Below are 53452 nucleotides of genomic sequence, written 5' to 3'. Positions count from 1 at the left end.
GACCCTGCTCAACCACGCCAACGTGTTCTGCCGCGAAGGCCTGGACATCGGCACCCGCGCCTTTCTCCCGCACCTGCCGCAGGTGCACCACGCCGTTCGCGCGGCGGACCTGGGCTGCGGCAACGGCGTGCTGGGCATCGCCTTCGCCCTGCTCAACCCGCAGGCCGAGCTGACGCTGGTGGACGAGTCGTACATGGCGGTGCAGTCCGCGCAGGAGAACTGGCAGGCCGCCCTCGGCGAGCGCCCGGTGGATATCCACCCCGACGATGGCCTCGCCGCACAGCCGGCCGACTCGCTGGACCTGATCCTGTGCAACCCTCCCTTCCACCAGCAGCAGGTGGTCGGCGACTTCCTCGCCTGGCGCATGTTCCAGCAAGCCCGCTCCGCGCTGGTCACCGGCGGCGAACTGTGGATCGTCGGCAACCGCCACCTGGGCTACCACGCCAAGCTCAAACGCCTGTTCCGCGGCGTCGAGCAGGTGGCGGCCAATCCGAAGTTCGTGGTGTTGAAGGCGACCAAGTAAGGCGAAGGGATTGCTCAAAACCTGACCGACCCGCACAATACACACGCAGACGTACACACGACGGAGGCGCGTACCTATGCCGACTTCCACCCTGACTACCCGCGTGTTCATGAACGGCAACAGCCAAGCCGTGCGGATTCCCCAGGAGTTCCGCCTGGATGTTGGCAGCGTGGAGATCACCCGCAAGGACAACGGCGACCTGGTGATCCATCCCATCCCGCAGGACCGTGGCGCCGCGCTGATGGAAGCGCTGCAGGGCTTCGACGAAGACTTCCTCGAGGCCCTGGACGACGAACAGCGCGATCAGCCACCGGCCCAGGACCGGGACGAGCTGTGAAGTACCTGCTCGACACCAATATCCTCCTCTACCTGCTGAAAAACCGGCCGGAATCCGTCGCGCAACGGGTTAATGCCCTGCCCGCCGACGCCTCGCTGAACATGTCGTTCTTCACCTATGCCGAGCTGCTGAAAGGTGCCGAACGCAGCTCGCGCAAGGCCGAAGTCCTGCGCCAGCTGGACCGTCTGACGCGTCAGGTGCCAGTAATCTACGACGGCACCGCCCGCCTGTGCGAACACTACGCCGTGCACTTCACCCGGCTGAAGCAGGCCGGCACGCCCATCGGGGCCAATGATCTGTGGATCGCCTGCCACGCTCTCGCGCTCGACGCCACGCTGGTCACGCACAACACCCGCGAGTTCGAGCGTATCGACGGCCTGATGCTGGAAGACTGGGCAAGCTGATCTGCCGAAGCCGATTGCCTTGCGCCCGCGGCGGTAGCAGCATGGATCGCCCCCACCCGGATGCGCGCCATGACCGCACAAGAAGCCGCCCTGCCTGAACTGATCCGCACCGCCGACGGCATCGATCTCGCCCTGCGCCGCGTTGGCCCGGTGGATGGCGTGCCGGTGGTGCTGACCCACGGCACCTTCTCCAACCACCGCAGTTGCCTCGGACTGGCCAATTACCTGGGCAGCCAGGGCTTCGCCTGCTGGCTGTTCGACTGGCGCGGGCACGGCGACAGCGGGCGCAACGGCTTCCTGCATAGTTTCGATGACGTGGCCGAGCAGGACGTGCCGGCGATCCTCGACGCGGTCAGCCTGCGCAGCGGCCACGCGGCGCTGCACTGGGTCGGCCATTCCGGCGGCGGGCTGATCGTCGCGATGTGGGCGGCGCGTCATCCCGAGCTGGCACAGCGGCGGCTGCGCTCGCTGGTGCTGATCGGCTCCCAGGCCACGGCGGCGGGCGCCAGCCTGCGGCATTGGCTGATGCTCCAGGGGTTCGACTGGATGCTGCGCTGGCGGCGCATCGCGCCCAGCCGGGCCAAGAGTGTCGGCCCCGAGGCGGAGAGCGCGCGGCTGATGCGCCAGTGGTGCCAATGGAATTTCCGCCGGCGCTTCGATTCGCTGGAGGGCTTCGACTACCTGCAAGGACTGGCCAGCGTTGAACTGCCCGTCCTCGGAGTGGCGGGCAGCGGAGACACCTTCATCGCGCCGCTCGCGGGTTGCGAGGCGCTGGTGAAGGCGTTTGCCGGGACGCAGGCGAAGCTCGAACTGTTCGGGCTGGCGACGGGAGCGCGGGAGGATTACAGCCACAACCGCCTGCTGCTGTCGCGCAATGCCAGCCTGGAAGTCTGGCCGCGCATCGGGCGGTGGCTGGCGCAACATTGATTCTCGTTGGGCGGTTCGCGAGCAAGCTCGCTCCTACAGTCTGGCGCCGGCATTCCCTTGTAGGAGCGCGCCATGCGCGCGATGGCGGACAAGGTCCGCTCTTGCCTGAGATATCGTGCCACGGCAGGCCCTCTCCCCAACCCTCTCCCTGAAGGGAGAGGGGGCCGTTCGGCGCTGTGGGAAGGCGCCGAGTCAGCCGACTGGCTCCGAGTTGTCATGCCGCGCCGGACCAGTCCTCCTCTTCAGGGAAGGGAATCGTTCGGCGTTGCAGGAAGGCGCCGAGTCAGCCGACTGGCCCCGAGTTGTCATGCTGCGACGGACCAGTCCCCTCTCCCTTCAGGGAGAGGGTTAGGGAGAGGGACATCCTCGGCACGGAATACCGGCATTCACGTTGCACCTACAGGCGCAAGGCCTCCGGCGTGTCTACATCCCGCAATACCCCGGCATCAACAACATCCAGGGTGATGCAACGATCCCGATTCGCCTGCACCACGGCGCGCGCGCCTTCGTCGCCGGTGAGCTGTGTCAGCGCCGGCCAGAATTGGCGCCCGAACAGCACGGGGTGCCCGCGCTGGCCGTCGAAAATCGGAAACAGAATGCTCGAAGCGCTGGCCGCATCGCTCAGCGCACGCAGGGTCTCAGGGGCGATCCACGGCATGTCGCCGAGCAGGATGGCAAGCGCCTGAGCCTGGGAATCGACCAGCGACGCCGCGCCGGCCGCCAGGCTGTGGCCCATGCCCAACGCCGCCTGCGGGCTGTGGATGACCCGGCAGCCAGCCGGAAGACCAAAGGCTTCCGCTCGCTCGCCATCCCGCAGCACCACCCGCACTTCATCGAATACCGCCAGCGCACGCTCGACGCTGTGGGCCAGCAGGCTGCGGCCGTCGGGCAGGCTCGCGCTGCGTTTGTCGGCGCCGAAGCGCGAAGCCTGGCCGGCGGCCAGGACCAGCGCGACGACCGTCACAGTGCCTCGCGGGCAATCCCGCTGCGAGTGCGCAGGATGTCGGCCAGCACGGCCAGGGCGATTTCCGCCGGGGTCTTGCTGCCCAGGTTGAGGCCGATCGGTGCGTGGATACGCGCCAGCTCGGCCTCGTTCAGGCCGCCGATGCGGTGCAGGCGTTCGCGGCGTTTTTCCGAGGTGGTGCGCGAGCCCATGACACCGATGTAGAAGGCCTCGGTGCGCACGGCTTCGAGCATCGCCAGGTCGTCGATCTTCGGGTCGTGGGTCAGGGCGACCACGGCGGTGTCCGCGTGGCACCCGCCGTTGGCGATGAAGATCGACGGCAGTTCGCGACGGATCTCGATGCCGTCCAGCACCACGCCGTCCAGCGCTTCGTCGCGCGGGTCGCAGAGAATGACCTCGAAGCCCAGGCCCTTGCCGAACTCGGCACAGAAGTGCGCGACGCTGGAGTAGCCGGCCAGCAACAGGCGCTGCGCTGCGCCGACACGCAGGCGCACGCGGGCTTCGTCACGCTCGACGCGCGGGCCGTGCTCGTGGTCGTCGCTCAGGCGGCGGCTGCCGTCCTGCAGGTTCACTTCGCGCAGCAGGCGGCGTTGGCCGAGCAGCGCCGATTCCAGCTCGCGCAGGTGGGCCTGGACGTCGCAATCGGGGGCGAGGTTTTCCACCAGCACGTCGAGGATGCCGCCACAGGGCAGGCGGATGTTCGTGCGGGTGTCGGTGCCGTCGCCGTAGCGCACCACGACCACCGGCTCGTTGAACTCGCCCTCGGCGACGCGTTCGAGGAAGTCATCCTCGACGCAGCCGCCGGACAGCGAGCCCACCCACTGGCCGCTGGCGTTGACCGCCAGCAGCGAGCCCGGCGCGCGGGGCGCCGAGCCGTAGGTGAAGAGCACGCTGCACAACCATACGCGCTGCCCGGCAGTGGACCACTGGAGCGCCTGCCGGACCACTTGCAGATCGAGATGCTGCACGACTCACTCCGCTTTGAGTTGAGCGACCTGTTGTACGCCCATATCGCCCGGCAAGCCACCCCAGGCCTGGCGCAGGTAGTTGATCAGGTCGGCGAGCTGCTCGTCATTGAGCTTGTCGGCGAAGCCCGGCATCGGCTGCATGCGCTCGAAACCGGTGAACTGCTGCTCGCGGATGCCTTCGACGATGACCTTGGCCAGGTTGCGCGAATCGGCCAGGCGCAGGGTGGTGTTGCCCTGCATGGCCACGGCGATGTGCGGCTTGCCCTCGCCGTCGTTGCCGTGACAGCCAGCGCAGACGTTGAGGTACTGCTGGCGGCCGCGCTTGGCGCTGTCGCTGAGCCGGTCCGCGGGCACCACCTCGACCACCTTGGCCGGCGGCGGTTGCTCGCCGAGCAGGTAGGTGGACATGGCGGCCAGGTCCTCGTCGCCCAGGTGCTGGGTGCTCAGGTGCATCACCGGGAACATCTCGTTGAACATGCTGCCCTGCGGACTCATGCCGTGCTTGAGGAAGCCGGTGAGGTCGCTGCGGGTCCAGCCGCGCTCAGCGAGGTCCTGGGCCAGCAGGCTCGGGGCGCTGTAGCCGTTGAGCAGGCCGCCGGTGAGGCGCTTGTCCTGCTGCAGGGCGCCGATCTGGTTGCGCGGGGTGTGGCACTCGCCGCAGTGGCCGAGCACTTCCACCAGGTATTGCCCGCGCTGGTATGCGGCGCTTTTGCCCTCCGCGCTCTCCAGCTGCACGCTCTTGCCGTAGAGCATGTTCCAGCCCGACAACCCCAGGCGCACGTTGAACGGGAAGCTCAGGCGGGTTTCGGGCGCGGCGCGGTGCACCGGCGTCTGGCTCATCAGGTAGGCGTAGAGGGCATCGCTGTCCTCGCGCTTGATGAGGTGGTAGGAGGTGTAGGGCATCGCCGGGTACAGATTGGCGCCGTCCTTGCGCTTGCCTTCGGTGAGGGCAGCGAAGAAGTCGTCGGCGCTGTAGTTGCCGATGCCGAAGTCCTTGTCCGGGGTGATGTTGCTGCCGTAGATGGTGCCGAACGGCGAGTGGATCGGCAGGCCGCCGGCGAACGGCGCGCCGCCCTCGGCGGTGTGGCAGGCCATGCAGTCGGCGGCGCGGGAGACGTACTCGCCGCGCTGAATCAGGTCCTGGTCGGCCGCCTGGGCACCGAGCGCGAGGCCCAGGCCGATGGCCAGCGTAAGGCCGGAAAGAATGCGCTGCATGCTTAGCCCTCCTTGACCAGGCCGAGATCGGTCAGCACTTCGCGGGTGGCGTCGTAGTAACGCACGTACCCGGTGCAGCGACAGATGTGGTGGCCAAGGCTGGCCTCGATGGTGGCTTCCAGTTCGCTCTTCTTCAGCGGCTGGCGCTGGGCCTTCTCCACCAGCACGGTGGCGGCGTTGACGAAGCCCGGTGCGCAGTAGCTGCACTGGAAGGCGAAGCGGTCGACGAACTTCTGCTGGATCGGGTTCAGTTCCTTCACCGAGCCGTCTTCCTCGCGCTTGGCGTGGCCCTCGATGGTGCGCACCTTCTTGCCCTCGAAGTAGTGCGCGCCGGTGATGCAGGTGCGCACTTCCTCGCTGGTGCCGTCGGGGTTGTCGACGATCACCACGCAGGCGTGGCAGATGCCCTGGCCGCAGCCCAGGCGCGAGCCGGTGAGGTTCTGGTATTCGTGCAGGTAGTCGATCATCGGCAGGTCCTCGGGAACCTCGACCGGACCGACGGTTTGACCATTCAAGGTCAGGTTGAGCGGACGGTTAGCCATGGAGGGCCTCCTTGATGCGAGCGGGGGTGATGGGCAGGTCGCGGACGCGCTTGCCGATGGCGTGGGCCACGGCGTTGCCGATGGCGCCGACCACCGGAATCATCACCACCTCGGCGATGCCCTTGGACGGGTCGCTGGGCGAGAGCGGCGGGAGGATTTCCGAGCTCTGCTGCCAGACGGCCACGTCCTTCGCCTTCGGGAGGCGGTAGCGGTTGAAGTTCCAGTCGCCCTCGCCCGGGCCGCCCTCGTACAACGGCATGTCTTCGAGCAGCGCATGGCCGATGCCCATGGCGGTGCCGCCCTCGATCTGGCCTTTCACCAGTTCCGGCACCAGCACGCGGCCGCACTCGATCCAGCTGTGGTGGTTGAGCACGCTGACTTCGCCGCTGCCCTTGTTCACCTTCAGCTCGACGATGGTCGCCACCGGGCTGTAGTAGGTCACCGCGGCGTTGTTCAGTTGCACCGGCGGGTAGGCCACGTTCTGGCGGTCCAGCAGGTGGAAGCCGGCGCTGTTCATCTGCGCCTTCTTCACGCCCGGTGCGCCGTCGCCGTACTTCACGGCCAGGGCGTCCAGCGGCAGGCGGTCACGCACGCCGTCGATGACGAAGTCGCACTCGGCCCAGCTCCAGCGGTTGAAGCCGTGGACGGTGGCGCCGGTGACCAGGCCCTTCTCGTGGGCGACCTGCGCCAGCTCGGCGAACGACAGCGGCTGCAGGCCGTTGGCGGTGAGCTTGCCGTCGACCCAGTGGGCGTCTTCCCGGCGCACCACCAGCGGGTTGGCGGCGCCGTTGAACGGGCCGCGACGCCAGATTTCCAGGGCCGCCGGCCACAGGCCGTGGTTGAACAGCACGCGCGCCGCTTCACGGGTGGCGTGGCTGAAGTAGTAGGCCGAGTTGGTCGCCGACGACGCCGAGGCGTACTTGCCGACCCAGCGCGGGTTGCGCAGTTTCTCGTCCTGGGTGGGCTGGCTCATGGTGTAGGGGTCTTCGCCGCTGAGCAGCTGAAGCTCCGGCCACTCGGTCTCGGCGGTCTTCATCTCGTCCGCCGGTTTGCCGAGGAAGTCGGCCACCACCAGCGCCTGGGAGGTGGACATGCCGGTGCCGATCTCGATACCGATGTGGCGCATGTGCACCTTGCCCTGGGCATCGAACTCGATGCTCGCCATGGGCGCCTCGGAGCCGGTGCCGAAGTCCTTCTGGCAGATGGCGAAGCCGACGCCGTACCAGTGGTCCGGGTCCTTGGCGTCCATCTCTTTCTTGCGCGCGTCGCGGGTCTTCCACCAGTCGTGGGCGGCGGCCTTGTCGAGGATCTCGTGCAGGCGCAGGGCGCCGGCGGGGATCGCGCCCTGGGTGTTCTTCATGCCGGATTTGAGCGCGTTGACGCGGCGCAGCTCGATGGCGTCGACGCCCAGGCGGCCGGCGATCTCGTCCACCATCATCTCGGTGGCGGCCATGCTCTGCAGGGTGCCGTAACCGCGCATGGAACCGGCCTCGACAGCGCGGGAATGGTAGGCGGTCACCTGCAGGTCGTTCTGCGGCATGTAGTAGATCGACTGCGCGGCGGTGGCGCCCACGGCGGCCACGGACGGGCTGTAGTTGATGCGACCGCCGCCGTCCACGCTCATCTCGGTGCGGAAGATCTTGAAGGTCAGGTCCTTCTTGTCCACCGCCAGCTGGTAGCGGATGTCGAACGGGTGGCGCTTGATGCCGCTCTGGAACTGCTCGTAGCGGTCGTTGGCCAGGCGCACCGGCACACCGTTGCCATACAGCGCCGCCAGGGCCGCGTAGTAGACGAAGATGTTGTGGTCCTTGGAGCCATAGCCCACGGTGTAGCCGGGGTGCATGTTCAGCTTGGCCAGGCCGAAGCGCGACGGCGCGATCATGTGCGCGGTCTCGTAGGCGGCCTCGAACGGGCACTGGGTGGCGACCACGAAGTGCAGGGTCTTGCTCGCCGGGTCGTACCAGCCGTTGCCGTTGTCCGGTTCCAGCGCCGCCGGCTCGATGGACGGGGTCTTGTAGCGCTCGTCGAAGACCAGCCAGTTCTCCGGCGGGTTGTCGATCTGCTCCTTGATCTTCTGCGCGTAGAACAGGCCCTGCTCGGTGAGGTCGCCGTGCTGGTCGGGCTGCTGGTTCCACACCGGTTTGCGCTCGCGGATCATCGGAAAGAGGATCGAGTCCTTGAGGCTGGAGAATTCGTCCGGGTCGGCCGACGTCGCGCCGCCGACGCGCACGTAGCGGAAGCTGCCGTAGGGGTCGCCCTGGTACAGCGGCGCCTGCGCCCCGTAGCGGATCGCCTTGTCGTTGAACTTCATCTTCAGCTTGGCCTGGCGGAAGCGTTCGAAGTCGTTCCAGATCAGGATCGCCACCGGGTGGCCGATGAACATCGGCACCTTGCCGCGCGGCAGCAGCGGGTCCGGCGCGTGGGCTTCGGGGAAGACGATGCCGTCCTTGTCCAGGTCCTCGGCGGTGACGATGCGGTCGGGCTGCAGGTCCGCGCCCAGCCAGGCGAGGTCGATGCCGTCGAAGATGCGGTCGGCCTTGATCGTCTTGAGCAGCATGGCGTGGCCCTGCTGCTGCGGCCAGCCGGGCATGTCCTTGGCGCGGATGTCGCGGGCGAACACCTTGTTGCCGCAGACCTTGGACAGCGCGTCGTTACGGAAACGCGCCTTGCCGTCGTGGCCCATCCACTGCTGGGGGGAGACGGTGACGGAGTTTTCCATCAGGGCAGCGAAGGCCCGGCTGCCGAGCGGCGCCATGGTCACGCTGACACCAGCGATCAGCCCGCCTTGCAGGAAGGCGCGCCGGGAAATATCACGGTTGGACATGGTTCATCCTCTGAGCGGTGAAGGTCCGCCCATGTCGTTTTTTCTGTGCGGGAGAGAGTTCGGAGGACGCGGAATCGCGGGCGTCTCGGGGATGGCGCCGAAGGAAAGATCCTGCAGAAAAACCTGACTCTTCTGTCAACTTTAACGCACCTCAATAGTGCGAAGCAAAGTCAATCGGGCAGCTTGTCGCGGTGACGAAAATTTTAGTCGAGGGCTTTCGACTAATCGCCAATAGCGCAACGCAGCCACCATAAGCGGAAAAGTGTTACGCCGTGCTACGCTGCGCAGCCTTGCTTAGCCCGCTAACGAATCCTCTGCCAAAGCCGCCACCATGACCGCCGAAGCCACGTCCCTGCTGCGTCACCGCCCCTTCCTCGCCTTCTGGCTGGCCCGCGTCTGCACCGCCAGCGCCTTCCAGATGATCACCGTGGCCATCGGCTGGCACATCTACGAGCTGACCCACAACGTCCTCGACCTGGGCCTGGTGGGGCTGGTGGAATTCACCCCGCGCGTGCTGTTCATGCTGCACACCGGCCACGTCGCCGACCGCTACGACCGCCGGCGCATCGCCTCGCTCTGCCAGATCGGCCAGGGCCTGATCGCCGTGGCGCTGGTGGTGGGCGCCAGCACCGACAACGTGACCCGCGAGATGATCTTCGCGATGGCCTTCCTGCTCGGCACCGCGCGCGCCTTCGAGATGCCCACCACCCAGGCGCTGCTGCCCAACATCGTGCCCACCGCGCTGTTCCCCCGCGCGGTGGCGGCGTCCGCCTCGGCGATGCAGGCCGCGACCATTGCGGCACCGGCCTTTGGCGGTTTCCTGTATGCCTTCGGCGCATTCTGGGTCTACACGCCCACCGCCGTGCTGTACTTCATCGCCTGCGCGCTGGTGCTCACCCTGCCCTCGCGCCAGGCCCCGGCCAGCCAGGGCAAGGCCACGCTGGAATCGCTGCTGGCCGGCATCCGCTTCATCCGCAGCCGCCCGGATATCTTCGGCGCTATCTCCCTGGACCTGTTCGCCGTGCTGCTGGGCGGCGCCACCGCGCTGTTGCCGGTGTTCGCCAAGGACATCCTGCTCACCGGCCCCTGGGGCCTGGGCCTGTTGCGTTCAGCCCCTGCGGTCGGCGCGCTGCTGATGTCGTTCTGGCTGGCGCGCTTCCCCATCGAGCGCAACGTCGGGCGGATCATGTTCCTCACCGTGGGCATCTTCGGCGTCACCACCATCGCCTTCGGCCTGTCGACCTCGTTCTGGTTCTCGTTGGCGGTGCTGGTGGTGCTGGGCGCGGCGGACATGATCAGCATGGTCATCCGCGGCGCCTTCGTACAGTTGGAAACCCCGGACGAAATGCGCGGCCGGGTCAGCGCGGTGAACGGGCTGTTCATCGGTGCTTCGAACCAGCTGGGCGAGTTCGAATCCGGCCTCACCGCCCACTGGCTCGGCACCGTCCCGGCGGTGGTACTCGGCGGGGTGGGCACGCTGGTGGTCACCGGTGTGTGGATGAAGCTGTTCCCTACCCTGGCCAAGCGCGACACGTTGCACTGATCGCCCGCGCGCCGCCTCTGTAGGAGCGAGCTTGCTCGCGAACCGTTGTACCGGCCAGCGCCGTCCTGTAACCCCACACCGAACGGTCCCCTCTCCCTTCAGGGGGAGGGCTAGGGAGGGGGAACGGCGGTCGCCCGAACTTCGGCACGGGGTTGTACTCCATCACCCTCTCCCCAACCCTCTCCCTGAAGGGAGAGGGAGCTGTCTGGCGCGGTTCCGAAACGCAGTGCCAAAAGAGCGGTTCGCGAGCAAGCTCGCTCCTACCACACGCCCGTAACCCCAGGACAAAAAAATCCCCCGCACGAAACCGTGCGAGGGATGTGGGAACGGGCGCCGGGGGGCGGCGCCCGGATGGGATCGATAACGCGGACTAGTGCGGCGTACCAAGCCCCGCTGCGCTCATGAACAGGCGCATCAGCCACGCCGCCACGCCCAGGGCGGAAACGCTCAACACCCAGATCAGCACCAGCCAGCCCAGTCGCTTGCGCAGCGGCGCCTTCTGCTCGTGTTCAGGGGACATCGCGCGCACCTCTAGTGGTAGCCATCGCCGTGCTTCACCTTGCCGCGGAACACGTAGTAGCTCCACGCGGTGTAGCCCAGGATGAAGGGGATGATGAACAGCGCGCCCACCAGCATGAAGCCCTGGCTCTGCGGCGGCGCGGCGGCGGCCCAGATCGACAGTGACGGCGGCACGATGTTCGGCCACAGGCTGATGCCAAGGCCGCTGTAGCCCAGGAAGATCAGCACCAGGGTCAGCACGAACGGCTTCACGTGGTCATTGCGCGCCACCGAGCGCAGCAGGCTGTAGAAGGTCAGCAGCACCAGCAGCGGCACCGGCAGGAACCAGAACAGGTTCGGCAGGCTGAACCAGCGCTGGGCGATTTCGCCGTGGGCCAGCGGGGTCCACAGGCTGACGATACCGATCACCGCCAGCAGCACCAGCGCCAGCGGGCGCGCCAGGTCGTGCATGCGCTCCTGCAGCTGGCCTTCGGTCTTCATGATCAGCCAGGTGCAGCCCAGCAGCGTATACGCAACCACCAGGCCGAGGCCGCAGAACAGCGGGAACGGCGCCAGCCAGTCCAGCGCGCCGCCGGCGAAGGCGCGATTCTCCACCGGGATGCCCTCGATGAAGGCGCCCAGGGCCACGCCCTGGAAGAAGGTTGCCACCAAGGAGCCTGCGATGAACGACTTGTCCCACAGGTGCCGCTTGTTGGCCCGCGCCTTGAAGCGGAACTCGAAGGCCACGCCGCGGAAGATCAGCCCCACCAGCATCAGGATCAGCGGCAGGTAAAGCGCCGAGAGCACGGCCGAATAGGCCACCGGGAAGGCGCCGAACAGCGCCGCCCCGCCCAGCACCAGCCAGGTCTCGTTGCCGTCCCAGACCGGCGCCACGGTGTTCATCATCACGTCGCGGTCACCTTCGTCCTTGAAGAACGGGTAGAGCATGCCGATGCCCAGATCGAACCCGTCCATGACCACGTACATCATGATCCCGAAGATGATGATGATCGCCCAGATCAGCGGAAGATCGATGCCCATGACTCAGTTCCTCCCTTCCAGGCTGTCGCTGTCGCCGTCTTCCAGGCCCTCGTCGGCCGCCGACAGCGGTCGTGCCGGTGTGCGTTTCTGCCCGGCGCCGCCGTGGCTGGTTTCGCGGCCTTCATGGGTGACCGGGCCCTTGCGCACCAGGCGCATCATGTAGCCGATACCCACGCCGAACAGGGTGAAATAGACCAGCACGAACATCACCAGGGTCAGGCTCATCTGCGTGACGCTGTGGTTGGACACCGCATCCGCGGTGCGCATCAGCCCGTAGACCACCCAGGGCTGGCGGCCGATCTCGGTGGTGAACCAGCCGGCCAGGATGGCGATCAGCCCGGACGGCCCCATCCACAGCACCAGGTGCAGGAAGGCGCGGTTCTCGAACAGCCGCTTGCGCCAGCGCAGCCAGACGCTCCACAGGCCCACCAGGATCATCAGCAGACCCAGACCGACCATGATGCGGAACGACCAGAAGATGATGGTGGAGTTGGGCCGGTCGGCCTTCGGGAAGTCCTTCAGCGCCGGGATCGGCTCGGTCAGGCTGTGGTTCAGGATCAGGCTGCCGAGCACGGGAATCTCGATCTTGAAGCGGGTTTCCTCGCGCTCCATGTCCGGCCAGCCGACCAGGATCAGCGGCGTCGGGCCGCCTTCGCTGTTGTCCCAATGGCCTTCGATGGCGGCGATCTTCGCCGGCTGGTGCTTGAGGGTGTTCAGGCCGTGGGCGTCGCCCACCATCGCCTGGATCGGCGCCACGATCAGCGCCATCCACATCGCCATCGAGAGCATCTTGCGGATTGCCGGGTTGTCGCGGCCGCGCAGCAGGTGCCAGGCCGCCGAGGCGCCGACGAAGAAGGCGGTGGCGACGAACGAGGCGATCGCCATGTGCAGCAGGCGATAGGGGAAGGACGGGTTGAAGATGATCGCCAGCCAGTCCACCGGCACCACGATGCCGTTGACGATCTCGTGGCCCTGCGGGGTCTGCATCCAGCTGTTGGAGGCGAGGATCCAGAAGGTGGAGATCAGCGTGCCGATGGCCACCATCACCGTGGCGAAGAAGTGCAGGCCCGGGCCGACGCGGTGCCAGCCGAACAGCATGACGCCGAGGAAGCCGGCTTCGAGGAAGAACGCCGTGAGCACCTCGTAGGTCAGCAATGGGCCGGTGACGCTCCCGGCAAACGCCGAGAAGGCGCTCCAGTTGGTGCCGAACTGGTAGGCCATGACGAGGCCGGAGACCACGCCCATGCCGAAGTTGACGGCGAAGATCTTCGACCAGAAGTGATAGAGGTCGCGGTAGACCTCCTCGTGCGTCTTCAGCCACAGGCCTTCGAGCACCGCCAGGTAGCTGGCGAGACCGATGGTGATGGCGGGGAAGATAATGTGGAAGGACACGGTAAAGGCGAACTGGATACGGGCCAGGTCGAGCGCCTCTAATCCGAACATGACAATTCCTCTTCAGGCTGACGCCCGCCACAGGGTTGGCCGGGCACCTTGCCTTGCGCATGCGCAGGGCGTTTTTGCGTGACGTGTTTTCGAGCCTGCCGGTCTGCTGCCGGTTCGACTTCATTTCGCTACAGACAGAATGGCCTGCGTTGCGCATTGACGCCGCTCAATGAAGCAAAGAGATATTACGCCTGCACCCCACGCAAACCGCCGTGGTGGGTTGCCGCGCGACGGGGTGTCGCGCGACAGGTTGTCTCAGGAAGGGCCACCACCCTCCCTATGAACAAAATCGAATATGAAAATGAAAAATTAATATTTTATTGGAATAAAAAATCCCGCTAACTTTCGTTGCAACCGCTGCCGAGTGAGCCGCGGAAACAGAATCCACCGCCCGTACGAAGGCCCCATCCCGGCCGGCCCGGACGCCAGCGGTCACCTGCCCCACAAGGACATCGCAATGAAAAAGCTGCTGCTTCTGACCGCCCTCGCCGCTGCCTTCACCACCTCGGCCTTCGCCACTGAAAAGCTGGTGGTCGCCGCCACCCCGATTCCCCACGCCGAGATCCTCGAGCTGATCAAGCCGACCCTGGCCAAGGAAGGCGTGGACCTGGAGATCAAGGTCTTCACCGACTACGTACAGCCCAACGTGCAGGTTGCCGAGAAGCGCCTGGACGCCAACTACTTCCAGACCAAGCCGTACCTGGACAACTTCAACAAGGGCAAGGGCACCAACCTGGTCACCGTGACCGGCGTGCACGTCGAGCCCTTCGGCGGCTACTCGAAGAAGTACAAGTCCATCGACGAACTGCCTGACGGCGCCACCGTCGCCCTGCCCAACGAGGGCAGCAACAGCGGCCGTGCCCTGCTCCTGCTGCAGAAGGCCGGCGTGATCAAGCTGAAGGACCCGAGCAACGCCCTGGCCACCCCCAAAGACATTGCCGAGAACCCCAAGCACCTGAAGTTCAAGGAACTGGAATCGGCCCTGCTGCCGCGCGTGCTGGACCAGGTCGACCTGGACCTGATCAATACCAACTACGCGCTGGAAGCCAAGCTCAACCCGGTGAAGGACGCGCTGATCCTCGAAGACCGCAACTCGCCCTACGTGAACTACCTGGTGGCACGCCCGGACAACAAGGACAGCGACGCGCTGAAGAAACTCTCCGCCGCCCTGACCAGCCCGGAAGTCAAAGCCTTCATCGAGAAGAAGTACAACGGCGCCGTGGTGCCGGCCTTCTGATCCGCCGCCCGGCTGAGCGCCGGGCGCAACGACTCCCACGCTGGGCGCACCTCGAGTGCACCCGCTTCAACGCCGGTGGGCAGGTTCCACCGGCGTTTTTCTTTACGAAGGTATTGCCATGAGCGACCACGCCAAAGGCCCCTCCACCCAGGCCGTACATGCCGGCCACGACGCCGACCGGCGCATGGTGACCCGCGCCAAGAGCCAGCCGATCTACCAGAGCTCGGTGTTCGTCTACGACTCCCTGGAGCAGGTGGACGACTTCCTCGCCGGCAACCCCGACAACTACATGTACACGCGCATCGGCAACCCCAACCACAGCGCCGTGGAAGAACTGCTGCGCGAGCTGGAGGGCGGCGAAGACGCGCTGTTCTCCGCCTCCGGCATGGCGGCGATTTCCGCCGCGCTGCTGGGCGTGCTGGGCGCAGGCGACCACCTGATCGCAAGCCGCGAGCTGTACGGCACCACCCAGAGCCTGATCGAGAAGGAACTGGCGCGCTTCGGCATCACCTCCAGCCTGCTCGACCTCAACGACCTGGCCGCGGTGGAAGCGGCGATCACCCCGACCACCCGGCTGATCTACACCGAGACCGCGTCGAACCCGCTGGTGCGCGTGAGCAACATCCCGGCGCTGGCCGAGCTTGCCCACCGCCACGGCCTCAAGCTGCTGGTGGACAACACCTTCCTCTCGCCGGTGCTCTACCAGCCGCTGCGCGACGGCGCCGACCTGGTGATCCACAGCACCACCAAGTACCTCAACGGCCACAGCGACGCCATGGGCGGCGCGCTGGTGGGCGACGCGCAGTGGATCGCTGCCGCGCGGCGCTTCCAGATCAACGCCGGCGGCAGCGCCAGCCCCTTCGAGAGCTGGCTCAACTTCCGCGGCGCCAAGACCCTGGCCCTGCGCATGAAAGCCCATTCGCAGAATGCCCAGGCACTGGCCGAAGCCCTCGAAGCACACCCGCAGGTGGCCCGCGTGTTCTACCCCGGCCTGCCCTCGCACCCGGACCACGAGCTGGCGAAACGTCTGTTCCGCAAGGGCCACTCAGGCATGTTGAGCTTCACCCTGAAGGGCGGCCTGGACCAGGTCGATACCTTGATCGGCGAGCTGCAACTGGCCGCCTTCGCGCCCTCGCTGGCCGGCGTCGCCAGCAGCATCACCCACCCCGGCAAGACCTCGCACCGCGCGCTGTCCGCCGAGGCACTCACCGCGCTGGACATCCACGACGGCACCATCCGCGTGTCGGTGGGCATCGAGGACAGCGAGGACATCGTCCGCGACTTCCTGCAGGCGCTGGACGCGCTGTAGAGCAGAAGGAGATTCACCATGAACGCACCCCACACGCCGCAACCGCTGCTGACCTTCCCCGACGCCGACAAGAGCCCGCTGAGCATCCGCGCCAAGGCGCTGGTGTTCTTCGACCCGCGCTCCCATGAAGTGCGCGACGAGGTGGAGCGCCTGGCGCCGTTGCCGCAACCGGTGCTGATCCACGGCGAGACCGGAACCGGCAAGGAGCTGCTGGCCCGCCACATCCATCGCGCCAGCGAGCGCCCCGGCCTGTTCGTCGCGGTGAGCTGCAGCGCGCTCAGCCGCAACTACGCCGAGGCCGAGCTGTTCGGCTACGCACCGGGCGCGCACAACGGCCCGGTCGGCAGCCGCGCCGGCTGGTTCGGCTCGGCCAACGGCGGCACCCTGTACCTGGACGAGATCGCCGACCTGCCGCTGACGCTGCAACAGAAGCTGCTGCGTGTGCTGCAGGAGCGCGAAGTGCTGCGCGTCGGCGCACGCGAGCCGGTGCCGGTGGACGTGCGCCTGGTCGCCGCCACCAGCATCGACCTGAGCCAGGCGGTGAAGGCGGGGAAATTCCTCGAAGGGCTGCAGCAGTACCTGCACGACGGCAACCTCACTCTGCCGCCGCTGCGCGAACGCATCGGCGATATCCAGCCGCTGGCCGAATACTTCCTCGGCGTGCATGCGCAACGCCTGGAACTGCCGGTACCGCAGATCGCCAGCGACACCCAGCGCGCGCTGGAAGGCTATGCGTGGCCGGGCAACATTCGCGAACTGGAGAACGTCATCCACTTCGCCCTGCTGGTCAGCCCGGGCGACGAGATTCGGCCGGAGCACCTGAACTTTTCCGGCGGCGCGGCCGGAACAGGGGGCGTTGCCCAGGTGAGCGAGGAGGCGCTGGAGCGCCTGGTGCGCCAGCCCGGCGTCGAAGCCCAGCTGCGGGCACTGCTGCAGCGCCTGGAGCACGAGCGCGGCTGACGCCGCGCTGTAGTCGCCAGCGCGACCCGAAGGGCCGCGCACGGGCGACGGGGCAGGCTTACTTGGTGGCGGTGTTGGAGTGAGCGACCACCGGCGTGCACGACGGGTTGGTCAGCTTGGCCGGATCGGTCAGCAGGCCCGGCATCATGCGCGAGGTGCAGTTGAACACGCGGCCTTTGGTGGTGGTGGCGACGTAGGAGAGTTCCTGGCCGCCCAGGGCGTCCGGCTGGCCAGCCTTGACGTCGCTGACGACCAGCTCGTCCGAGGATGCCAGACCGATCATCTGGGCAGTGGCGGCCTGCAGCGGAACGATGGCCTGGTTGGTGGTCATGGTCTGGCAGCCAGCCAGCGAAGCGAAGAATGCAGCGGCAAGGGCGATGCGTTTGAAATCCATCTCGTGATGCTCCCTATTGGTGGTTTTTTGTCCTGCGGGTGGGAGACTAACGGAACCGGCAAGTCAATCGCCATACTCGTTTCACAACTTTTTCACAAAATATTGCACGCGTGTTCAGGTTTTACAGCGCTGCCCCGCTCTATTTCGGGAATTGTGCTACGCGAAGCGCTGTATCACCGCGCTGACAGCCGGTAAATCACGCCAACGCCAGCAGCGGCGCTGAACCGTTTCACCTTTCGCGACGAACGGTCGCAGTGAAAGGCTTCGTCGACCTCAAGGTCCGCGAGAGGGAATCCTGAGCAGCCAGTCAAAAACAGGATTATTACCCACAAATACCTTCCAAAGCAGTCCCATCGACCATCTCAATACCCCCCATCAAGACCATTTACTTCTTTTCGTCACAATCTTCAGGGAAAATGGCTATCAGGCGGTCGGGACCCAATTTCCCCGGCGCCATTGGAGACTATCGTGACCAGCTTTGCCGCTCTTGCTAACTTCTTCGCCGCCACCGCATTCCTGACCGCGCCCGTGAAGGCCGACCCGGAACGCCGTGAGATCCGTGAGGCGAAAAAGAACCGTCGCAAGTAAAGCAGTACCCGCTCCGCTCGGCCCTCGCACAGGGCCGGCGGCGGGACCATCGGTCCCGCCGATTGGCCTTTTCGGGCTCAATCGTGTTTTCATTGAATGCTTGTTCAAGGAAAATTTCGAGGGACCCCGCCCGTTTTGTCCGTTGCACAATCCTCCCCGTCCGTAACACCCTCCCCCGCCATGCGCATGAACCCGCCGGTCTTTTACGGTGCGGCCGCGCTGATCCTGCTCTTCGCCCTGATCGTCATCGCCCAGCCGCAACAGGCCGGTGAATGGCTGCTCGCCGCGCAGTCCTGGGCCGCCGATACCGTTGGCTGGTACTACCTGCTGGCGATGACGCTGTACCTGATCTTCGTGGTGGTCACCGCGCTTTCCGGCTATGGAAAGATCAAGCTCGGTGCCGACCACGACGAGCCGGAATTCAGCTACCTGTCCTGGGCCGGCATGCTGTTCGCCGCCGGCATCAGCATCACCCTGTTCTTCTTCTGCGTCTCCGAGCCACTGACCCACTTCGCCCAGCCGCCGCAAGGCGAGGCCGGCACCCAGGAAGCGGCGCGCCAGGCCATGCAGTTGCTGTTCCTGCACTGGGGCCTGCATGGCTGGGGCGTGTTCGCCCTGGTGGCCATGGCGCTGGCCTACTTCGCCTACCGCCACAACCTGCCGCTGGCGCTGCGCTCGGCGCTCTACCCGCTGATCGGCAAGCGCATCAACGGCCCCATCGGCTACACCGTGGACTGCTTCGGCATCATCGCCACGGTGTTCGGCCTGGGCGCGGACATGGGTTTCGGCGTGCTGCAACTTAACGCCGGGCTGGACTTCCTGTTCGGCATCGCCCACAGCCACCCGGTGCAGATGACGCTCATTGCGCTGATGATGGGCGCCGCCATCCTGGTGGCCGTGTCCGGCGTGGACAAGGGCATCCGCCTGCTGTCGGACATCAACATGCTGCTGGCCTGCGCGCTGCTGCTCTTCGTGTTGTTCGCCGGCCCCACCCAGCACCTGCTCAACACCCTGGTGCAGAATATCGGCGACTACCTCGGCAGCCTGCCGACCAAGAGCTTCGACCTCTACGCCTACGGCCACGGCGGCAGCGAATGGCTCGGCGGCTGGACGGTGTTCTACTGGGCCTGGTGGATCGCCTGGGCGCCCTTCGTCGGCCTGTTCATCGCGCGCATCTCCCGCGGCCGGACGATCCGCGAGTTCGTCTTCGGCGTGCTGTTCATCCCGCTGGGCTTCACCCTGGCGTGGATGTCGATCTTCGGCAACAGCGCCCTGGACCAGGTGCTCAACCACGGCTTCAGCGAACTGGGCCGGGTGGCCATCAGCGAACCGTCCATGGCGCTGTACCAGATGCTGCAGAACTACCCGGCCAGCCGCGTGGTGATCGCGGTGACGGTGCTGGTCAGCTTCGTGTTCTTCGTCACCTCGGCGGACTCGGGCACCGTGGTGCTGTCCACCCTCTCCGCCCACGGCGGCAGCGCCGACGACGACGGCCCGAAATGGCTGCGGGTGTTCTGGGGCGTGGCCACCGCGCTGGTCACCGGCGGCCTGCTGTTCGCGGGCAGCATCGATGCGCTCAAGTCCGCGGTGGTGCTGACCTCGCTGCCCTTCTCACTGATCCTGCTGCTGATGATGTGGGGCCTGCACAAGGCGTTCTACCTCGAATCCCAGCGCCAGCGGGCGCGCACCCATTCCCTGGCGCCGCCGCCGTCGGCCAAGCCGGGCGGCTGGAAGCGGCGCATTTCCCAGGCGGTGCACTTCCCCACCCGTGACGAGGTGTACCGCTTCATGGTCGACGTGGTCAGCCCGGCGATCGCCGAGGTGTCCGAGGTGTTCCGCGAAAAGGGCCTGCAGGTGGATTCGGACCTGGACCTGAGCAACCTGGAAATCGGCCTGGAGATCGGCCACGGCGCGCAGCATCCGTTCCTCTACCAGGTCTCGATGCGCGGCTACTTCACGCCATCCTTCGCCCGCGCCGGCATGGGCGGCCTGCACCTGAAGAACCGCCGCTACTTCCGCGCCGAGGTGCACCTCTCCGAAGGCAGCCAGGACTACGACCTGATGGGCTACAGCAAGGAGCAGATCATCAACGACATGCTCGACCAGTACGAGCGGCACCTGCAGTTCCTGCATCTGGTGCGCTGAGGGCGACATGCTCTGGTAGGAGCGGACCTTGTCCGCGAAATTGGCGTGGCCCTGCTGGACTTCGCGGACAGGGTCCGCTCCTACGCTGGGCACGGCGCCTCCCTGTAGGAGCGAGCTTGCTCGCGAACGGCCTCACCAGCTGCTCCGATGCCAGGCGGTTCGCGAGCAAGCTCGCTCCTACGAAAAGCCGGAATGAAAAAGGCGCCCGCAGGCGCCTTTTTCACAGCATCGCGGAGGATCAGCCGCGGGTGCCGCTCAGGACCTTGCGGTAGAACAGCACGCAGATCGCCACGAACACCACCAGGCCGAGCCATTGCGCGGTGTCCTCGAAGCCGCTGCCGACCAGCGCCAGCGGTGCGTCCTTGCCGGTGGTGCCGATCACCGCCGCCAGCAGGATGCCCATCAGGCTCTCGCCGACGATCAGCCCCGAGGCCAGCAGCACGCCACGGCGCTTGGGCTCGTCGGCGTACTTCTCCACGTCCTTGCCGGCGGCCTGTGCGCGCTTGGCCAGGGCGGTTTCCAGCAGCCAGGCGATCACCGCGCCGACCACCAGGGTCATGCCAATGGTCGGTGGCAGGTAGATGCCCAGGCCGACGGCGAGCACCGGCAGGCTGGCCTTGCCGGTGCGGCGCAGCAGCACATCCACCAGGATCAGCGCGATACCCAGCGCGACGCCGATGAGGATCATGTTCCAGTTCAGCGCGTTGTGGAAAATCCCGCTGGCAATGGCCGTCATCAGCGTCGCCTGCGGCGCGGCCAGCGCGGCGTTCGGGTCCATGCCCTCACGCGGCAGTGCGCCGGTGAAGCCGTAGGCGTTGAACAGCAGTTCCAGCACCGGCGGTATGACCAGTGCGCCCACCAGGCAGCCGACGATCAGCGCCACCTGTTGGCGCCACGGAGTCGCGCCGACCAGGTAACCGGTCTTCAGGTCCTGCAGGTTGTCGTTGGAAATCGCCGCGATGGCGATCACCACCGAGGTGGTGAACAGCGCCAGGGCGATGGCCAGCTTGCCGCCCTGCTGGTCGAGGAAGCCGGCCTCCAGCGAGCCGACGCCGAGGATCAGCAGCGACACGAGGATCACCGCGATGATGCCGATGCCGGAGATCGGGCTGCTCGAGGAGCCCACCAGGCCGGCCATGTAGCCGCACGCGGCGGCGATCAGGAAGCCGAAGAAGAAGGCGAAGATCACGCAGACCGCCACCAGGCCCCAGAAGCCGAAACCGTGCAGGTCCGGCGCGGCCTCGCCCAGGAAGTGCGAGAACACCACGAACAGCGCCAGCAGCAGGACGCCGGCAATGGCGACGATCCACTTTGCGGACAGGTCCCGCTCGGTGCGCAGGTCGCTGCTTTCGCCACGACCGCTGACCGCGCTGAGCGACGCCCAGACGCCCTGCACCATGGGCTTGAACAGGGTGGCCAGGGTCCACAGCGCGGCAATGCCGATGGTGCCGGCGCCGAGGAAGCGCACCTGGCTGCTCCACAGTTTGTTGGCCAGCTCCGGCAGGCTCTGCCCGGCCGCCAGCACGCTGTTCACCGAGAGCAGCGGCACGGCCACGCCCCAGGCGATGACCACGCCGATCAGGATGGCGATGCCGGCGGTGATGCCCATCAGGTAGCCCGCGCCCACCAGCGCCAGAGAGAAGCCGGTGGACAGGCGGAACGCCGCTTGCCCTGCGGTCAGCCAGAAACTGAAGCCTTCGGCGAGCACCTTGAAGCCGCTGCTGAGCAGGCTGAATGCGGCCGCCACCACGCCACCGGCGAGGATGTCGCGCAGGCCCGGGGCACCGGCTTTCGCAGGCTTGCCGGCCTTTTCCTCCTCTTCATCCTGGCTGCCGACGCGCAGGATCTCCGCCGCCGCCACGCCTTCGGGGTACGGCAGGTTGCTTTGCACCACCATCACCCGGCGCAGCGGAATGGTGTAGAGCACGCCGAGGATGCCGCCGATGGAGCAGATCGCGGCGGTCTGCCAGAAGGGGAAGCCGCTCCAGTAGCCGATCATCAGCAGGCCAGGGAGGATGAAGATGATCGAGGACAGGGTGCCGGCCGCCGAGGCCTGGGTCTGCACCATGTTGTTCTCGAGGATGTTGGAGCCGGAGAAGTAGCGCAGCACGGCCATGGAGATGACCGCCGCGGGAATCGACGAGGCGAAGGTCAGGCCGACCTTGAGGCCGAGGTAGACGTTGGAGGCAGTGAACACCACAGTGATCAGCGCGCCCAGGATCAGGCCGCGAACCGTCAGCTCGGCGAGGTTGGACTCGTCGGGAATCCTTTCTTGCATGTAGGCAATCTCTTTATCAAGCGAAACTGCCAAAGCGTAGGACAGTGCGCCTTCCACCGCGACCCAGAATGGCGACGAATGCGGTCTGCGGTGCGGCTTTGTTGCCACACGTCACGGGATGGCGGGGAATTCCCGGCTGTTGCCGCCTTGCAGGAGCGAGCTTGCTCGCGAACAGACACACCCTGATGCGTTCGGCGTCATGCGGTTCGCGAGCGAGCTCGCTCCTACGAAAAGCCGTGAGCGTAGGGCGAGCCGCATTGGCGGAGTGACAGCCTGTCAGAACGGCTTGTCGCCCAGGATGGTCGCGCGGTGCATCACCCGGCGTTGCGGGCGGTAGTCGTCCACCGCGTAGTGCTGGGTCACGCGGTTGTCCCAGAAGGCCACGTCGTTCTCCTTCCAGCGCCAGCGCACGGTGAATTCCGGGCGGGCGAAGTGGGCGAACAGCAGGTCGAGGATGGCGCGGCTTTCCGCCGGTTCCAGCTCGTTGATGCGGGTGGTGAAGCCGTCGCTGACGAACAGCGACTTGCGTCCGGTGACCGGGTGCGTGCGGATCACCGGATGGCTGCGCGGCGGGTTCTTCCGGCGGGCTTCCTCCAGGCGGGCAAGGTCGGCATCGGTGGCGCCGAAGCGCTCCTGGGGGAAGGACTTGCCGATGTCGTGGGTGGCCGTCAGGCCGTCGAGCAACCGCTGCAGGGGTTTGGACAGCGCCTCGAACGCGGCGATGCCGCTGGCCCACAGGGTGTCGCCGCCGTAGGGCGGTAGCTGCTTGGCAGCCAGCACGGCACCCAGCGCCGGGGTTTCCAGGAAGGTCACGTCGGTGTGCCAGATGGCGTTGTCGCGCACATCGGTGACGGTGGTATCGAGGACGATGACTTCGCGCTGCTCGGGGGAGCTGGGGTAGATGGGGTGGATGTGCAGGTCGCCGAAGCGCGCGGCGAAGTTCGCCTGCTGGGTCGGGGTCAGCGGCTGGTTGCGGAAGAACAGCACGTGGTGATCCAGCAGGGCCTGCTCGATCTGGCGCTGCGCCGCGTCGTCCAGCGGATCGGCCAGGCGTACGCCGGACACGACGGCGCCCAGGGCCGGGCTGATGGGTTCGATGGTCAGGGTGGTCATGTTCGTGTTCTCTTGTGAGGTTCACGGGGCGGGCGGCTTGGTTTGCCCTCACCCCAGCCCTCTCCCAGAGGGAGGGGGTGTTGTTCGGTGTGTTCGGATATTCCGGAGCAGTCCTGCATTCGCAGGACCTTTCCGGGGAGCAGAGGTGCTCGCCTCCGCTCAGGATCAGTCCCCTCTCCCGCTTGAGGAGCGGGACGCGCAGCCAGGGTCAGGGAGAGGGCCCTTGGCTCTCGGTTTCGTTATTCCCAGGACGCAAACCGCCGCTGCAACCAGCGCAATCCCAGCTCGAAGCTCAGCGCGATGGCGGCGATCAGCAGGATGCCCAGCACCACCACATCGGTGGCGAGGAACTGTGCGGCGGACTGCACCATGAAGCCCAGGCCGCGGTTGGCGGCGATCAGCTCGGCGGCCACCAGGGTCGACCAGCCCACGCCCAGGGCGATGCGCAGGCCGGTGAGGACCTCCGGCAGGGCGCTGGGCAGGATCACGTGGCGCACCACCTGCAGGCGATTGGCGCCCAGGCAGCGCACGGCCTGGATGCGCGACTTGTCCACGCGGCGCACGCCGGCGGCGGTGGCGATCAGCAGCGGCGCGAACAGGGCGAGGTAGATCAGCAGCACCTTGGACAGCTCGCCGATACCGAACCAGATGACGATCAGCGGCAGGTAGGCCAGCGGCGGCACCGGGCGGTAGAACTCCACCAGCGGGTCGAAGGCTGCCCCCACGAGCGGGTTCAGGCCCATCAGGATGCCCAGGGGGATCGCCGTCAGCACTGCCGCGCCCAGCGCCAGCAGCACGCGCAGCAGGCTGGTGCCGACGTGCTGCCAGAGCGAGGCATCGACGTAGCCTTCGGCGAGCAGGCGCTGGAAGGCCTCCACCAGTTGCTCCGGCGCGGGCAGGAACAGCGTATCGACCCAGCCCAGGTGCGTGGCCAGCCACCACAGGACGAAGATGCCGCCGACACTGCCGGCGGCGGCCCAGCGGCGGTAGTCGCGCGGCACGCTGCGGCCAGTCGGCGCGGCGGCCGGGAGTTTGGCGGCGAGGGTATCAGTGGGCATGCTCGGCCTCCGGTTCTTCGAGGAATTCATCCAGCAGCAGTTGGCGCAGACGCGCGAATTCCGGGTCGGACTTGATCGAACGCACCGGCTCGCCCGCGGCGTAGCGTCGCGCGAAGTCCACCGGCAGGCGCTTGACGATGCGCGCCGGCGGGCCGTCCATCACCACCAGGTCGGTGGCGAGGAACAGCGCTTCATCGACGCTGTGGGTGATCAGGAACAGGCCCTTGCCGGTCTTGCGCCACAGGTCGAGGGTCAGCACCTGCATGCGCTCGCGAGTCAGCGCGTCGAGGGCGCCGAAAGGTTCGTCGAGCAGCAGGAAATCCGGCTCCACCGCCAGCGCGCGGGCCAGGCCCAGGCGTTGCCGCTGGCCACCGGACAGCTGCGAGATGCGGTAGTCCGCGTGTTCGCCCAGGCCCACCAGCTTGAGCACGTCATGGGCGCGGGCGTTGCGCTCGGCGGCGCCAACGCCGCGGATGCGCAGGCCGAGGGCGACGTTGTCCAGCGCGCTCAGCCAGGGCATCAGCGCGTCGTCCTGGAACACCACGCCGCGCTCGCCGCCGGGGCCGCTGAGGGTGCGGCCGTCGATCTGCACGCGGCCGCTGTCCGGCGCCTGGAAGCCCGCCAGCACGTTGAGCAGGCTGGACTTGCCGCAGCCGGACGGGCCGAGCACCACCAGGGATTCGCCCTTGGCCAGGCTGAGAGTGAGGTCCTGCAGCACGACGCGCTCGCGTCCGCGCTGCTGGAAGGTGAGGCTGACCGCCTCGGCCGTCAAACGGCTCATGTTCTGCCCTCCGTAGGGTGAGAAGAAATGCGTGGTGCCCTCCGTAGGAGCGAGCTTGCTCGCGAACCGACCAGAGCTTCAGACCCAGCCGGTGTTCGCGAGCAAGCTCGCTCCTACGAAAAGCAACGCCTTAGCGCTGCCCCACCTGCACGCTCTCCGCCTGGCGCACGTAGTCGGCGCTGACGTAGGGCGAGTAGTCCTTGAGCACCGACGGCACGCGCTTCTGCTCTTTGAGGAAGGCGGCGGTGCCGGCGATGTCCTTGGCGGTGCCACCGCCCAGCAGGGCCGACGACAGCTGGGCCTGGGCTTCGGGGAAGGCGGAGCCGGCCAGCAGTTCAGGCACGTCCTGCGGATCGGCGCCGGTCAGCTTGGCGATCTTCTTCACCTGCTCGGAATCGGCGGTCCACTGGGCCTTGTGGGCGTTGTAGTCGGCGAAGGAATCCAGGCTCACCTTGGCGAACTTGGCGATGATTTCCGGGTGCTTCTCGGCGAAGTCCTTGCGGGCTACCCAGACCTCGAAGGTCGGTGCGCCCCATTGGCCGACTTCCGCGGCGTCGGTCAGCACCTTGCCGGACTTCTTGATCTCGCCCAGGGCAGGCGACCAGACGAAGGCACCATCGATGTCGCCACGGCGCCAGGCGGCGGCGATCTCGGTGGGGTTGAGGTTGACGATCTTCACCTTGGCCGGGTCGATCTTCCAGTGCTTGAGCGCGCCCAGCAGGCTGTAGTGCGAGGTGGAAACGAACGGCGTGGCGATGGTCTTGCCGACCAGGTCTTCGGGCTTCTCGATCTTGCTGCCGTTGCGCACCACCAGGGCCTCGGCCGAGTTGATCTGCGCGGAGACGATGAAGGCCACGATCGGCAGGCCGCGCGAGGTGGCGGCGGCCAGCGGGCTGGAGCCGAGGTTGCCCAGTTGCACGTCGCCGGAGGCGATGGCGGCGACCACTTCCGGGCCGCTGTTGAAGCGGCGCCAGTCGAGCTTCTCGCCGATGACCTTCTCATAGGTGCCATCGGCTTGCGGAACCTTGGTCGGGTCGATGCCGGTCTGGTAGCCGAGGACGATGTCGGCGAACGCAGCGCCCTGGAAGGACAGGGCAGCCGCAACAGCGACGCCGGCCAGGGCACGGCGTACGAAACGAGGTTTGTTCATGGTAATTCCTCTGAAGATGACGGCGGTGCCGGCCTCACAGAGGGACGGACCACGGGACGGGATTCGATGGGTTGAAACAGGTGTCCGGCGGTCCGGTAGAGCTAGATTACCGATATAAAAAACTTCGAATAAATACTTTTTAGTTCTTAACTTATGAGCGCCAGCGCTTGTCTCGATTCGGCTACAGGCCCCGTGGTTCGGCGCCTCAGGTGGCACCGGCGAGCAATCGGGCGCGGGTGCCTTCCTGGCGCAAGCCAACCTGCACCGCGTGTTGCGCCACGGCAGCGGTTTCCGCCACCAGGGTCGCCAGCGCCGCGCTGCGGCTGAAGCTCAGGGCGTTGCCCGCCGCCTGGGCCGATTCGAAGGCCACCGCCGACTGTTCCGACAGCCGCAGCCCCAGCCCCAACAGCCGCTGCAACTCCCCCGCCGCCGCCCGCGCCGGCAGGTTCTCGAAGGCCTGCACGGCCAGGCCCAGGGCGATGTTCGCCTGCAACAGCCCGGCGAGGCTGCCGCGCAGTTGCGCACGGGGCGTCCACGGCAGGCCGGGCGGCTGCAGGATATCTTCCGGATGCAGGCGCACCTCATGGCAGCGCAGCAGCCCCCCGCCGTTGGGTTCGAAGCGATCCAGCCCGTCACGGTCCGCCGGCAGCGCAGCGATCAGCAGGCCTTCGCTGGGCGCATGGCGCGCCGAAATCAGCAGCCAGTCCACCGCCTCCGCCCCGAAGCAGTCGTGGCGCCCGCCCTGCAGCAGGAAACCGCCGCGCCGATGCTCACGCGCCAGCAGGCGGCTTTCCTGGTGATCCACCGCTTCGCCCCACAGCCATTCGCGCTCCACGCTGAGCGGCAGCAGGCGCTCGCGCTGCTCGGAGCTGCCCAGCAGCAACACGCTGGCCAGTTGCAGGTGATGCAGGGCGAACAGCCGCGCCAGGGTGCCGTCGCGCTCGGAGAGATCGCGCAGGGTCTGCAACACCTCGCCCCAGCCGGCACCGCGCCCGCCATATTCGCGCGGCACCGACAGGTCCAGCAGGCTGGACGCGCGCAGGGCATCGCTCCAGCGCTGGGTGGGTGATAGTTGGGACAGAGAGGAAAGCGGTACCACCAGGCTCATGCACACCTCGGCTCGAAGGGTGGATCAGTGGCCTGGGCGTATGGCGCGCGGGTGTACTGAAGGGAAAGAAGAACGGCCTCCGAATGGAGGCCGTTTCATACCCTAGCGAATCGCGCGAGGGGCGCGAAATAACCTTTCGGGCTAAGAACCTATTTACGATGTCGCGAGCTAGGGCAGAACAAGGCAAAAACGGGCGAGGATGCGGAGTTTACGAGCCGTAAATGAGCAATCCGAGCCTGTTTTTAACGCAGTTATGCCGACGCGCAGCAGATCGTAAATAGGCTCTTAGCTCATGCCGCGAGTTAGACAGCTTCCTTGCGCTGCCACTGCGGCAGACCGATCAGCACCACGGCGCTGATGATCACCGCCATCGCGAGGGATTCCGCCAGGCCGATGTGCTCGCCGGCGAACACCACGCCGAGCATTACCGCCACCGCCGGGTTGACGTAGGCATAGCTGGTGGCCGCCGCCGGGCGCACGTTGGCCAGCAGGTACATGTAGGCACTGAAGGCGATGATCGAGCCGAACACCACCAGGTAGGCCAGCGCGCCCCAGCCGGCGGCCGTGGGCATCTGCTCCAGGCGCTCGCCGCTGAGCAGGCTGCCCAGCAGCAGGACGCCGCCGCCCACCAGCATTTCCACCGCGCTGGCCATGGCGCCGCCGGGCAGGTCCAGGCGCCGGCTCCACACCGAACCGAAGGCCCAGGTGGCCGCGGCGAAGAGAATCAGCGCCGCGCCCGCCGGGCTGCCCTGCAGGTTCGAGCCGAGGTTGAGCAGCACGATACCGAACAGGCCCAGGGCGATGCCGGCCCACTCCAGCGCATTGGTGCGGTTGCCGAAGAAGCGCCCGAACACCAGGGTGAACAGCGGCACCGTCGCCACCGCCAGTGCCGCCACGCCCGACGCCACGCCCCAGTGCTCGGCCACCGTGACCCCACCGTTGCCGCAGCTGAGCAGGAGGATGCCGATGGCGCCCGCCGACAGGCATTGCCGGAACGTCGGCAGCGGCGCCCCGCGCCAGAGCATCCAGCCGAACAGGATTGCCCCGGCGATGATGAAGCGGCAGCCGGCCATCAGCATCGGCGGCCAGGATTCGACGCCGATGCGGATCACCAGGTAGGTCGAGCCCCAGATGAAGTAGAGGGCGAAGAAGGCGGCGATCAGGGTCAGTGAAATGCGGGCTCTGGGCATGGGCAGGGTAGTCATGGGAGGGGCTCGACAAGGCAGTCAGAGCGCTTCATTTTATGTAGGTCAATCGCCCCGGATAAGGCACAGACAACGCCAATACGGGCATAACACTTTTCATTCGACGGATTTTCAGCCGCCTTTCCGTTGAATCAGAAAACCGGAGATGGACCATGGACAAATACGACCGCGCCCTGCTCGCCGCCCTGCTGGAAGACGGCCGCCTGTCCTTCGCCGAACTGGCCCGGCGCATCAACCTGTCGCCACCAGCGGTCGCCGACCGCGTGGCGCGCCTGGAGGCCGACGGGGTGATCACCGGCTACCACGCCAGCGTAGACCTGTCGAAGCTGGGCCGCTCCATCCAGTGCCTGATCGAGTTGCGCCTGAACGACCACCGCAGCAAGACGATGCTCGACCCTCTGCTGGAGATCCCGCAGATCATCGACTGCTACCGCATCACCGGCGAAGCATGCGTGATGCTCAAGGTGGCGGTGAGCTGCACCCAGGAACTGGAAGAGCTGATCGACCGCCTCGCCCAGTTCGGCACCAGCAAGACCTCGCTGGTGCTCTCCACACCCTTTGCTCAGCGGGTACATCCGGGAATGTTGCAGGGTGGCTGAACTGCCCTTCTAGAAGAAAATTGCGCACGGCGCTTTCGTAGGGGACGGACTTTGTCCGCGATCGCGGGCATGGCCCGCTCCTACAAGGAGCTCGGCGTCAGCCGGTTGTCGTAGGAGCGAGCTTGCTCGCGAACATCGGCCGGTGCCGAAGCCAATTCGGTAGCGCGCCTAACACGCCAGCGTTATCCCCGCGCCCTAAAAGAAAATGCCACCCAGGCTTGAACCACCGATTCCCCCTGTAGGAGCGGGCCATGCCCGCGATCGCGCGCATGGCGCGCTCCTACAAGGGGCTCGGCGTTCGCTGGTATTCGCGAAAACTGGGCGGCACGGACGTCGGGCCCGTTCGCGAGCAAGCTCGCTCCTACAGGTTCGCGGACAAAAAAAGGCGGCGCCGCTCGCGCGGTGCCGCCTGAAGTCACGGAGTTGCTTACATCGGGGAGGAAAGAATCCGTCCCGCTGTATTGGATTACCGTTCGACGATCGCGGTCACACCCTGGCCGCCTGCGGCACAAATCGAGATCAGCCCGCGCCCCTTGCCGGCGCCGTCCAGCAGCTTGGCCAGGTTGGCGACGATGCGCCCGCCGGTGGCGGCGAACGGGTGGCCGGCGGCCAGGGAGCTGCCCTTCACGTTGAGCTTGCTGCGGTCGATGGAGCCCAGCGGCGCGTCGAGGCCCAGGCGGGTCTTGCAGTAGTCCGCGTCTTCCCAGGCCTTGAGGGTGCACAGCACCTGGGCGGCGAAGGCTTCGTGGATTTCGTAGAAGTCGAAGTCCTGCAGGGTCAGGCCGTTTCGCGCCAGCAGGCGCGGCACCGCGTAGACCGGTGCCATCAGCAGGCCCTCGTGGCCGCCGACGAAGTCCACCGCCGCCGCCTCGCCGTCCTTGAAGTAGGCCAGGATCGGCAAGCCGCGCGCCTTCGCCCATTCCTCACTGGCCAGCAGCACCACCGAGGCGCCGTCGGTCAGCGGGGTGGAGTTGGCCGCCGTCAGGGTGCCGCGCGGGCCGCGTTCGAACACCGGTTTGAGGGTGCCGATCTTCTCCAGGTTGATGTCCGGGCGCAGGTTCTGGTCGCGCACCAGGCCGCGGAACGGCGTCATCAGGTCGTTCTGCCAGCCTTCGTCATAAGCGGCGGCCAGCTTGTGGTGGCTTTCGAAGGCCAGCTTGTCCTGCTCGTCGCGCGGGATGGCCCAGGTCTGCGCCATCAGCTCGCAGTGCTCGCCCATGGACAACCCGGTGCGCGGCTCGCCGTTCTTCGGGATGTGCGGCATCAGGTGGCGCGGGCGGATCTTCAGCAGGCTCTTGATCTTCTCGCCGTTGGACTTGCCGCGGTTGGCCTCCAGGAGAATCTTGCGCAAGCCTTCGTTGACGCCGATGGGGGCGTCGGAGGTGGTGTCCACGCCGCCGGCGATGCCGCAGTCGATCTGCCCGAGGGCGATCTTGTTGGCCACCAGGATCGCCGCCTCAAGGCCCGTGCCGCACGCCTGCTGGATGTCGTAGGCCGGGGTTTCCGGCGCCAGCCGGGTGCCCAGCACGCACTCGCGGGTCAGGTTGAAATCGCGCGAATGCTTGAGCACCGCGCCGGCGACCACCTCGCCCAGGCGCTCGCCGTGCAGCTTGTAGCGCTCGATCAGGCCATCCAGCGCGCTGGTCAGCATCTCCTGGTTGCTCGCCGTGGCATACACGGTGTTGGAGCGGGCGAAGGGAATTCGGTTGCCGCCAACGATGGCGACCCGGCGCAATTGGGTCATGCAGAGCTCCTACAAGGGTGAGCGTTGAAGTGCGGTCAAGGCTAACCTTAGCCGCTTGTGTCGCATTGGCCGCCCCGCCGTTGCGCAGGTCAGCGCGGTCAATTGCGCCGAACCCGCCGCTGCGTAGAGTGGTCAGCACTTTAGAGAACCCGTGCAGGAGCCCGTTCCATGACCGATCGCTACATTGCCTTCGCCAACTCCAATGTCGGCCGCCGCCTGGTCGGAGCCCTCGGCCTGCCTGCGCCGGTCCGCCTGGAGCGCTGGAGCGCCGGGCGCACGCGGCCGGTGGACGGGGCGCTGCTGCTGGGCGGGGAGGGCAACCTGAACGAGGCGGTACTGCCCTTCGCCGAGCGCCTGACCGATGCGGTGTTTTCCTTCAGCGAAGGCCAGTACGGCCTGCCACGCTGGACGGCCGAACACGGCCCCCGGCTCAAGGCCATCGTCTTCGACGCCAGCGGCCTCAACCGTTTCGAACAGACCCTCGAGCTGCGCACTTTCTTCCAGGGCGTTCTCAAGGGCCTGGATAAATGCCCCCATGTGGTGATCCTCGGCCGGGCCCCGGATTCACTCAAAGACCCCATCGCCGCCAGCGTGCAGCGCAGCCTGGAAGGCTTCAGCCGCTCACTGGGCAAGGAAGTCCGCCGGGGCGGCAACGTGCAGCTGGTCTATGTCGGCAAGGGCGCCGAGGACCAGCTCGAAGGCGCGCTGCGCTTCTTCCTCTCGCCCAAGAGTGCCTACGTCTCCGGGCAGGTGGTGCGCCTCGCCGCCTACGACAAGCAGGTGCAGGACTGGAGCCGCCCTCTGGTGGGCAAGCGCGCACTGGTGACCGGCGCCGCCCGCGGCATCGGCGCGGCGATTGCCGAGACCCTCGCCCGTGACGGCGCCGAGGTGGTGCTGCTGGACGTGCCGCCGGCCAAGGAATCCCTCGACGCCCTCGCCGCGCGCCTGGGCGGTCGTGGCGTGGCGCTGGACATCTGCGCCGCCGATGCCGGCGCGCAGTTGGTGGCGGCATTGCCCGACGGCGTGGACATCGTGGTGCACAACGCCGGCATCACCCGCGACAAGACCGTCGCGAAGATGAGCGAGGCGTTCTGGAACTCGGTGATCGATGTGAACCTGAAGGCCCCGCAGGTGCTGACCCAGGCGCTGCTGGACGCGAACAAGCTGCACGATGACGGTCGCGTGGTGCTGCTCGCCTCCATCAGCGGCATCGCCGGCAATATGGGCCAGACCAACTACGCGGTGAGCAAGGCCGGCCTGATCGGCCTGGCGCAGGCCTGGGCGCCGGCGCTGGGCAAGAAGGGCATCAGCATCAACGCGGTGGCGCCGGGCTTCATCGAAACCCAGATGACCGCCGCCATCCCGCTGACCATCCGCGAGGCCGGCCGACGCATGAACTCCATGGGCCAGGGCGGCCTGCCGCAGGACGTCGCCGAAGCCGTGGCCTGGTTCGCCCAGCCGGGTTCGGGCGCGGTGAGCGGGCAAGTGCTGCGGGTGTGCGGGCAGAGCCTGCTGGGCGCATGAGTCGCTGACCGCGCTGCGCGGCGCGCCGCCATGAAGTGCCGCGCCAGGCCGGCCCTCTCCCCAACCCTGGCGGCGCGCCCCACTCCGAAGGGAGAGGGGGACATGATGCAGGTTGAAACCACAGCGTAAGCCGGCACAGATAGCTCCCTCTCCCTTCAGGGAGAGTGCGGGGGGAGAGGGGAACCAGGCACGGCCATCCAACAGCAGGCCGCTGCTCCTACAAGGTCAGGAGCCCCAACATTCCAACTCTATCGCGCAGTCGGGAGAGGGCGTCGCCGTGCACCGGCGGAAGCCTGCCAGCACGAGCCCCCCTTGGCAGCAATGCGCGGAAAACACCAAGGCACCGGCGCTCGAAACTTCCCTGGATCACCCCCGCGCCGCCACCAGCGCCTGGAACTCTTCCTCGCTCAGGCGCTGGTCGCCATCGCGATCCCCGCGCACGATCAGCGCCGGCTGCTGGCTCATGAACTCCACCAGGTTGATCGCACCGTCGCCATCCGCGTCCGGCCAGGCGATGGCGTTGGGCGAGACGTTCACGCTGGGGTTCGGCGGGGTCACTTCCTCGCGGCTGAGCAGCCCATCCTGGTTGCGATCCAGGCGGTGGAACATGCGGTCGCGCATGGCCGCCATGTCACTGGCCTCGATGTAGCCGTCGCCATTGCGGTCCAGGCGGGAAAACGCGCTTTCGCTCATCTCCCCCGCCACGGCGCAGCGGGCGCCCAGGGTCAGCGCGGCGAGCAGCAGGGCTTGGCAGAGTCGGCTTTGCATCGGTGATTCCTTGCAGTGGGAAGACCGCGAAAGCCTATCCACAGACGCGCTCGAAAGGGTTCGATCGAGGCCGGCAGGCCACCAGCCCAGCAGCCGACGGGCCCTCAGCGGGCCGGGAAGGGTTTATGGGCCGACACGCCGGTTTCGCCGGGCAGGGAGACGTAGGTCACGCGCTTTCCGTTCTTGAACAGCAGCGCGCCATTACCGTGCCGGGTCTTCTCGATGCTGATCCTGTCGCCGGGTCGTATCCTGGCCTTTGTCGCCGCCTTCACCGGCACCTGCAGTGTGATGGGCTGCCCGGCATTGTTCGTTGCGGTGATCTGGGTGGCCAGCGGTGCAGTGATCCTTCTTACGGACGCGACCACGGCGCTCACCGGCAATGACACCGGCGTCAGCAAGCTGCCCACCACCCGTTCCGCGCGCTCGGCGCTTAGCGCCGGGGCCGGCTGATACGCGCTCGCCAGCGGTTGCGCCCAAGCCAGGCAAGGCAGGCAGAAAGCAGCGATCAGCAGGGATAACATCGGTGTACGCACAACAATTCTCTGACTGGAATACAGGCGCCGTATTTCAATCAGGGCATTGCCACGCCTCAACCGAGGCCACAGCCAAAACCGCACCACGCCCCGTGAGTGTGGTGCAATTCATACATTGAACGATGAGTTGTCGCAGCGTGTGTCAGGCCGCTGCGCCAGCGGCGCTCACTCCGCCGGCGGCTGCGGGCGACCGCGCCGGCGGAATTCCACCGGGGTCTCGCCGACCCAGCGCTTGAACGCACGGTAGAAGGTGCTCGGCTCGGAGAAGCCGGTGCGTTCGACGATGACCTCGATGCGCTCGTCGGTCTTGAGCAGCAACTCCTTGGCCAGGCGGCAGCGGTAGTCGGTGACCAGGTCGTTGAAGCGCACGCCGGCCATGGCCAGGCGTTCGCGCAGGCGGCGCGCCGGCATGTCGAGACGGGCGGCGACCTGTTCCAGCGTCGCACCGCCATCCACCAGCAACTCGCCGATCAGCTCGCGCACCTTGCGCACCAGGTCCAGGCGCTCCACTTCCGCCAGTTGCCGGCGCGCCAGGGACTCGTGCATGCGCAGCAGTTCAGGGGCGGCGTGGCGCGAGGGCTTGTCCAGCACCCGGGCATCGAACACCAGGGCATAGCGCTCGGCGCCCAGCACCGCGGGGCAGCCATAGACTTCGCGGTAACGCTCGGCGGGCGCGCCCTCCTCGTGCATCAGCTGCACTTCGTGGGGCTTGAAGTCGCCTTCGGTGAGCGCGTGGAACAGGCGGACCACCGCGCCGGCCAGCATCTCGGGGAAGTGTCGATTGGTCCCGGCGGTGTGGCCGAGCAGCAGCACGGCCTTCTCGCCCTCCACTTCCAGGCGGGCGTTGAGGGTGTCGGAGAGCAGGCGCACGTAGCGCAGGGCGTGGCGCAGGCCTTCGCCGAAGGTGGCGCTGGAGAGGAACAGGTATTCCAGCAGCAGGCCGTGGAAGGCCGGCAGGTGACCGGCCAGGTAGAGGCCGACGTGCTCTTCGCCGCACTCGTCGGCGGCAGCCTTCCAGAACAGGTTCTGTGAGCTGTGGGGGAATCGTCCGGCAGGCAGGCTGCCAGGCGGCAGGCCGACGCGAGCCAGCACGCGGTCGGGGTCGTTGCCGCTGGCGCGCAGGGCGTCGATCACCGGGCGCATCAGCGCCACATCGTCGGTCAGATCACGCATGGTGTTTTTTCTAGTTATCCATGAGGCGGGCCCATCTTAGGCAGCTTTTCTATCGCCCCTCAAGAGAATCAGGAAGCAGGTTGAGGGAAATATCCGAGCAATCTGGCAGTCACATTGACTTGCCTGCCGCGCGCCGCGTAGCCACGGCCAATGCCCGCGCCCCAGCACTGGCTAAGCTGATTGAATACTGCAAGGAGATACCCGATGCCCCGCGATTGGCTTGACCTGTCCGCCCCACCCGCCCTCACCGGCCTGTTCGCCCGCGCCGCCGTGCGCCGCGGCGTGCGCGGCCGCAGCCTGCCGACGCGCGGGCTGCGCTGCCCGGTCACCGTCGATCCGAAGCACCTGGAGCGTTACCGCAAGGTCTGCGGTTTCGCCGACAACCACCTGCTGCCGCCCACCTATCCGCACATCCTCGCCTTCGGCCTGCAGATGGGCCTGCTCACCGATGCGCGCTTCCCCTTCCCGCTGCTGGGCCTGGTGCACCTGGAAAACCGTATCAGCGTGTTGCGCCCGCTCGGCGGCCTGGGGCCGTTCAACGTCAGCGTGCGGGTGGACGACCTGCAACCCCACGAGAAGGGCGTGACCTTCAGCATCATCACCCAGCTGCACGACCAGCTCGGGCTGCTCTGGGAGGGCGACAGCCGCATCCTGTTCCGTGGCCTGCGCCTGGACGGCACGCCGCCGGCCCGCGAAGACGTGGCCGAACTGCCGCTGGAGCAGATCGACGCCTGGAGCTGCCCGGCGGACATCGGCCGGCGCTACGCCCGCGTGGCTGGCGACTACAACCCGATCCACCTGTCCGCCGCCAGCGCCAGGTTGTTCGGCTTCCCCCGCGCCATCGCCCATGGCCTGTGGAACAAGGCGCGCAGCCTGGCCGCGCTGGGCGAGCGCCTGCCGATGGCCGGCTATCGGGTCGAGGTGCGCTTCCAGAAACCGGTGCTGCTGCCCGCCCAGGTCAACCTGCTGGCCAGCGAGCCGGCGCCCTCCGGGCAGTTCAGCCTGCGCGGCAAGGACGGCTTGCCGCACATGGCCGGCAGCTGGAGCGCGCTGGACGTTTGATGCGCCAGGCTTGAAGCTATGGGGCTCACGTTGGAGCCCCATCTGCATGAACCTCGAAGCCATCACCGCGCGCCTGCACGCCATCCGCGACCACAACGACTGGAGTCGCTTCCACAGCCCGAAGAACCTGGCCATGGCCGCCAGCGTGGAAATGGCCGAGCTGGTGGAAATCTTCCAGTGGCTGCGCGAGGACGAATCGCGCCAGCTGCCGCCGGAAACGCTCGACCACGCCGGGCAGGAAGTCGGCGACATCGTCCTCTACCTGCTGCTGATGTGCGCGGAGCTGGGCATCGACATGAACCAGGCGGTGCTCGCCAAGCTCGCCGACAGCGAGCGGCGATTCATCGAGGGAGGCGCCAAGTGAGCGAATCCCCCAAGACCGGCGACCGCCATTTCGACGAACTGGCGACGCGCTTCGCCGAGAAGATCTACGGCGGCGCCAAGGGCGCCATCCGCCTTGCCGTGCTGCAGGCCGACCTCGCCGAAGCACTGCCCGAGCGCCCGCTGCGCGTGCTGGATATCGGCGCAGGGCTGGGGCACATGTCGCTGTGGCTGGCCGGGCGCGGTCACCACGTCACCCTCGCCGAACCCGCCACGCCCATGCTCGAAGGCGCGCGCCAGCGCTTCGAGGAAGCCGGCCTGCACGCCACCTTCATCGAGGCGCCCTGGCAGGACCTGCTCGGCCAGCTCAACGAACCCTACGACCTGGTGATCTGTCACGCCGTGCTGGAGTGGCTGGCCGAGCCGCTGGCGATCCTGCCCGTGCTGCACCAGCTGACCCGCGCCGATGGCTGGCTGTCGCTGGCCTTCTACAACCGCGACGCGCTGATCTACCGCAACCTGCTCAAGGGCCACTTCCGCAAGCTGCGCAAGAACCGCTTCGCCGGTGAAGGACAAAGCCTGACCCCGCAGGAGCCGCTCGACCCGCGCGTGCTCGAAGCCGCCATGGCCGGCCACTGGCGCATCGAAGCGCGCAGCGGCGTGCGGGTGTTCCACGACTACATGCCAGTGGAGTTCCAGCACAAGGCCGAACCGCTGGACCTGGTGGAGATGGAACTGCAATACCGTCGACATCCTGCCTTCGCCGGGCTCGGCCGCTACCTGCACTGGCTGTGCCGGCCACAGGATTAGGTGCATAGTTGCCACTGCGCACGCCCTTTGAGACTGGCGTGCGGGAGCCCGTCATGCCGCGTTACCTGCTGATCCTGCCGCTATTCGCCGCCCTGGCCGCCTGCCAGAGCCAGAACCCCTACACCGCCACCGCGCTGCCGATGCCGCCCGCCCCCGCCGCGGCGGCCAACCCCGGCCTCGACCCCGGCAGCTACCCCGCCGCGCCGCTGGACTACGGGCGCTACCGCTCGTGGGCGTGGGTGGACGGCACCGGCTTTGGCGGGCCGCTGCAGGACGCGGTCAGTGAAGCCCTCGACCAGCGCGGCCTGCGTCCGGCGCGCGCGAATGCGCCGGCGGACCTGACCGTCAGCGCCCACCTGTCCAGCGAGCAGCGCACCCGGCAGACCACCGACTACTACGGCGGCGGCTATTACGGCGGCTGGGGCGACCCGTGGTACGGCGGCGCGTCCTACCCGGTCACCCGCACCTACGTGGTGACCGTCAGCGTCGTGCGCATCGCCCTCTTCGACGCCCACAGCCAGCAGGAAATCTGGAGCGGCAGCGCCGAGTACGACAACGGCAGCAGCCAGAGCGACCAGGCCCGCGCCCTGCGCGAGGCCGCACGCAAGGCCATGGACGGTTACCCGCCGGGCTGATCGCCGACTGGCCGGAAAAGTTGCCGGGCAGACCGCGCCTGCGACTGCCCGCAGCCCGTCTGCCGCTTGCCTTTGCGCGGACTCTGCGCTTGGATGAAAGCTCTGTCAGGAGTATTCCAACCATGATCCGCCGCTTACTGCTACTCGGCCTGATGCTGGGGCTCGCCGCCTGCGAAACCACCAGCGTCAGCCGTGACTACGATACCTCCCGCGACTTTTCTCGCTACCTGACCTGGAGCTGGGCGCAGCCGGCCTTCGAGTACCGCCCGGACGACCCGCGCATCAAGAGCGATCTCACCGAACAACGCATCAGCGACGCCGTGGCCGACCAGTTCGACCAGCGCGGCCTGCGCCAGGCGCAAGGCGGCAACCCCGGCGACGTGAAGCTGCGCGCCTACCTGATCGTCGACCAGCGCCAGGACCAGGTCACCACCTACAGCGGCGGCTACTGGGGCGGTTACTGGGGTGGCTACTGGGGCCCGCCGCCCATGGCCGAGAGTCGCACCGTGACCTACAAGGTCGCCACCATCCAGGTCGACATGTTCGACGGCAAGGACGGCAAGCTGGTGTGGCGCGGCAGCGGCGAGCAGATCATGCGCAGCAGCCCGCCGACACCCGCCGAGCGCGAAGCGGCGATCCGCGAGACGGTGCAGAAGGTCATCGCGCAGTACCCACCGCATTGACCGGCCCGTTCCTGACTCTGGAGGACCCGTGAGCCAGCCCACTTTGCAGCATCGCCCCGCCCTCGCCGACGACCTCGGCGAGGTGGTGGGCTTCCCCCAGGACGCCGACGAACTCTTCTACTGCTATCCCAAGGCGAGCTGGCCGCTGACGGTCGGCCAGCTCGCCGCCGCCATCGCGGAACGCCGTGGCAGCACCGTGGCGCTGCTGGATGGCCGGCTTGCCGGTTTCGCCAACTTCTACCAATGGCAACCCCACGAATTCTGCGCACTGGGCAACATGATGGTCGCACCCTGGGCGAGGCGGCACGGGGTGGCGCAGTACCTGATCGAGGTCATGGAGAACCTCGCCCGCGACCAGTACAAGGCGCAGGTCATGAAGGTGTCCTGCTTCAACGCCAACGCCGCCGGCCTGCTGCTTTACGCACGCCTGGGCTACCGGCCGCAGGGCATCGTCGAGCGCGCCGACCCGCAGGGCCGGCGCATCGCCCTGATCCAACTGGAGAAAGCCCTTGTCCACGCCTGAGCCCCAGCGCGTACTGATCATCGTCAGCAGCGGCCCGAGCACCCCGGCGCGCTGCGCCGCGCCCTTCTACACCGCCACGCTGCTGGCGTGCATGGATGCGAAGGTCACCCTGTTCCTCAGCGGCGAGGGCACCCGCCTGGCCTTCCAGGACATCGCCGACCACCTCTACGCCGCCGAAGGCGGCGAGCCCATCAGCCACTTCATCCAGCAGGCCAAGGAAGCCGGTGCGCGCCTGCTGATGTGCCGCGCACCGGGCGTGGCCATCGACGAAAGCCGGCTGATCGAGGAGGTCGACGAGATCGCCAGTGGCGGCGAGCTGGCGCGCATGATCCTGGAATACGACCGGGTGCTGACACTGTGAAGCTGCACGGCCTGGAGTTCCCCGACGACCTGCTCTATGCCCCGGACTACAACCTCTGGCTGCGCGAGGAAGCCGGCGGCGCGGTCACCCTCGGGCTCACCGCCTACGGTTGTGCGGTTTACGGGCAGATCTTCGCCTTCACCCCCAAGCGCGATGGCTGGCACATCGACCGTGACCGCAGTTTCGGAGTGGTGGAATTCGCCAAGGCCGCCTCCTCGGCGCGCAGCCCGCTGGATGGCACCGTGCTCGCCAGCAACGATGCCGTGGTGCGCCGCCCCGGCCTGATCAACCAGGACTGCTACGGCGACGGCTGGATGGTCCGCCTGAAGCCCGATGACTGGGCCGCCGCTCGGGGCCGCTTCCTGCAGGGCGAAGCCGCGCTGGAAGCGTTCGCCCGGCGCATGCAACTGGACAACTACGACCCCGACGACGACGGGGTCCAGGCCCTGCGCTCATGAATCGGGCAGGCGCACGGTTCACGCTGCTGCTCTGCCTGCTCGTCAGCCCGGCATTACGCGCCGATCAGCCGGCGCAGGACGGCTTCGTCTATCTCGACCAGGTGCTGAAATCAGCGCGCTATGACGTGCGCTACGCCGGCAGCGACAACTTCGTCGGCGAGCCCATCGACGGCTACCAGAAGGCGCGGATCATCCTCACCCGCCAGGCAGCCACCGCCTTGGCCGCGGTGGAAAAGGACCTCGCCCTCAGCGGTCTGGCGTTGAAAATCTTCGATGGCTATCGCCCGCAGCGCGCGGTGGACGACTTCCGCCGCTGGGCTACCGACCCGCAGGACCTGCGGCAGAAGGCCCGCTATTACCCCGATCTGGACAAGCCCGCGCTGTTCCGCGACGGCTACATCGCCCAGCACTCCGGACATTCGCGCGGCAGTACGGTCGACCTCACGCTGGTCAAGGCACAGTCAGGAGAGGAGTTGGACATGGGCAGCCCGTTCGACTTCTTCGGGCCGATTTCCCATCACGGCACGGCGCTGGTCACGGTGCAGCAGACACGCAACCGCGAAACCCTGCGCCACGGCTTCGAACCGTACAGCGCGGAATGGTGGCACTACACCCTGAAAGCCGAGCCGTTTCCCACGACCTACTTCGACTTCCCGGTGCAGTGAGGGCAGTGGCCGTCCCTGGCCGCGATGGATCAGTTGTCGTGCTTGGTATTCTTGTGGGCCGGCTTGGTGGCGGAAATCGCCGCCGCCTTGGTCTTGCCCTGCGTATCCTTGGAATGCGCCACGGCGGACGTCGCCTGGCCATGGCCGTTGCTGTCGTTTTTCTCGCTGCCGTAGTGGTTGCCGCTCAGGCCGTGGTCGCGAGTGGCCTTGCCGGCGTGCTCGCCGCCATCGTTGCCATTGCTGTTGCTGCCGTGGTTACCGCCCGCGTCGCCCTTGCCGCCACCGTGGCTGCCGCCATTACCACCGCCGTTGCCACCACCATTTCCACCACCATTGCCACCGCCGTGACCGCCACCGTCGCCTTTGGCATAGGCCGAACCGATCGGCGAAAGATCGGCAGGCAGCAAGGCTGTCGTGCCGAGTGCGAACGCACAGGCTACTGCAACAACCAGGGACTTTTTCATCTTGTTATCGCCTCCATGGGCGGGGTTGAGATATCACTATGACTCGCTACAGCCCCCGTGGTTCGCGGCCTGCCGACGAAATACCAGCACGCCGGTGCCAACTTCGCCGCAACCCCGAGCGCGCCATAACGGCTACGCTGACGAAACGGGATTCTCAACATGGAGGCAACACGGCAATGTCCAGATTCACTCCCCTGCTGGCAGCCATCCTCGGCGTCACCCTGCTGGGCAGCAGCCCCTTGCTGCTGGCCGATCCGGGCAAGAACAAAGGGCATGGCAACAGTGGCCAGCACGGCAATCAGGGCAACCAGGGCCAAGGCGGCGGCAACAACTGGCAGGGCGGCGGCCCGCGCATCGACGTCGGCGGCGTACAGGTCATCCTCGACGACAACCGCAACTACTGGAATCCGGGCGCTGCGCTACCGCCCGGCATCCAGAAGAACCTCGCCCGCGGCAAGCCGTTGCCCCCGGGCATCGCCAAGAAACTCGACGGCCGCCTGGTCGGCCGCCTGCCCCACTACGATGGCTACGAATGGCAGCAGGCCGGCACCGACCTGCTGCTGGTGACCATCGCCACCGGGGTCATCTACGAAGTACTGCACAACGTGCTGGATTGACGTTGCCCCCTGTAGGAGCGGGCCATGCCCGCGATCGCGCCCATAGGCCGCTCCCATAGGCCGCTCCTGCAGGATTTTTCCGGAACTCCGCCGGCCCGGCCCTTCTCCAACGCTCGCCCTGCCCGCCTTTACGCCGGAGTGTCCGCATGTTCCCGCAAGCCCCCGAATTCGACGGCCAACGCTGGAGCAACGCCGAGGAAGACCGCATCGACGTCGTTGCGGCCGATCCCGCCTGGCCCCAGCGCTTCGCCGAAGAAGCCGCCGCCATCGCCCAGGCGGCCGACCTTCCCGGCCTGGGCATCGAGCATATCGGCAGCACCGCCGTACCCGGGCTGGACGCCAAGCCGATCATCGACATCCTCCTGCTGCCGCCACCGGGCAGCGACCCTCACCAGCTGATCGAGCCGCTGCAACGGCTGGGCTACCAGTACTGGGCAGAGAACCCGGACACCTCGCGGCTGTTCTTCGTCAAAGGCATGCCGCCGCTGGGCAACGGTCGCACCCATCACGTCCACGTCATGGACCTGGGCGAAGCTTCCCGCCGCCTGCTGTTCCGCGACTGGCTGCGCAGCCACCCCGAAGACGCCCGGCTCTATGCCCAGGTGAAGCACGAACTGGCGCAGCGCTTCCCCACCGACCGCGACGCCTACACCGAAGGCAAGGATGAGGTCGTCGCGCAGATACTCGGCCGCGCACTCAACCCGCCCGAGCACCACCGCGACATGGAAGGCGATGCGCCCCACGGCGGCGAAATCCAGGGCCCGGACAGCTGAGGAACGCCGCGCGTTAATCCGCCGTTAATCCACCCGGCCGAAGCTCGGGACTCCCCTCAGGAGGAAGTCCCATGCTCAAACTTTCCGTGGTCACCTTCGCCTGCTTCACCCTGGTCGGCTGCGCCGATTCCCCGCACTTCAATCACTTCAGCGCCATCGAATCGCCGGTGCGCGAGTCCTTCGGCGAAGACAATCTCGAACGCCAGCCCACCCGCGTGCGCCTGCAAAGCGACGATTATTCGGCGCAGCAACAGCGGATGATGTGGGGGCAGTGACACCGCGTGATCGCGGAAGCCGCCAGTTCTGCAACGCGCAGCCGTCATCCAGGATGGGGAGCCTGCTTGAGAAACGCTCCCCGCCTTTCCACTTGATCTTGCCGGTATACGCCAAGCTCCCTGTAGGAGCGAGCTTGCTCGCGAACCGCGGGAGCTGCGGTGCGGACCGGCAAAACGCAGGCCCGGCAGCAGACGATTGCAGCCGTTGGCCGCACACGCCACTGCCCGCCGATGGAAGCAGAAGAGACGCTAGGTCCCACCGCTCAGCCACAACGTGAACTGCCCGTCCTGAAGCGCCAGCGCGTCCCGCACCACGCTGTAACGCAGCGGTAGTACCCCGCCGGTACCAACCCCCAGGTGATCGGCCAGCGCCAGCACCTCCTCGAAGGACGCCTCCGGGAGGTACTTGTTGAAGGTGAAACACTGCCGACCGATCAGCACCTGCACGGCGTGGACATCCTGCCCGCATGGGTCATACGCCAGCAGCCCCTGCAGCGTCCTCCCCACCGGCAGCCGCAACAGCGCCCTTACCAGCAATGGCGCGCTCTCAGGCGCGGCCGCCGCTTCCAAGGGCACCAGGAAGGCATCCTCGCGCGCACCTTCCTGCCAGCGCCACAGGTCGCTCACTTCCAGGTGTTCTTCGGTGAACAGATCCAGCCTGACCATGCGCACCTCCTGCCGGTTCGTCCCGCTCAGCTTAGACGGCCAGCAGTTTCGTCACCTTCTCGATACCGGTCAGGACCACGGGTGCTAGTATGTTTTGGCAAATTTTGCCATTCCAGAGAGACTGGTCCCATGAGCACGATGAACATTTCCCTGCCGGATACGCTCAAGAGCTTTGTCGATGAGCAGGTCAGCCAGCGTGGTTACGGCACCAGCAGCGAGTACGTGCGCGAGTTGATTCGCAAGGACCAGGACCGTCAGCGTCTGCGGGCCCTGCTGATCGCCGGAGCCGAGTCGATGCCTGCGGCACCTGCCGACGATGGCTACTTCGAATCGCTCCGCACACGGGTGCGTAAGGCCCGTGGATGAAGGCCAAGCCAGTCATTCCGCGAGTACTCGCCAATCAGGATGTCGAAGCGGCTGTCGATTTCTACCTGAGCGAAGACGCCGAACAGGCTGCCCTGGGGTTTGTGGATGCGCTGGAAAACGCCTACGCCCATATCGCCCGGCACCCTGCCAGCGGCTCATCCCGCTATGCCCACGAACTGGATTTGCCGGGGCTGCACTGCTGGCCACTCAAGCGCTATCCCTACCTGGTGTTCTACGTCGAGCGCGACGACCACATCGATGTGTGGCGCATCCTGCACGGCATGAATGACATCCCTTCGTGGATGCAGGCTGGCGAGAGCGCACCGAACTGAACGTGCTTCGGCACTTCTTCGACCCGACGTCGAAGCGTCTTCCCGGGCTGAGCGAAGCCGAGAGCCATACGGGTTGTAGAGAGGGAATTTGGCGGAAGGCAGTGAGAGTCGAACTCACCCAGGAACGGCTGCCGTCCCCCACCGGGTTTGAAGCCCGGCCACGCCACCGGGCGTGATTGCCTTCCCTGGTCAGACGCCAGCTGGCAGAGCGCAGCGGCAAAAACGGGAGTCCGGATGTTGCCACTATTGCCATGGCGGATGCCAGCGCAGCGATGCCGCAGCGCGCCATGGCGCCCGGTACTCGAGCGCAGCAACAGGCATCGATGCGCGAGAAAATGCCGGCAAACTGGCGATCCATACTCTAACCTCGCTAACAGTAAGCCAGGGAGCGCCATGGCATGAAGCCCACTCTACCCATCCTCGATATTTCTCCCCACCAGGGCATCGGCCCGGTCTGTCTCGGCGACGCGCGTGCGGTCGCGCGGGATGCGCTGGCGGCCATCGGCTTCCCACTGGAATCATCCAACGGGCCCACGGATTACTTCTGCCAGGCGGCGATCCAGACCGAGTGCGACGAGCACGGGCGCATCTGGTTCATCGGTCTGTCGCAGAGCGAGCGCTACCTGGCCCGCTATCAGGGCGTGGATGTGTTTGCGCTGGCGGCCGGCGGCCTGTTCGCGCGGATCGCCTCGGCCGACGACTCCGGCGCGCACGCCTTCACCGCCAGCGAATACCTGTTCCCGGGGCAGATCATCACCCTGTGGGACGCGGACGAGCAGTACGACCGCCAGGGCAATGAAACGCGTCCCGTCTGGGCTCAGGTGGGAATCGGCAATGCCGCCTATGTCGAGGCCGTCGCGGCGCTTTGATCGCCGAGCGGACGTCACGGCGCCGGGGCTCTATGCTTGTCCCGCACGCTGACAAGGGACTCCCATGCTGAACGCGAAACTCACCAGGGCGCTGCTCTGGCTGGCCATCCTCCTCCTCGCCATTGCCGTACTCGCGCTGGGCCTGCGGGTCGCCGCGCTGCGCAACATCCCGCCTTTGGAGCCCTGGCACACCTGGGTCCCGGACGACCTGCACAGCGACGCGATCGACCGCACCGACTGGGCCGGCTACCTGACCGCCGAAGAACAGCTGATGCGTGCCATGCGCACGGAAATGGCAGCGAGCCTGCAGCCGTTCGAGCGCGTCGCCTATAACCGCTACTTCGACCAGAGCGCCGTCTACCCCGGCCATTTCGCCACCGACTGGAACCGCTCCTATGAACTGCGCCCCACCGGCGAGGTGCGCGGCGCAGCGGTGCTGCTGCATGGGCTGACCGACTCGCCCTATAGCCTGCGCCACTTGGGGAATCACCTGCGGCAACAGGGCTTCGCGGTGATCGCCATCCGCATGCCCGGTCACGGCACGGTGCCGGCCGGGCTCACCGACGCGGACTGGGAAGACTGGATGGCCGCCACCCGGCTGGCCGTGCGCGAAGCCACGGCGCAATTGCCCGAGGGAGCACCGCTGTTGATGGTGGGCTTCTCCAACGGCGGCGCGCTGGCGATGAAGTACAGCCTGGATGCGCTGGATGACCCGCGCCTGGCGATGCCCAGGCAACTGGTGCTCATCTCGCCGATGATCGGCGTCACCCGCTACGCGCAGTTCGCCGGGTTGGCCGGCTTGCCGGCGCTGCTGCCCGCCTTCGCCAAGGCGGCGTGGCTGAACGTGCTGCCGGAGTTCAACCCGTTCAAGTACAACTCCTTCCCCATTGCCGCGGCGCGGCAGACCGTGGAGCTGACCGATGCCGTGCAGGCAAGTCTTGAGAGCGCCAGCCGCAATGGCAGCCTGGCGCGCCTGCCACCGATCCTGACCTTCCAGTCCCTGGCCGACAGCACCGTGAGTACCCCGGCGGTGATTGGCAACCTGTACGACCGCCTGCCGGACAACGGCAGCGAACTGGTGCTGTTCGACCTCAACCGCTCGCTGAACTACGGCCCGCTGCTGCGCCCGGAAATGGCCACCCTCGGCGAGCGCCTGCTGCCCGAAGGGCAGCGCAACTATGACGTGACGGTGATCTCCAACAGCCCGCAGAGCAGCCAGGCCCAGGCCCTGCACACCCCCGCCCACAGCCAGCAGCAGACCAGCCAGGCGCTGGCGGCGGACTACCCCCCGGACCTGTTTTCCCTCTCCCACGTCGCGCTGCCCTTCCCGCCCGACGACGCGCTCTATGGCCAGCACCCGGATACCCACGAAGACTTCGGCATCCACCTGGGCACACTGACGCCCCGCGGCGAGCGCGGGGTGCTGATCGTCGGGCTGGACCTGTTCCAGCGGGTGACGTCCAACCCGTTCTATGACTACCTCGTGCAACGGGTCGACCGGGTATTGCCGCAACGCTAGCGCCGGCCCAGATCCAGCACCACAGCGATCAGGGTGACGGCGATGAACAGCAGAATCAGCCAGGAACTCATTGGACCCACTCCCTGATAGTGAACAGGACTATCGAAGGGCGCGCGGCACCGGAGTTCAGAAAATTTCGTCAATGGTCGGCTGCGCACATCGATCAGAGCGACGGCGGCATTGACCGCGGCGGTCATTCAACCCGAAGGGGCGGCCATGCTCTGGCCGTGTGAACCAAGGCGAGGATCCACACTGCGTCCGCCTCGATCTGATAGACGAGCCGGTAACTTTCGTGAGGGAACACTTCCCGCGTGCCGGCAATTCGGCCGGGTTTGCCCATCATCGGGAAGCGCTTGAGCTTGGCGACGGTTGCGCTGAACAGGATGTCCATCCGTGCGGCAGCGTCGGGGTTTTCGGAAGCGAGGTAGTCCCAGATATCGAAGCGATCCTGCTGGGCGTCCCGCGTCCAGAACGCTTTCATTTACGCGCAGTCGCCCTGGCTCTTAACGCCGCGAAGGCGCTCTCGACTTCATCGTCGGAGTGCCCATCTCCTGCGACCATCGAAGCGCGCCCGGCGTCGACCTTCGCCTGCAGGTACTCGTCATAGTCCTGGGCCTGGCGCTGTTGGCGAATGAAGTCGCGCATCAGCTCGCGCATCACCTGGGATGCGGGGCGGTGAGCCGCCTCGGCTGCGGCCATGAACTCGGCGCGCAACTCGGGTTCGAGCTTCATGGTGAATACAGCTTCTTTGCTCATGGGAGTCACCTGGTAGTGAAAAGGTATATACCTCGTATATATCCCGCCTACTGTAGGCGATTCCCCCTTTGCCACGAAATCCGCTTCCGACCAGATGTCAGGAAGCTTCTTCCGTTGTGGGTTGCGCCAGCGCCGAATCCTCCCTGATCCGTCGCTCGTTGCCGAAGCGGCGGGTGAAGCCGATGCGGTCAAAGTATTCCAGCAGCTGAATGCAGCGCTTGCGGCCAATGCCGATGCGGTCGCGGAAGGCGGCGGCGCGGATAAGGCCGGCTTCGGCGTGCAGACGCAGGGCGTGGTCGGCGAGTTGGCGCAGGGTGGATTCCGGGTAGAACAGGTCCTTCACCACCTGGTGCAATTGGCCCAGGCGGGCGAGCTTGCGCAGCAGCAGGCGCACGTCGCCCTCCTCCGCGCCCAGCTCGCGGGCGAGGTCGCGTACCCAGGGCGGGTCGAAGGACCCGGCCAGCAGCAGCGGCCAGAGGCGTTCGCGCAGTCGTTCGTCCGCATCGACCAGTTGGACGCGGTGGTCCGGCAGGTGCAGCCAGGGGCCACTGCTGTGCACCTTGCCGGCAGCCAGCAGGCTTTCCAGCAGGGCGATGAAGACCGGGCGCTCCAGCGCCGAGAAGGCGTAGCGGCGCAGGCGATCGCGGTCGGGGCCGAGTTCGTCGGGAGCTTCGCCGTGGAAGCGCTGCAAGGCGTCGAGCAGTTGCCGTTGCAGCGCGGACCAGCGCTCGGCGGCGAACAGCCGCGCACCGAGCCGGGTGTCGATTTCAACCAGCTCATCGGGCAGTTGCCAGCCCCCGCGGGGGCGGTTGAACTGCCGCGCCAGCAGCGCCAGATCGAGGCCGTTGCTGGCGTGGGCCAGCAGCGTCGGCAAGGCGCTTTCCAGGCTGTCGCCTTGCAGGGCACGCAACTGTTCCAGACGTTCCGGGCTACGCCGATTGCGCGCGGGTGCGAAGGGATCGAGCACACGACCGCCGCCCAGGGTGCGTTGCGCGGACTGGTCGCGCAGCACCAGGTGGTCGCCCTGCACGGCGTGGCTGGGTGCATTCAGCACCAGCTGGGCGAAGGCGCGCTCGCCGGGTTGCAGGCGTTCGCCTTCGAGCAACGCCACGCGCCCGGTGACGTCCTGCGCGCCGAGGTGGACATGCACCGGCGTCCAGTGGACGAAGGCGCGGGTTTCGCCGGGCAGCAGGCTGAGGTCGATATCGAGGCGCGTGGTGGGCGCATGCAGTTCGCCAGCGATCAGCCAGTCGCCGCGGTGAATCTGTTCGAGGTTCAGGCGCTCGCCAGCGATATTCACCGCCACGCGCTGGCCGGCGCGGGCCTGCTGCGCTTCGCGGTTCTGCGCGTGCAGGCCGCGCACGCGAACACGGCGGCCGGCATTACCCAGCAGCAATTCATCGCCGACGTTCACGGTGCCGGCGAAGGCCGTCCCGGTGACGACGACGCCGGCGCCGCTGACACTGAAGGCGCGGTCCACGGCCAGGCGGAATCCCCCGGTTGCGGCGCGCTCCTGGGTCTGGCGGGCGGCATCGGCGAGGGCTGTACGCAAGGCCTCGACTCCCTCCCCGCTGACGCTGGACACCGGGAAGATCGGCGCGCCGGCGAAGGGCCCTTGCGCCAGCAGTTCGCGCACCTGCGCCGCAGCGTGTTCCACCCGTTCGCCCGGCACACGGTCGGCCTTGGTCAGCGCAACGATGGCGCGGCGAATGCCGAGCAACTGGACGATGGCGAGGTGTTCGCGGGTTTGCGGCATCACGCCGTCATCGGCAGCCACGACCAGCAGCACCAGGTCGATACCGCTGGCGCCGGCGAGCATGTTGTGGACGAAGCGCTCGTGCCCGGGCACGTCGATGAAACCGGTGAGCGCGCCATCGCCGAGGTCGGCATAGACGTAGCCGAGGTCGATGGTGATGCCGCGCTCGCGCTCGGCCGGGCGGCGGTCGCCGGCGATGCCGGTGAGGGCGCGCAGCAGGGATGTCTTGCCGTGGTCGATGTGCCCGGCGGTGCCAACGATCACGCGTCGTCCTCGGCCAGCAGCGGCAGTTGCGCGACGAAGCCAGGTTCGTCGTCGAGCTGGCGCAGGTCGAGCCACAGCGCGTCGTCATCGATGCGGCCGAGCACCGGGATCGGCAGGCAGCGCAGGCGCTCTTCCAGGTCCAGCAGTGCGCGGCCGCGCTGGCGCTTGGGCTGGTTCGGGCGCAGGCACAGCGCGGCGCTGGGCAGCCGCGCGACCGGCTGGGCGCCGCTGCCGATCATCCCTAAGGCATCCACGGCGCTGACGCTCCAGCGCTCGCCCAGCAGCGTTGCGAGGGCGGGAGCCAGTCGCTGGGCCTGGACGCGGATGTCAGCCTGGGGGCGGCTGAGCAGGCGCAGGCTGGTGAGGCGCTCGGCCAACCGGTCCGGGTCGCGGTAGAGGTTGAGCACGGCCTCCAGCGCGGCGAGGGTCAGCTTGTCCACGCGCAGGGCGCGCTTGAGCGGGTTCTTCTTGATCCGCCCGATCAGCTCCCGGCTGCCGAGGATCAGCCCGGCCTGCGGGCCACCGAGCAGCTTGTCGCCGCTGAAGGTGACGATGTCGGCGCCGTCGCGCAGGGCTTCCTGCACCGTCGGCTCCTTGGGCAGGCCCCAGCGGGTGAGCTCGACCAGGGTGCCGCTGCCCAGATCCTCCAGCAGCGGCAGGCCATGGGCGTGGGCGATCTGTGCCAGCTGCGGGGTGGCGACGCTGGCGGTGAAGCCCTGCACGCTGTAGTTGCTGGTGTGCACGCGCATCAGCAGGCCGGCGCGCGGGCCGATGGCGGCCTCGTAGTCCTTGGCGTGGGTGCGGTTGGTGGTGCCGACCTCGACCAGCTTCACGCCCGCGCGGGACATGATGTCGGGGATGCGGAAGGCGCCGCCGATTTCGATCAGCTCGCCACGGGAAATGATCCCTTCCTTGCGCGCGCCCAGGCTGTTGAGCGCCAGCAGCACGGCGGCGGCGTTGTTGTTGACCACGGTGACGGCTTCGGCGCCGGTCAGTTCGCGGATCAGCCCGGTGATGAGGTCGTCGCGGTCGCCGCGCTTGCCGGTGGCCAGGTCGAATTCGAGGTTGAGCGGATAGCGTGCAGCCAGGGTAATGGCTTCGATCGCTTCCTCGGGCAGCAGGGCGCGGCCGAGATTGGTGTGCAGCACGGTACCGGTGAGGTTGAACACCCGGCGCACCCGGCTGGCGTGGTGTGCGGCGAGGCGTTCGCCGGCGCGGCCGGCGAGTACCGATTCTTCCAGTTCGACGGCGGCCAGCTGGCCATGGCGCGCGGGTTCGCGCAGCTCGTCGAGCAGGTCGCGCAGGGTCTTGAGCAGGGCCTCGCGGCCATAGCGTTGCTGCAGCGGCTGGCAGGCCGGGCTGCGCAGCAGGCGGTCGATGGAGGGCAGGCGTACCGAGGTCATGGACGAACCTTGTGCTGGGGCGTTGGCTGGAGTCAGTGTAGGGCGAATCGCCGCGCGCGGTTATCCGCAGCTGCCTCGACGTGAAGGCGGCGGATAACGCGTGCCGCGTTATGCGCCCTACGTGGTTAGGCCTTTGTAGGATGGGTGGAGCGCAGCGATACCCATCAAGCCCAGTGTCGCGACAGCATGGGTATCGCTTCGCTCCACCACATCCTACGAAGAGCCGCCTGGGGCCAGCAGGAGGTTCGGCGCGCTGCGCAGGTAGCCGTCCTCGGCGAGGCGGATGTCCAGCGCGAGGCTGGCCAGGTCGTCCGCCTGGGCCTCGGCGTGCTTGTCGTGCTGCAGGTAGAACTGCTTGAGGTAGGACTGGCAGCCGGGGCAGGTCTCGGCCTTGAGCGGCGCCTGGTCGCTGGCGACGCCGTCGCGTTGCAGCGAGTAGTAGGCCAGGCCCTTGCTCTCCGCGCAGTGGCTGCACTTCACCCGCACGTAGTGCCATTCGCAGGAGCACAGCGAGCAGGACAGGTAACGCAGCCCGGCATGCTTGCCCTGGCTGCGGATCATCCCCGCCACCGGCGGCGCGCCGCAGGCCGGGCAGAGGGTCTGGCTGTCGGTTTCCGCCAGAGTGTCGTCGGGCAGTTGCAGCAGCCACTGGCTGAAGGCGACCTGCAGCACGGCGCCGAGGAAGGGCACCAGCGCCGGCGGCAACAGGTCGAACTGGCCGTTGAGCAGGCCCAGCGCCCAGCCCTTGCGCTGTCCGGAATCGGCGTTGCGCAGGGTGTTCAGCGCCTCGGCCACGGCCGGGTTGGCGACGGCTTCGTAAGCATCGAGGAAGGCGTCCAGCAGCGGCAGCCAAGCGCCTTCGCGCACCAGTACCTCGTACGCCAGCGGCGGCATACGGTGTTCGCGGCTGCGGGCCAGGGCGGCAGCGTCCGGCGTGGGCAGGAACAGCTTGCGGTCGAGCAGCGCCTGCTGGGTATCGCAGACGCCGGCGATCAGTTCGAGGTAGCCCTGCAGCGGATTGCCCGGCGCCAGGTCACGCAGGCGCGCGGCGCGGCGGGAGAAAAGGTCGGGGGACGGCAGGTTGAACAGTGGGGGGATGTTGGCGGCAGCTTCGATCTGCCCGGGTTCGAGAATTCGGCCTGACACGCAGGACTCCTTGTTGGGTGTGGAGCGGGGCCTGGAGAGCCCCTCTCCCTGGCCCTCTCCCTGAAGGGAGAGGGGATGGTTCGTGCCGGCTGCCGCACTGGCGTCAGCCGGCGATTACGTCGTGCGTCAGTGCCCCTTGCCCTTGTCCACGTCCTTCAGCCAGGCGGCGTGGTGCTTGCGCGCCCAGCCGCGGCTGACCCAGCCGTAGAGCATGGCACCCATCGAGCCCTTCACCCAGAGGCCGGCATAGATGTGCACCAGGATGCTGCAGATGAGCACGAAGGCGGCGAAGGCATGCAGCAGCGTGGCGAGGCGGATCAGGTCGATGCCGAAAAGGTGGCTGAAGTAGGCACGCCACATCACGAAGCCGGTCACCAGCAGCACCAGCATGCACAGCAGCAGGGTCCAGAACAGCAGCTTCTGCCCGGCATTGTAGCGGCCGACTTCCGGGAGGTTCTCCTCGCGGTTGGCCACCACGTCGCGCCATTGCCTGAGCCATTGCACGTCGCGCTTCTCCACCAGGTTGTGGTGGGCGAAGCGGATCACCAGCCCCATGAAGAACAGGAACATCGCCACCCCGAGGAAGGGGTGCAGGACGCGCGTCCACGGCCCGCCACCGAACAGGTTGGTCAACCAGAACATGGCCGGGTGGAACAGCGCCAGCCCCGAGAGGCCGGCGAGGAAGAACAGAATGGCCACCATCCAGTGGTTGCTCCGTTCGTTGGCGTTGTAGCGTTGGATATCTTTTTTCATGCTCGGCTCCTGGGAGAGCTTGCAAGCACCCTCTCCCCAGCCCTCTCCCTGAGGGAAGAGGGGGCAGTATGGCGAGGGCGATCAGCGTGGATTGCGCGGATCATAGTCATGCACCGCCGGGTCGACCTTGTGCACCGGCGCCTGCGGATCGGGCCGGTCTTCCTCGTCCTCCTCGACCCGGTTGGGGCCGACGCGGGTGTAGTGGAAGAACCCGGCCAGCACCACGCCCGCCATGGCCAGCAGGCCCAGGGGTTTGGTGAGGCCTTTCCACAGGCTGACCATGGGGCTGATGGCCGGCTTGTCGGGCAGGCCGGCGTACAGCGAGGGCTGGTCGTTGTGGTGCAGCACGTACATGACGTGGGTGCCGCCCACGCCTTCGGGGTCATACAGGCCGGCGTGCTCGAAGCCGCGGGATTTCAGGTCCTCGATGCGCTCGGCGGCGTGCTCCTTCATGTCCTCTTTGGTGCCGAAGACGATGGCGCCGGTCGGGCAGGTCTTCACGCAGGCCGGCTCCATGCCTACCGCCACGCGGTCGGAACACAGGGTGCACTTGTACGCCTTGTGGTCCTTCTGCGAGATGCGCGGGATGTTGAACGGGCAGCCGGTGATGCAGTAGCCGCAGCCGATGCAGTGGTCCTGGTTGAAGTCGACGATGCCGTTGGCGTACTTCACGATGGCGCCGGGGCTCGGGCAGGCCTTCAGGCAGCCCGGTTCCTCGCAGTGCATGCAGCCGTCCTTGCGGATCAGCCACTCCAGGTTGCCGGCCGGGTTCTCGTGCTCGGTGAAGCGCATGACCGTCCAGGACTGGTCCGTGAGGTCGATGGGGTTGTCGTAGACGCCATGGTTGTGGCCCACCTCGTCGCGCAGCTCGTTCCATTCCGAGCAGGCGACCTGGCAGGCCTTGCAGCCGATGCACTTGGACACGTCGATCAGCTTGGCCACTTCCTGCTCGTGCCGCACCGAGGGTGACGGCAGGGTCGTGGCGGAGCGGGCGTAGATGTCTTGACTACTCATGCGTCACCTCACGCCTTTTCCACGTTGACGAGGAAGGACTTGAACTCCGGCGTCTGCGTATTCCC

Annotated in this window: 59 protein-coding genes and 1 tRNA gene (2 of these 60 only partly in view); 28 read left to right on the top strand and 32 right to left on the bottom strand. The window is 67.0% G+C overall.

Annotated features, from left to right (window positions below; translation table 11 throughout):
• From ACNFIA_RS13040 to ACNFIA_RS13025, 4 genes are all read left to right on the top strand, one after another.
• Positions 1 to 523, top strand: partial view of a methyltransferase gene (locus ACNFIA_RS13040; RefSeq protein WP_416785336.1) — the end only. It extends 602 nt beyond the left edge of the window; 523 of the gene's 1125 nt are visible here — the last part of the coding sequence; its start codon lies off the left edge, out of view; it ends in the stop codon at positions 521 to 523.
• A 76-nt stretch (positions 524 to 599) separates the two neighbouring features.
• Positions 600 to 860 carry an antitoxin gene (locus ACNFIA_RS13035; RefSeq protein ID WP_259757473.1) on the top strand — a complete coding sequence of 87 codons (261 nt, stop codon included), beginning with the start codon at positions 600 to 602 and terminating at the stop codon, positions 858 to 860.
• Positions 857 to 1264, top strand: a complete 408-nt coding sequence (locus ACNFIA_RS13030; protein WP_416785334.1) for a type II toxin-antitoxin system VapC family toxin — start codon at positions 857 to 859, stop codon at positions 1262 to 1264. The genes ACNFIA_RS13035 and ACNFIA_RS13030 overlap by 4 nt, the downstream gene beginning before the upstream one ends.
• Before the next feature lie 69 nt (positions 1265 to 1333).
• Complete coding sequence (locus ACNFIA_RS13025) at positions 1334 to 2191, top strand: alpha/beta fold hydrolase (RefSeq protein WP_416785331.1); 858 nt, start codon at positions 1334 to 1336, stop codon at positions 2189 to 2191.
• 397 nt (positions 2192 to 2588) lie between these two features.
• Here the strand turns inward: ACNFIA_RS13025 and ACNFIA_RS13020 are convergent, their stop codons facing one another.
• From ACNFIA_RS13020 to ACNFIA_RS13000, 5 genes are read right to left on the bottom strand one after another with little or no spacing between them, the layout of a single operon-like run.
• Entirely contained in the window at positions 2589 to 3155 is a 567-nt protein-coding gene (locus ACNFIA_RS13020; protein WP_416785328.1) for a nucleotidyltransferase family protein, read from the bottom strand.
• Complete coding sequence (locus tag ACNFIA_RS13015; protein ID WP_416785326.1) at positions 3152 to 4123, bottom strand: XdhC family protein; 972 nt, start codon at positions 4121 to 4123, stop codon at positions 3152 to 3154. The genes ACNFIA_RS13020 and ACNFIA_RS13015 overlap by 4 nt, the downstream gene beginning before the upstream one ends.
• Before the next feature lie 3 nt (positions 4124 to 4126).
• A complete protein-coding gene (locus tag ACNFIA_RS13010; protein WP_416785323.1) occupies positions 4127 to 5338 on the bottom strand; it encodes a c-type cytochrome in 1212 nt (403 codons plus the stop codon).
• 2 nt (positions 5339 to 5340) lie between these two features.
• Positions 5341 to 5880: a (2Fe-2S)-binding protein gene (locus ACNFIA_RS13005; protein WP_259757479.1), complete on the bottom strand. Its 540-nt coding sequence runs from the start codon at positions 5878 to 5880 to the stop codon at positions 5341 to 5343.
• Positions 5873 to 8704, bottom strand: a complete 2832-nt coding sequence (locus tag ACNFIA_RS13000; RefSeq protein WP_416785320.1) for a xanthine dehydrogenase family protein molybdopterin-binding subunit — start codon at positions 8702 to 8704, stop codon at positions 5873 to 5875. Before ACNFIA_RS13000 ends, ACNFIA_RS13005 begins: the two co-directional genes overlap by 8 nt.
• Positions 8705 to 9035: 331 nt before the next feature.
• Between ACNFIA_RS13000 and ACNFIA_RS12995 the strand changes: the two genes are divergently transcribed.
• On the top strand, positions 9036 to 10247 hold the full coding sequence (locus ACNFIA_RS12995) for an MFS transporter (protein WP_416785318.1): 1212 nt from the start codon (positions 9036 to 9038) through the stop codon (positions 10245 to 10247).
• 370 nt (positions 10248 to 10617) lie between these two features.
• On the opposite strand, the gene ACNFIA_RS12990 is transcribed toward ACNFIA_RS12995, so the two are convergent.
• Genes ACNFIA_RS12990 through ACNFIA_RS12980 form a run of 3 tightly spaced genes read right to left on the bottom strand, consistent with a single transcriptional unit; the run spans position 10618 to position 13229 of the window.
• Positions 10618 to 10767 (bottom strand): DUF2474 domain-containing protein, encoded by a 150-nt coding sequence (locus ACNFIA_RS12990; RefSeq protein ID WP_259757482.1) that lies wholly within the window; start codon positions 10765 to 10767, stop codon positions 10618 to 10620.
• Between the two features lie 11 nt (positions 10768 to 10778).
• The gene (cydB, locus tag ACNFIA_RS12985; RefSeq protein WP_259757484.1) at positions 10779 to 11786 is read right to left on the bottom strand and encodes a cytochrome d ubiquinol oxidase subunit II; all 1008 of its coding nucleotides are present in this window, start codon (positions 11784 to 11786) and stop codon (positions 10779 to 10781) included.
• Positions 11787 to 11789: 3 nt separating this feature from the next.
• Complete coding sequence (locus tag ACNFIA_RS12980; RefSeq protein WP_259757485.1) at positions 11790 to 13229, bottom strand: cytochrome ubiquinol oxidase subunit I; 1440 nt, start codon at positions 13227 to 13229, stop codon at positions 11790 to 11792.
• Positions 13230 to 13686: 457 nt separating this feature from the next.
• Between ACNFIA_RS12980 and ACNFIA_RS12975 the strand changes: the two genes are divergently transcribed.
• The 3 genes from ACNFIA_RS12975 (at position 13687) to ACNFIA_RS12965 (ending at position 16735) form a co-directional block, all read left to right on the top strand.
• A complete protein-coding gene (locus ACNFIA_RS12975) occupies positions 13687 to 14466 on the top strand; it encodes a MetQ/NlpA family ABC transporter substrate-binding protein (RefSeq protein WP_416785313.1) in 780 nt (259 codons plus the stop codon).
• A gap of 118 nt (positions 14467 to 14584) precedes the next feature.
• A complete protein-coding gene (locus ACNFIA_RS12970; protein ID WP_416785311.1) occupies positions 14585 to 15775 on the top strand; it encodes a trans-sulfuration enzyme family protein in 1191 nt (396 codons plus the stop codon).
• Positions 15776 to 15793: 18 nt separating this feature from the next.
• Positions 15794 to 16735, top strand: coding sequence for a sigma 54-interacting transcriptional regulator (locus tag ACNFIA_RS12965; protein ID WP_259757489.1), 942 nt, complete (start codon positions 15794 to 15796; stop codon positions 16733 to 16735).
• A 58-nt stretch (positions 16736 to 16793) separates the two neighbouring features.
• Here the strand turns inward: ACNFIA_RS12965 and ACNFIA_RS12960 are convergent, their stop codons facing one another.
• Positions 16794 to 17129 (bottom strand): hypothetical protein, encoded by a 336-nt coding sequence (locus tag ACNFIA_RS12960; protein WP_259757490.1) that lies wholly within the window; start codon positions 17127 to 17129, stop codon positions 16794 to 16796.
• Between the two features lie 774 nt (positions 17130 to 17903).
• Between ACNFIA_RS12960 and betT the strand changes: the two genes are divergently transcribed.
• A complete protein-coding gene (betT, locus tag ACNFIA_RS12955) occupies positions 17904 to 19862 on the top strand; it encodes a choline BCCT transporter BetT (protein WP_259757491.1) in 1959 nt (652 codons plus the stop codon).
• A gap of 238 nt (positions 19863 to 20100) precedes the next feature.
• Here the strand turns inward: betT and ACNFIA_RS12950 are convergent, their stop codons facing one another.
• The 7 genes from ACNFIA_RS12950 to yedA all read right to left on the bottom strand — a co-directional run bounded on the left by ACNFIA_RS12950 (position 20101) and on the right by yedA (position 28540).
• On the bottom strand, positions 20101 to 22140 hold the full coding sequence (locus ACNFIA_RS12950; protein WP_416785307.1) for an OPT family oligopeptide transporter: 2040 nt from the start codon (positions 22138 to 22140) through the stop codon (positions 20101 to 20103).
• A gap of 276 nt (positions 22141 to 22416) precedes the next feature.
• Positions 22417 to 23253, bottom strand: a complete 837-nt coding sequence (gene tauD, locus ACNFIA_RS12945) for a taurine dioxygenase (protein WP_416785304.1) — start codon at positions 23251 to 23253, stop codon at positions 22417 to 22419.
• A gap of 239 nt (positions 23254 to 23492) precedes the next feature.
• Positions 23493 to 24311 (bottom strand): ABC transporter permease subunit, encoded by an 819-nt coding sequence (locus tag ACNFIA_RS12940; protein WP_259757494.1) that lies wholly within the window; start codon positions 24309 to 24311, stop codon positions 23493 to 23495.
• Positions 24301 to 25092, bottom strand: coding sequence for a taurine ABC transporter ATP-binding protein (locus ACNFIA_RS12935; protein WP_416785301.1), 792 nt, complete (start codon positions 25090 to 25092; stop codon positions 24301 to 24303). Before ACNFIA_RS12935 ends, ACNFIA_RS12940 begins: the two co-directional genes overlap by 11 nt.
• Before the next feature lie 130 nt (positions 25093 to 25222).
• Positions 25223 to 26242 carry a taurine ABC transporter substrate-binding protein gene (gene tauA / locus ACNFIA_RS12930; RefSeq protein ID WP_259757496.1) on the bottom strand — a complete coding sequence of 340 codons (1020 nt, stop codon included), beginning with the start codon at positions 26240 to 26242 and terminating at the stop codon, positions 25223 to 25225.
• Between the two features lie 205 nt (positions 26243 to 26447).
• On the bottom strand, positions 26448 to 27350 hold the full coding sequence (locus tag ACNFIA_RS12925) for an acyl-CoA dehydrogenase family protein (RefSeq protein ID WP_259757497.1): 903 nt from the start codon (positions 27348 to 27350) through the stop codon (positions 26448 to 26450).
• 302 nt (positions 27351 to 27652) lie between these two features.
• Positions 27653 to 28540 (bottom strand): drug/metabolite exporter YedA, encoded by an 888-nt coding sequence (yedA, locus tag ACNFIA_RS12920; RefSeq protein ID WP_416785451.1) that lies wholly within the window; start codon positions 28538 to 28540, stop codon positions 27653 to 27655.
• Between the two features lie 167 nt (positions 28541 to 28707).
• Between yedA and ACNFIA_RS12915 the strand changes: the two genes are divergently transcribed.
• Together ACNFIA_RS12915 and ACNFIA_RS12910 are read left to right on the top strand one after the other, a co-directional pair.
• Positions 28708 to 29154, top strand: a complete 447-nt coding sequence (locus ACNFIA_RS12915; RefSeq protein ID WP_259757498.1) for an Lrp/AsnC family transcriptional regulator — start codon at positions 28708 to 28710, stop codon at positions 29152 to 29154.
• A 251-nt stretch (positions 29155 to 29405) separates the two neighbouring features.
• Positions 29406 to 29567: a hypothetical protein gene (locus tag ACNFIA_RS12910; protein WP_416785298.1), complete on the top strand. Its 162-nt coding sequence runs from the start codon at positions 29406 to 29408 to the stop codon at positions 29565 to 29567.
• A gap of 53 nt (positions 29568 to 29620) precedes the next feature.
• On the opposite strand, the gene ACNFIA_RS12905 is transcribed toward ACNFIA_RS12910, so the two are convergent.
• Positions 29621 to 30898 (bottom strand): acetyl-CoA C-acetyltransferase, encoded by a 1278-nt coding sequence (locus ACNFIA_RS12905; protein ID WP_259757499.1) that lies wholly within the window; start codon positions 30896 to 30898, stop codon positions 29621 to 29623.
• A 168-nt stretch (positions 30899 to 31066) separates the two neighbouring features.
• On the opposite strand from ACNFIA_RS12905, the gene ACNFIA_RS12900 reads away from it, so the two are divergent.
• On the top strand, positions 31067 to 32422 hold the full coding sequence (locus ACNFIA_RS12900) for a 3-oxoacyl-ACP reductase (RefSeq protein ID WP_416785296.1): 1356 nt from the start codon (positions 31067 to 31069) through the stop codon (positions 32420 to 32422).
• A 366-nt stretch (positions 32423 to 32788) separates the two neighbouring features.
• Here ACNFIA_RS12900 and ACNFIA_RS12895 read toward each other — a convergent pair whose 3' ends face one another.
• The 3 genes from ACNFIA_RS12895 to ACNFIA_RS12885 all read right to left on the bottom strand — a co-directional run bounded on the left by ACNFIA_RS12895 (position 32789) and on the right by ACNFIA_RS12885 (position 34896).
• Positions 32789 to 33190, bottom strand: coding sequence for an EF-hand domain-containing protein (locus ACNFIA_RS12895; protein ID WP_259757502.1), 402 nt, complete (start codon positions 33188 to 33190; stop codon positions 32789 to 32791).
• A gap of 104 nt (positions 33191 to 33294) precedes the next feature.
• Positions 33295 to 33711, bottom strand: a complete 417-nt coding sequence (locus tag ACNFIA_RS12890) for an STM0539 family protein (RefSeq protein ID WP_416785294.1) — start codon at positions 33709 to 33711, stop codon at positions 33295 to 33297.
• Positions 33712 to 33888: 177 nt separating this feature from the next.
• Positions 33889 to 34896 carry an AraC family transcriptional regulator gene (locus tag ACNFIA_RS12885; protein ID WP_416785292.1) on the bottom strand — a complete coding sequence of 336 codons (1008 nt, stop codon included), beginning with the start codon at positions 34894 to 34896 and terminating at the stop codon, positions 33889 to 33891.
• Between the two features lie 204 nt (positions 34897 to 35100).
• Here ACNFIA_RS12885 and ACNFIA_RS12880 point away from each other — a divergent pair, with 204 nt between their 5' ends.
• The 9 genes from ACNFIA_RS12880 to ACNFIA_RS12840 all read left to right on the top strand — a co-directional run bounded on the left by ACNFIA_RS12880 (position 35101) and on the right by ACNFIA_RS12840 (position 40414).
• On the top strand, positions 35101 to 35958 hold the full coding sequence (locus ACNFIA_RS12880) for a MaoC family dehydratase (RefSeq protein WP_416785289.1): 858 nt from the start codon (positions 35101 to 35103) through the stop codon (positions 35956 to 35958).
• A 46-nt stretch (positions 35959 to 36004) separates the two neighbouring features.
• On the top strand, positions 36005 to 36322 hold the full coding sequence (locus tag ACNFIA_RS12875; RefSeq protein ID WP_416785288.1) for a nucleotide pyrophosphohydrolase: 318 nt from the start codon (positions 36005 to 36007) through the stop codon (positions 36320 to 36322).
• Complete coding sequence (locus tag ACNFIA_RS12870) at positions 36319 to 37089, top strand: methyltransferase domain-containing protein (RefSeq protein WP_416785286.1); 771 nt, start codon at positions 36319 to 36321, stop codon at positions 37087 to 37089. The genes ACNFIA_RS12875 and ACNFIA_RS12870 overlap by 4 nt, the downstream gene beginning before the upstream one ends.
• 53 nt (positions 37090 to 37142) lie before the next feature.
• A complete protein-coding gene (locus ACNFIA_RS12865; protein WP_416785283.1) occupies positions 37143 to 37724 on the top strand; it encodes a DUF4136 domain-containing protein in 582 nt (193 codons plus the stop codon).
• A 122-nt stretch (positions 37725 to 37846) separates the two neighbouring features.
• A complete protein-coding gene (locus ACNFIA_RS12860; protein WP_259757509.1) occupies positions 37847 to 38407 on the top strand; it encodes a DUF4136 domain-containing protein in 561 nt (186 codons plus the stop codon).
• A gap of 28 nt (positions 38408 to 38435) precedes the next feature.
• Positions 38436 to 38930 (top strand): GNAT family N-acetyltransferase, encoded by a 495-nt coding sequence (locus tag ACNFIA_RS12855; protein ID WP_416785279.1) that lies wholly within the window; start codon positions 38436 to 38438, stop codon positions 38928 to 38930.
• On the top strand, positions 38917 to 39291 hold the full coding sequence (locus tag ACNFIA_RS12850) for a DsrE family protein (RefSeq protein WP_259757511.1): 375 nt from the start codon (positions 38917 to 38919) through the stop codon (positions 39289 to 39291). Before ACNFIA_RS12855 ends, ACNFIA_RS12850 begins: the two co-directional genes overlap by 14 nt.
• On the top strand, positions 39267 to 39749 hold the full coding sequence (locus ACNFIA_RS12845; protein ID WP_416785448.1) for a glycine cleavage system protein H: 483 nt from the start codon (positions 39267 to 39269) through the stop codon (positions 39747 to 39749). Before ACNFIA_RS12850 ends, ACNFIA_RS12845 begins: the two co-directional genes overlap by 25 nt.
• The gene (locus ACNFIA_RS12840; protein WP_416785276.1) at positions 39746 to 40414 is read left to right on the top strand and encodes a M15 family metallopeptidase; all 669 of its coding nucleotides are present in this window, start codon (positions 39746 to 39748) and stop codon (positions 40412 to 40414) included. The genes ACNFIA_RS12845 and ACNFIA_RS12840 overlap by 4 nt, the downstream gene beginning before the upstream one ends.
• Before the next feature lie 29 nt (positions 40415 to 40443).
• On the opposite strand, the gene ACNFIA_RS12835 is transcribed toward ACNFIA_RS12840, so the two are convergent.
• On the bottom strand, positions 40444 to 40878 hold the full coding sequence (locus ACNFIA_RS12835) for a hypothetical protein (RefSeq protein WP_416785274.1): 435 nt from the start codon (positions 40876 to 40878) through the stop codon (positions 40444 to 40446).
• Positions 40879 to 41054: 176 nt separating this feature from the next.
• Here ACNFIA_RS12835 and ACNFIA_RS12830 point away from each other — a divergent pair, with 176 nt between their 5' ends.
• From ACNFIA_RS12830 to ACNFIA_RS12820, 3 genes are all read left to right on the top strand, one after another.
• Positions 41055 to 41495: an anti-virulence regulator CigR family protein gene (locus tag ACNFIA_RS12830; protein WP_416785271.1), complete on the top strand. Its 441-nt coding sequence runs from the start codon at positions 41055 to 41057 to the stop codon at positions 41493 to 41495.
• A 146-nt stretch (positions 41496 to 41641) separates the two neighbouring features.
• A complete protein-coding gene (locus ACNFIA_RS12825; protein WP_416785269.1) occupies positions 41642 to 42268 on the top strand; it encodes a GrpB family protein in 627 nt (208 codons plus the stop codon).
• 71 nt (positions 42269 to 42339) lie between these two features.
• Entirely contained in the window at positions 42340 to 42543 is a 204-nt protein-coding gene (locus ACNFIA_RS12820) for a hypothetical protein (RefSeq protein WP_259757518.1), read from the top strand.
• Positions 42544 to 42792: 249 nt separating this feature from the next.
• On the opposite strand, the gene ACNFIA_RS12815 is transcribed toward ACNFIA_RS12820, so the two are convergent.
• Positions 42793 to 43209 (bottom strand): hypothetical protein, encoded by a 417-nt coding sequence (locus ACNFIA_RS12815; RefSeq protein ID WP_416785266.1) that lies wholly within the window; start codon positions 43207 to 43209, stop codon positions 42793 to 42795.
• Positions 43210 to 43338: 129 nt separating this feature from the next.
• Here ACNFIA_RS12815 and ACNFIA_RS12810 point away from each other — a divergent pair, with 129 nt between their 5' ends.
• Together ACNFIA_RS12810 and ACNFIA_RS12805 are read left to right on the top strand one after the other, a co-directional pair.
• Positions 43339 to 43575, top strand: a complete 237-nt coding sequence (locus ACNFIA_RS12810) for a type II toxin-antitoxin system ParD family antitoxin (protein ID WP_416785264.1) — start codon at positions 43339 to 43341, stop codon at positions 43573 to 43575.
• Positions 43572 to 43907 carry a type II toxin-antitoxin system RelE/ParE family toxin gene (locus tag ACNFIA_RS12805; RefSeq protein WP_416785262.1) on the top strand — a complete coding sequence of 112 codons (336 nt, stop codon included), beginning with the start codon at positions 43572 to 43574 and terminating at the stop codon, positions 43905 to 43907. The genes ACNFIA_RS12810 and ACNFIA_RS12805 overlap by 4 nt, the downstream gene beginning before the upstream one ends.
• Before the next feature lie 89 nt (positions 43908 to 43996).
• Here ACNFIA_RS12805 and ACNFIA_RS12800 read toward each other — a convergent pair.
• A tRNA-Sec gene (locus ACNFIA_RS12800) sits at positions 43997 to 44092 on the bottom strand.
• Positions 44093 to 44305: 213 nt separating this feature from the next.
• Between ACNFIA_RS12800 and ACNFIA_RS12795 the strand changes: the two genes are divergently transcribed.
• Both ACNFIA_RS12795 and ACNFIA_RS12790 read left to right on the top strand, forming a co-directional pair.
• On the top strand, positions 44306 to 44776 hold the full coding sequence (locus ACNFIA_RS12795; RefSeq protein ID WP_416785260.1) for a hypothetical protein: 471 nt from the start codon (positions 44306 to 44308) through the stop codon (positions 44774 to 44776).
• Positions 44777 to 44840: 64 nt separating this feature from the next.
• Positions 44841 to 46295: an alpha/beta hydrolase gene (locus tag ACNFIA_RS12790; RefSeq protein WP_416785258.1), complete on the top strand. Its 1455-nt coding sequence runs from the start codon at positions 44841 to 44843 to the stop codon at positions 46293 to 46295.
• On the opposite strand, the gene ACNFIA_RS12785 is transcribed toward ACNFIA_RS12790, so the two are convergent.
• The 9 genes from ACNFIA_RS12785 to fdnG all read right to left on the bottom strand — a co-directional run.
• Positions 46292 to 46492: a hypothetical protein gene (locus tag ACNFIA_RS12785; RefSeq protein WP_416785255.1), complete on the bottom strand. Its 201-nt coding sequence runs from the start codon at positions 46490 to 46492 to the stop codon at positions 46292 to 46294. The genes ACNFIA_RS12790 and ACNFIA_RS12785 overlap by 4 nt on opposite strands.
• Positions 46489 to 46776: a type II toxin-antitoxin system RelE/ParE family toxin gene (locus tag ACNFIA_RS12780; protein WP_416785253.1), complete on the bottom strand. Its 288-nt coding sequence runs from the start codon at positions 46774 to 46776 to the stop codon at positions 46489 to 46491. The genes ACNFIA_RS12785 and ACNFIA_RS12780 overlap by 4 nt, the downstream gene beginning before the upstream one ends.
• Positions 46773 to 47051: an antitoxin of toxin-antitoxin stability system gene (locus tag ACNFIA_RS12775; RefSeq protein WP_259757525.1), complete on the bottom strand. Its 279-nt coding sequence runs from the start codon at positions 47049 to 47051 to the stop codon at positions 46773 to 46775. The genes ACNFIA_RS12780 and ACNFIA_RS12775 overlap by 4 nt, the downstream gene beginning before the upstream one ends.
• A 97-nt stretch (positions 47052 to 47148) precedes the next feature.
• Positions 47149 to 49071, bottom strand: a complete 1923-nt coding sequence (selB, locus tag ACNFIA_RS12770; protein ID WP_416785250.1) for a selenocysteine-specific translation elongation factor — start codon at positions 49069 to 49071, stop codon at positions 47149 to 47151.
• Positions 49068 to 50474 carry an L-seryl-tRNA(Sec) selenium transferase gene (gene selA / locus ACNFIA_RS12765; protein WP_416785248.1) on the bottom strand — a complete coding sequence of 469 codons (1407 nt, stop codon included), beginning with the start codon at positions 50472 to 50474 and terminating at the stop codon, positions 49068 to 49070. Before selA ends, selB begins: the two co-directional genes overlap by 4 nt.
• Before the next feature lie 213 nt (positions 50475 to 50687).
• Positions 50688 to 51620, bottom strand: a complete 933-nt coding sequence (gene fdhE / locus ACNFIA_RS12760) for a formate dehydrogenase accessory protein FdhE (RefSeq protein ID WP_259757528.1) — start codon at positions 51618 to 51620, stop codon at positions 50688 to 50690.
• Between the two features lie 126 nt (positions 51621 to 51746).
• Positions 51747 to 52373: a formate dehydrogenase subunit gamma gene (locus ACNFIA_RS12755; protein WP_416785246.1), complete on the bottom strand. Its 627-nt coding sequence runs from the start codon at positions 52371 to 52373 to the stop codon at positions 51747 to 51749.
• Positions 52374 to 52454: 81 nt separating this feature from the next.
• Positions 52455 to 53387, bottom strand: coding sequence for a formate dehydrogenase subunit beta (fdxH, locus tag ACNFIA_RS12750; RefSeq protein ID WP_259757530.1), 933 nt, complete (start codon positions 53385 to 53387; stop codon positions 52455 to 52457).
• A gap of 8 nt (positions 53388 to 53395) precedes the next feature.
• Positions 53396 to 53452, bottom strand: the end of a protein-coding gene (fdnG, locus tag ACNFIA_RS12745) for a formate dehydrogenase-N subunit alpha (protein WP_416785243.1). Its footprint extends 3021 nt past the window's final position; 57 of the gene's 3078 nt are visible here — the last part of the coding sequence; its start codon lies off the right edge, out of view — the gene reads right to left on this strand; the stop codon is at positions 53396 to 53398.

The sequence above is a fragment of the Pseudomonas sp. NY15437 genome (assembly GCF_048068435.1).
Lineage (GTDB): Bacteria > Pseudomonadota > Gammaproteobacteria > Pseudomonadales > Pseudomonadaceae > Pseudomonas > Pseudomonas nitroreducens_B.
Note: the sequence above shows the minus strand (reverse complement) of the source record. Positions and strands in the feature narration are given on the sequence as shown.

Excerpts from the sequence above, each read along its gene's own strand:
- ACNFIA_RS12980 (WP_259757485.1), bottom strand. The coding sequence starts at position 13,229 with ATGTTCGGATTAGAGGCGCTCGACCTGGCCCGTATCCAGTTCGCCTTT.
- ACNFIA_RS12910 (WP_416785298.1), top strand. The coding sequence starts at position 29,406 with ATGCCCGCGATCGCGCGCATGGCGCGCTCCTACAAGGGGCTCGGCGTT.
- ACNFIA_RS12940 (WP_259757494.1), bottom strand. The coding sequence starts at position 24,311 with ATGCCCACTGATACCCTCGCCGCCAAACTCCCGGCCGCCGCGCCGACT.
- ACNFIA_RS12775 (WP_259757525.1), bottom strand. The coding sequence starts at position 47,051 with ATGAGCAAAGAAGCTGTATTCACCATGAAGCTCGAACCCGAGTTGCGC.
- ACNFIA_RS12890 (WP_416785294.1), bottom strand. The coding sequence starts at position 33,711 with ATGTTATCCCTGCTGATCGCTGCTTTCTGCCTGCCTTGCCTGGCTTGG.
- ACNFIA_RS12960 (WP_259757490.1), bottom strand. The coding sequence starts at position 17,129 with ATGGATTTCAAACGCATCGCCCTTGCCGCTGCATTCTTCGCTTCGCTG.
- ACNFIA_RS12895 (WP_259757502.1), bottom strand. The coding sequence starts at position 33,190 with ATGCAAAGCCGACTCTGCCAAGCCCTGCTGCTCGCCGCGCTGACCCTG.
- ACNFIA_RS12925 (WP_259757497.1), bottom strand. The coding sequence starts at position 27,350 with ATGAGCCTGGTGGTACCGCTTTCCTCTCTGTCCCAACTATCACCCACC.
- ACNFIA_RS12885 (WP_416785292.1), bottom strand. The coding sequence starts at position 34,896 with ATGCGTGATCTGACCGACGATGTGGCGCTGATGCGCCCGGTGATCGAC.
- ACNFIA_RS12990 (WP_259757482.1), bottom strand. The coding sequence starts at position 10,767 with ATGTCCCCTGAACACGAGCAGAAGGCGCCGCTGCGCAAGCGACTGGGC.
- ACNFIA_RS12755 (WP_416785246.1), bottom strand. The coding sequence starts at position 52,373 with ATGAAAAAAGATATCCAACGCTACAACGCCAACGAACGGAGCAACCAC.
- fdxH (WP_259757530.1), bottom strand. The coding sequence starts at position 53,387 with ATGAGTAGTCAAGACATCTACGCCCGCTCCGCCACGACCCTGCCGTCA.
- ACNFIA_RS13035 (WP_259757473.1), top strand. The coding sequence starts at position 600 with ATGCCGACTTCCACCCTGACTACCCGCGTGTTCATGAACGGCAACAGC.
- ACNFIA_RS12905 (WP_259757499.1), bottom strand. The coding sequence starts at position 30,898 with ATGACCCAATTGCGCCGGGTCGCCATCGTTGGCGGCAACCGAATTCCC.
- yedA (WP_416785451.1), bottom strand. The coding sequence starts at position 28,540 with ATGCCCAGAGCCCGCATTTCACTGACCCTGATCGCCGCCTTCTTCGCC.
- ACNFIA_RS12835 (WP_416785274.1), bottom strand. The coding sequence starts at position 40,878 with ATGAAAAAGTCCCTGGTTGTTGCAGTAGCCTGTGCGTTCGCACTCGGC.
- ACNFIA_RS12880 (WP_416785289.1), top strand. The coding sequence starts at position 35,101 with ATGCCCCGCGATTGGCTTGACCTGTCCGCCCCACCCGCCCTCACCGGC.
- ACNFIA_RS12805 (WP_416785262.1), top strand. The coding sequence starts at position 43,572 with ATGAAGGCCAAGCCAGTCATTCCGCGAGTACTCGCCAATCAGGATGTC.
- ACNFIA_RS12815 (WP_416785266.1), bottom strand. The coding sequence starts at position 43,209 with ATGGTCAGGCTGGATCTGTTCACCGAAGAACACCTGGAAGTGAGCGAC.
- ACNFIA_RS13000 (WP_416785320.1), bottom strand. The coding sequence starts at position 8,704 with ATGTCCAACCGTGATATTTCCCGGCGCGCCTTCCTGCAAGGCGGGCTG.
- ACNFIA_RS13010 (WP_416785323.1), bottom strand. The coding sequence starts at position 5,338 with ATGCAGCGCATTCTTTCCGGCCTTACGCTGGCCATCGGCCTGGGCCTC.
- ACNFIA_RS12975 (WP_416785313.1), top strand. The coding sequence starts at position 13,687 with ATGAAAAAGCTGCTGCTTCTGACCGCCCTCGCCGCTGCCTTCACCACC.
- ACNFIA_RS12790 (WP_416785258.1), top strand. The coding sequence starts at position 44,841 with ATGCTGAACGCGAAACTCACCAGGGCGCTGCTCTGGCTGGCCATCCTC.
- ACNFIA_RS12840 (WP_416785276.1), top strand. The coding sequence starts at position 39,746 with ATGAATCGGGCAGGCGCACGGTTCACGCTGCTGCTCTGCCTGCTCGTC.
- ACNFIA_RS12865 (WP_416785283.1), top strand. The coding sequence starts at position 37,143 with ATGCCGCGTTACCTGCTGATCCTGCCGCTATTCGCCGCCCTGGCCGCC.
- ACNFIA_RS12785 (WP_416785255.1), bottom strand. The coding sequence starts at position 46,492 with ATGACCGCCGCGGTCAATGCCGCCGTCGCTCTGATCGATGTGCGCAGC.
- ACNFIA_RS12820 (WP_259757518.1), top strand. The coding sequence starts at position 42,340 with ATGCTCAAACTTTCCGTGGTCACCTTCGCCTGCTTCACCCTGGTCGGC.
- ACNFIA_RS13005 (WP_259757479.1), bottom strand. The coding sequence starts at position 5,880 with ATGGCTAACCGTCCGCTCAACCTGACCTTGAATGGTCAAACCGTCGGT.
- ACNFIA_RS12915 (WP_259757498.1), top strand. The coding sequence starts at position 28,708 with ATGGACAAATACGACCGCGCCCTGCTCGCCGCCCTGCTGGAAGACGGC.
- ACNFIA_RS12830 (WP_416785271.1), top strand. The coding sequence starts at position 41,055 with ATGTCCAGATTCACTCCCCTGCTGGCAGCCATCCTCGGCGTCACCCTG.
- tauD (WP_416785304.1), bottom strand. The coding sequence starts at position 23,253 with ATGACCACCCTGACCATCGAACCCATCAGCCCGGCCCTGGGCGCCGTC.
- cydB (WP_259757484.1), bottom strand. The coding sequence starts at position 11,786 with ATGGGCATCGATCTTCCGCTGATCTGGGCGATCATCATCATCTTCGGG.
- ACNFIA_RS12875 (WP_416785288.1), top strand. The coding sequence starts at position 36,005 with ATGAACCTCGAAGCCATCACCGCGCGCCTGCACGCCATCCGCGACCAC.
- selA (WP_416785248.1), bottom strand. The coding sequence starts at position 50,474 with ATGACCTCGGTACGCCTGCCCTCCATCGACCGCCTGCTGCGCAGCCCG.
- ACNFIA_RS12965 (WP_259757489.1), top strand. The coding sequence starts at position 15,794 with ATGAACGCACCCCACACGCCGCAACCGCTGCTGACCTTCCCCGACGCC.
- ACNFIA_RS13025 (WP_416785331.1), top strand. The coding sequence starts at position 1,334 with ATGACCGCACAAGAAGCCGCCCTGCCTGAACTGATCCGCACCGCCGAC.
- tauA (WP_259757496.1), bottom strand. The coding sequence starts at position 26,242 with ATGAACAAACCTCGTTTCGTACGCCGTGCCCTGGCCGGCGTCGCTGTT.
- ACNFIA_RS12970 (WP_416785311.1), top strand. The coding sequence starts at position 14,585 with ATGAGCGACCACGCCAAAGGCCCCTCCACCCAGGCCGTACATGCCGGC.
- ACNFIA_RS12780 (WP_416785253.1), bottom strand. The coding sequence starts at position 46,776 with ATGAAAGCGTTCTGGACGCGGGACGCCCAGCAGGATCGCTTCGATATC.
- ACNFIA_RS12900 (WP_416785296.1), top strand. The coding sequence starts at position 31,067 with ATGACCGATCGCTACATTGCCTTCGCCAACTCCAATGTCGGCCGCCGC.
- ACNFIA_RS12795 (WP_416785260.1), top strand. The coding sequence starts at position 44,306 with ATGAAGCCCACTCTACCCATCCTCGATATTTCTCCCCACCAGGGCATC.
- ACNFIA_RS12825 (WP_416785269.1), top strand. The coding sequence starts at position 41,642 with ATGTTCCCGCAAGCCCCCGAATTCGACGGCCAACGCTGGAGCAACGCC.
- ACNFIA_RS12860 (WP_259757509.1), top strand. The coding sequence starts at position 37,847 with ATGATCCGCCGCTTACTGCTACTCGGCCTGATGCTGGGGCTCGCCGCC.
- ACNFIA_RS12995 (WP_416785318.1), top strand. The coding sequence starts at position 9,036 with ATGACCGCCGAAGCCACGTCCCTGCTGCGTCACCGCCCCTTCCTCGCC.
- ACNFIA_RS12935 (WP_416785301.1), bottom strand. The coding sequence starts at position 25,092 with ATGAGCCGTTTGACGGCCGAGGCGGTCAGCCTCACCTTCCAGCAGCGC.
- betT (WP_259757491.1), top strand. The coding sequence starts at position 17,904 with ATGAACCCGCCGGTCTTTTACGGTGCGGCCGCGCTGATCCTGCTCTTC.
- ACNFIA_RS12810 (WP_416785264.1), top strand. The coding sequence starts at position 43,339 with ATGAGCACGATGAACATTTCCCTGCCGGATACGCTCAAGAGCTTTGTC.
- ACNFIA_RS12950 (WP_416785307.1), bottom strand. The coding sequence starts at position 22,140 with ATGCAAGAAAGGATTCCCGACGAGTCCAACCTCGCCGAGCTGACGGTT.